The 56143-nt window shown below is 69.3% G+C and carries 54 protein-coding genes and 3 pseudogenes (1 of these 57 cut by a window edge); 24 read left to right on the top strand and 33 right to left on the bottom strand.

The features are described 5' to 3' along the window. On the bottom strand, positions 1 to 466 hold a 466-nt coding region (locus tag E2651_RS00655; protein WP_135328963.1), incomplete at its 3' end, for an NAD(P)H-binding protein. Positions 467 to 652: 186 nt separating this feature from the next. Here E2651_RS00655 and E2651_RS00660 point away from each other — a divergent pair. Further along, positions 653 to 1606, top strand: coding sequence for an RNA polymerase sigma-70 factor (locus E2651_RS00660; protein WP_135328964.1), 954 nt, complete (start codon positions 653 to 655; stop codon positions 1604 to 1606). Between the two features lie 44 nt (positions 1607 to 1650). Here the strand turns inward: E2651_RS00660 and E2651_RS00665 are convergent, their stop codons facing one another. Then, positions 1651 to 1947 carry a hypothetical protein gene (locus E2651_RS00665; RefSeq protein ID WP_135328965.1) on the bottom strand — a complete coding sequence of 99 codons (297 nt, stop codon included), beginning with the start codon at positions 1945 to 1947 and terminating at the stop codon, positions 1651 to 1653. A gap of 176 nt (positions 1948 to 2123) precedes the next feature. Beyond that, on the bottom strand, positions 2124 to 2555 hold the full coding sequence (locus tag E2651_RS00670; RefSeq protein ID WP_135328966.1) for a PPOX class F420-dependent oxidoreductase: 432 nt from the start codon (positions 2553 to 2555) through the stop codon (positions 2124 to 2126). A 214-nt stretch (positions 2556 to 2769) separates the two neighbouring features. Here E2651_RS00670 and E2651_RS00675 point away from each other — a divergent pair, with 214 nt between their 5' ends. Both E2651_RS00675 and E2651_RS00680 read left to right on the top strand, forming a co-directional pair. Beyond that, on the top strand, positions 2770 to 3366 hold the full coding sequence (locus E2651_RS00675) for a DUF4352 domain-containing protein (protein ID WP_135328967.1): 597 nt from the start codon (positions 2770 to 2772) through the stop codon (positions 3364 to 3366). A gap of 240 nt (positions 3367 to 3606) precedes the next feature. Further along, on the top strand, positions 3607 to 5697 hold the full coding sequence (locus E2651_RS00680) for a SpoIIE family protein phosphatase (RefSeq protein WP_135328968.1): 2091 nt from the start codon (positions 3607 to 3609) through the stop codon (positions 5695 to 5697). A gap of 254 nt (positions 5698 to 5951) precedes the next feature. Here the strand turns inward: E2651_RS00680 and E2651_RS00685 are convergent, their stop codons facing one another. Together E2651_RS00685 and E2651_RS00690 are read right to left on the bottom strand one after the other, a co-directional pair. Further along, positions 5952 to 8237, bottom strand: coding sequence for a LuxR C-terminal-related transcriptional regulator (locus E2651_RS00685; protein WP_135328969.1), 2286 nt, complete (start codon positions 8235 to 8237; stop codon positions 5952 to 5954). 150 nt (positions 8238 to 8387) lie between these two features. Beyond that, the gene (locus E2651_RS00690; RefSeq protein WP_135328970.1) at positions 8388 to 8960 is read right to left on the bottom strand and encodes a winged helix-turn-helix domain-containing protein; all 573 of its coding nucleotides are present in this window, start codon (positions 8958 to 8960) and stop codon (positions 8388 to 8390) included. Between the two features lie 61 nt (positions 8961 to 9021). Here E2651_RS00690 and def point away from each other — a divergent pair, with 61 nt between their 5' ends. Next, a complete protein-coding gene (gene def, locus E2651_RS00695; protein WP_135328971.1) occupies positions 9022 to 9684 on the top strand; it encodes a peptide deformylase in 663 nt (220 codons plus the stop codon). 316 nt (positions 9685 to 10000) lie between these two features. Here the strand turns inward: def and ligA are convergent, their stop codons facing one another. After that, positions 10001 to 12070, bottom strand: a complete 2070-nt coding sequence (gene ligA / locus E2651_RS00700) for an NAD-dependent DNA ligase LigA (protein WP_167828635.1) — start codon at positions 12068 to 12070, stop codon at positions 10001 to 10003. Between the two features lie 94 nt (positions 12071 to 12164). On the opposite strand from ligA, the gene E2651_RS00705 reads away from it, so the two are divergent. After that, entirely contained in the window at positions 12165 to 13598 is a 1434-nt protein-coding gene (locus tag E2651_RS00705; RefSeq protein ID WP_135328973.1) for a polysaccharide lyase 6 family protein, read from the top strand. A gap of 29 nt (positions 13599 to 13627) precedes the next feature. Here E2651_RS00705 and E2651_RS43570 read toward each other — a convergent pair whose 3' ends face one another. Next, positions 13628 to 13765: a hypothetical protein gene (locus E2651_RS43570; protein ID WP_167828636.1), complete on the bottom strand. Its 138-nt coding sequence runs from the start codon at positions 13763 to 13765 to the stop codon at positions 13628 to 13630. 320 nt (positions 13766 to 14085) lie between these two features. Here E2651_RS43570 and E2651_RS00710 point away from each other — a divergent pair, with 320 nt between their 5' ends. Further along, positions 14086 to 14571 (top strand): GNAT family N-acetyltransferase, encoded by a 486-nt coding sequence (locus E2651_RS00710; RefSeq protein WP_135328974.1) that lies wholly within the window; start codon positions 14086 to 14088, stop codon positions 14569 to 14571. Between the two features lie 202 nt (positions 14572 to 14773). Here the strand turns inward: E2651_RS00710 and E2651_RS46065 are convergent. After that, positions 14774 to 14998, bottom strand: a pseudogene (locus tag E2651_RS46065) (SMI1/KNR4 family protein); the annotation flags it as partial. A gap of 89 nt (positions 14999 to 15087) precedes the next feature. Here E2651_RS46065 and E2651_RS00720 point away from each other — a divergent pair. Further along, a complete protein-coding gene (locus E2651_RS00720; protein ID WP_135328975.1) occupies positions 15088 to 15492 on the top strand; it encodes a Rid family hydrolase in 405 nt (134 codons plus the stop codon). A 26-nt stretch (positions 15493 to 15518) separates the two neighbouring features. On the opposite strand, the gene E2651_RS44935 is transcribed toward E2651_RS00720, so the two are convergent. The 3 genes from E2651_RS44935 to E2651_RS44945 form a co-directional block, all read right to left on the bottom strand. After that, positions 15519 to 15959, bottom strand: a complete 441-nt coding sequence (locus E2651_RS44935; RefSeq protein ID WP_245238468.1) for a winged helix-turn-helix domain-containing protein — start codon at positions 15957 to 15959, stop codon at positions 15519 to 15521. A gap of 674 nt (positions 15960 to 16633) precedes the next feature. Then, a complete protein-coding gene (locus tag E2651_RS44940) occupies positions 16634 to 17485 on the bottom strand; it encodes a helix-turn-helix domain-containing protein (protein ID WP_245238469.1) in 852 nt (283 codons plus the stop codon). Beyond that, on the bottom strand, positions 17482 to 18171 hold the full coding sequence (locus E2651_RS44945; RefSeq protein WP_245238470.1) for a hypothetical protein: 690 nt from the start codon (positions 18169 to 18171) through the stop codon (positions 17482 to 17484). Before E2651_RS44945 ends, E2651_RS44940 begins: the two co-directional genes overlap by 4 nt. Positions 18172 to 18362: 191 nt before the next feature. Between E2651_RS44945 and E2651_RS00735 the strand changes: the two genes are divergently transcribed. Next, the gene (locus tag E2651_RS00735) at positions 18363 to 19229 is read left to right on the top strand and encodes an LLM class flavin-dependent oxidoreductase (RefSeq protein WP_135328976.1); all 867 of its coding nucleotides are present in this window, start codon (positions 18363 to 18365) and stop codon (positions 19227 to 19229) included. A gap of 34 nt (positions 19230 to 19263) precedes the next feature. Here the strand turns inward: E2651_RS00735 and E2651_RS00740 are convergent, their stop codons facing one another. Next, positions 19264 to 19803, bottom strand: a complete 540-nt coding sequence (locus E2651_RS00740) for a CGNR zinc finger domain-containing protein (protein ID WP_135328977.1) — start codon at positions 19801 to 19803, stop codon at positions 19264 to 19266. A 148-nt stretch (positions 19804 to 19951) separates the two neighbouring features. Between E2651_RS00740 and E2651_RS00745 the strand changes: the two genes are divergently transcribed. After that, the gene (locus tag E2651_RS00745) at positions 19952 to 21211 is read left to right on the top strand and encodes an MFS transporter (protein WP_245238482.1); all 1260 of its coding nucleotides are present in this window, start codon (positions 19952 to 19954) and stop codon (positions 21209 to 21211) included. A gap of 140 nt (positions 21212 to 21351) precedes the next feature. Here the strand turns inward: E2651_RS00745 and E2651_RS00750 are convergent, their stop codons facing one another. Both E2651_RS00750 and E2651_RS00755 read right to left on the bottom strand, forming a co-directional pair. Beyond that, entirely contained in the window at positions 21352 to 22674 is a 1323-nt protein-coding gene (locus E2651_RS00750; RefSeq protein ID WP_135328979.1) for a phosphatase PAP2 family protein, read from the bottom strand. Between the two features lie 484 nt (positions 22675 to 23158). Continuing rightward, positions 23159 to 26044 (bottom strand): family 16 glycoside hydrolase, encoded by a 2886-nt coding sequence (locus E2651_RS00755; RefSeq protein ID WP_245238483.1) that lies wholly within the window; start codon positions 26042 to 26044, stop codon positions 23159 to 23161. A gap of 514 nt (positions 26045 to 26558) precedes the next feature. Between E2651_RS00755 and E2651_RS00760 the strand changes: the two genes are divergently transcribed. Then, positions 26559 to 27665 (top strand): LUD domain-containing protein, encoded by a 1107-nt coding sequence (locus E2651_RS00760; protein ID WP_135328980.1) that lies wholly within the window; start codon positions 26559 to 26561, stop codon positions 27663 to 27665. 91 nt (positions 27666 to 27756) lie between these two features. On the opposite strand, the gene E2651_RS00765 is transcribed toward E2651_RS00760, so the two are convergent. Next, positions 27757 to 28203, bottom strand: coding sequence for a hypothetical protein (locus E2651_RS00765; protein ID WP_245238471.1), 447 nt, complete (start codon positions 28201 to 28203; stop codon positions 27757 to 27759). 135 nt (positions 28204 to 28338) lie between these two features. Between E2651_RS00765 and E2651_RS00770 the strand changes: the two genes are divergently transcribed. From E2651_RS00770 to E2651_RS00785, 4 genes are all read left to right on the top strand, one after another. Next, positions 28339 to 28569, top strand: coding sequence for a hypothetical protein (locus E2651_RS00770; RefSeq protein ID WP_135328982.1), 231 nt, complete (start codon positions 28339 to 28341; stop codon positions 28567 to 28569). A 276-nt stretch (positions 28570 to 28845) separates the two neighbouring features. Continuing rightward, positions 28846 to 30036 (top strand): FAD-dependent oxidoreductase, encoded by a 1191-nt coding sequence (locus tag E2651_RS00775; protein ID WP_135328983.1) that lies wholly within the window; start codon positions 28846 to 28848, stop codon positions 30034 to 30036. Positions 30037 to 30046: 10 nt separating this feature from the next. Next, positions 30047 to 30985 carry a sigma-70 family RNA polymerase sigma factor gene (locus E2651_RS00780; protein ID WP_135328984.1) on the top strand — a complete coding sequence of 313 codons (939 nt, stop codon included), beginning with the start codon at positions 30047 to 30049 and terminating at the stop codon, positions 30983 to 30985. Positions 30986 to 31089: 104 nt separating this feature from the next. Beyond that, the gene (locus E2651_RS00785) at positions 31090 to 31650 is read left to right on the top strand and encodes a hypothetical protein (RefSeq protein WP_209446030.1); all 561 of its coding nucleotides are present in this window, start codon (positions 31090 to 31092) and stop codon (positions 31648 to 31650) included. Between the two features lie 91 nt (positions 31651 to 31741). Here E2651_RS00785 and E2651_RS00790 read toward each other — a convergent pair whose 3' ends face one another. Next, on the bottom strand, positions 31742 to 32578 hold the full coding sequence (locus tag E2651_RS00790) for a LysR substrate-binding domain-containing protein (RefSeq protein WP_135329066.1): 837 nt from the start codon (positions 32576 to 32578) through the stop codon (positions 31742 to 31744). A gap of 96 nt (positions 32579 to 32674) precedes the next feature. On the opposite strand from E2651_RS00790, the gene E2651_RS00795 reads away from it, so the two are divergent. The 3 genes from E2651_RS00795 to E2651_RS00805 all read left to right on the top strand — a co-directional run bounded on the left by E2651_RS00795 (position 32675) and on the right by E2651_RS00805 (position 34639). After that, a complete protein-coding gene (locus E2651_RS00795; protein WP_209446031.1) occupies positions 32675 to 33169 on the top strand; it encodes a cupin domain-containing protein in 495 nt (164 codons plus the stop codon). Positions 33170 to 33380: 211 nt separating this feature from the next. Next, on the top strand, positions 33381 to 34103 hold the full coding sequence (locus E2651_RS00800; RefSeq protein WP_135328986.1) for a DUF4232 domain-containing protein: 723 nt from the start codon (positions 33381 to 33383) through the stop codon (positions 34101 to 34103). Positions 34104 to 34153: 50 nt separating this feature from the next. Then, positions 34154 to 34639 (top strand): phage tail protein, encoded by a 486-nt coding sequence (locus tag E2651_RS00805; RefSeq protein ID WP_135328987.1) that lies wholly within the window; start codon positions 34154 to 34156, stop codon positions 34637 to 34639. Positions 34640 to 35075: 436 nt separating this feature from the next. On the opposite strand, the gene E2651_RS00815 is transcribed toward E2651_RS00805, so the two are convergent. From E2651_RS00815 to E2651_RS00855, 8 genes and pseudogenes are all read right to left on the bottom strand, one after another. Beyond that, a complete protein-coding gene (locus E2651_RS00815; RefSeq protein ID WP_135328988.1) occupies positions 35076 to 35282 on the bottom strand; it encodes a hypothetical protein in 207 nt (68 codons plus the stop codon). 203 nt (positions 35283 to 35485) lie between these two features. Next, positions 35486 to 35911, bottom strand: coding sequence for a hypothetical protein (locus E2651_RS00820; RefSeq protein WP_135328989.1), 426 nt, complete (start codon positions 35909 to 35911; stop codon positions 35486 to 35488). A gap of 178 nt (positions 35912 to 36089) precedes the next feature. After that, positions 36090 to 36407, bottom strand: a pseudogene (locus E2651_RS44950) (phospholipase A2); the annotation flags it as partial. 1591 nt (positions 36408 to 37998) lie between these two features. Further along, positions 37999 to 38388: a hypothetical protein gene (locus tag E2651_RS00835; RefSeq protein ID WP_135328992.1), complete on the bottom strand. Its 390-nt coding sequence runs from the start codon at positions 38386 to 38388 to the stop codon at positions 37999 to 38001. Positions 38389 to 38423: 35 nt separating this feature from the next. Further along, the gene (locus E2651_RS43575; protein WP_167828637.1) at positions 38424 to 38816 is read right to left on the bottom strand and encodes a hypothetical protein; all 393 of its coding nucleotides are present in this window, start codon (positions 38814 to 38816) and stop codon (positions 38424 to 38426) included. A gap of 490 nt (positions 38817 to 39306) precedes the next feature. Next, a complete protein-coding gene (locus E2651_RS44955; protein ID WP_245238472.1) occupies positions 39307 to 39489 on the bottom strand; it encodes a hypothetical protein in 183 nt (60 codons plus the stop codon). Between the two features lie 70 nt (positions 39490 to 39559). Continuing rightward, entirely contained in the window at positions 39560 to 40060 is a 501-nt protein-coding gene (locus E2651_RS00850) for a DinB family protein (RefSeq protein ID WP_135328993.1), read from the bottom strand. A gap of 39 nt (positions 40061 to 40099) precedes the next feature. Beyond that, positions 40100 to 40726, bottom strand: a complete 627-nt coding sequence (locus tag E2651_RS00855; RefSeq protein WP_135328994.1) for a class I SAM-dependent methyltransferase — start codon at positions 40724 to 40726, stop codon at positions 40100 to 40102. A gap of 123 nt (positions 40727 to 40849) precedes the next feature. On the opposite strand from E2651_RS00855, the gene E2651_RS00860 reads away from it, so the two are divergent. The 3 genes from E2651_RS00860 to E2651_RS00870 are packed head-to-tail and all read left to right on the top strand — an operon-like array spanning position 40850 to position 42092. Continuing rightward, complete coding sequence (locus E2651_RS00860) at positions 40850 to 41458, top strand: XRE family transcriptional regulator (protein ID WP_135328995.1); 609 nt, start codon at positions 40850 to 40852, stop codon at positions 41456 to 41458. 35 nt (positions 41459 to 41493) lie between these two features. Further along, positions 41494 to 41712, top strand: a complete 219-nt coding sequence (locus E2651_RS00865) for a hypothetical protein (RefSeq protein WP_135328996.1) — start codon at positions 41494 to 41496, stop codon at positions 41710 to 41712. Between the two features lie 29 nt (positions 41713 to 41741). Then, entirely contained in the window at positions 41742 to 42092 is a 351-nt protein-coding gene (locus E2651_RS00870) for a hypothetical protein (protein WP_135328997.1), read from the top strand. Between the two features lie 191 nt (positions 42093 to 42283). Here E2651_RS00870 and E2651_RS00875 read toward each other — a convergent pair whose 3' ends face one another. Then, the gene (locus E2651_RS00875) at positions 42284 to 43450 is read right to left on the bottom strand and encodes a nuclear transport factor 2 family protein (RefSeq protein WP_135328998.1); all 1167 of its coding nucleotides are present in this window, start codon (positions 43448 to 43450) and stop codon (positions 42284 to 42286) included. Between the two features lie 95 nt (positions 43451 to 43545). Here E2651_RS00875 and E2651_RS00880 point away from each other — a divergent pair, with 95 nt between their 5' ends. Further along, positions 43546 to 44517, top strand: coding sequence for a LysR family transcriptional regulator (locus E2651_RS00880; protein WP_135328999.1), 972 nt, complete (start codon positions 43546 to 43548; stop codon positions 44515 to 44517). Positions 44518 to 44760: 243 nt separating this feature from the next. Here E2651_RS00880 and E2651_RS00885 read toward each other — a convergent pair whose 3' ends face one another. Both E2651_RS00885 and E2651_RS44545 read right to left on the bottom strand, forming a co-directional pair. Continuing rightward, positions 44761 to 45861: a pentapeptide repeat-containing protein gene (locus E2651_RS00885; RefSeq protein WP_135329000.1), complete on the bottom strand. Its 1101-nt coding sequence runs from the start codon at positions 45859 to 45861 to the stop codon at positions 44761 to 44763. 335 nt (positions 45862 to 46196) lie between these two features. After that, positions 46197 to 47892 (bottom strand): annotated as a pseudogene (locus E2651_RS44545) (FAD-dependent monooxygenase). 359 nt (positions 47893 to 48251) lie between these two features. Here E2651_RS44545 and E2651_RS00895 point away from each other — a divergent pair. Both E2651_RS00895 and E2651_RS00900 read left to right on the top strand, forming a co-directional pair. After that, positions 48252 to 48644 carry a VOC family protein gene (locus tag E2651_RS00895; protein WP_135329001.1) on the top strand — a complete coding sequence of 131 codons (393 nt, stop codon included), beginning with the start codon at positions 48252 to 48254 and terminating at the stop codon, positions 48642 to 48644. Next, on the top strand, positions 48641 to 49516 hold the full coding sequence (locus E2651_RS00900; protein ID WP_135329002.1) for a sigma-70 family RNA polymerase sigma factor: 876 nt from the start codon (positions 48641 to 48643) through the stop codon (positions 49514 to 49516). Before E2651_RS00895 ends, E2651_RS00900 begins: the two co-directional genes overlap by 4 nt. Positions 49517 to 49700: 184 nt before the next feature. Here E2651_RS00900 and E2651_RS00905 read toward each other — a convergent pair whose 3' ends face one another. The 6 genes from E2651_RS00905 to E2651_RS00930 all read right to left on the bottom strand — a co-directional run bounded on the left by E2651_RS00905 (position 49701) and on the right by E2651_RS00930 (position 55412). Next, the gene (locus E2651_RS00905; protein ID WP_135329003.1) at positions 49701 to 49997 is read right to left on the bottom strand and encodes a hypothetical protein; all 297 of its coding nucleotides are present in this window, start codon (positions 49995 to 49997) and stop codon (positions 49701 to 49703) included. Positions 49998 to 50091: 94 nt separating this feature from the next. Continuing rightward, a complete protein-coding gene (locus tag E2651_RS00910; RefSeq protein ID WP_135329004.1) occupies positions 50092 to 50652 on the bottom strand; it encodes a hypothetical protein in 561 nt (186 codons plus the stop codon). Between the two features lie 1062 nt (positions 50653 to 51714). Beyond that, entirely contained in the window at positions 51715 to 53277 is a 1563-nt protein-coding gene (locus E2651_RS00915; RefSeq protein WP_135329005.1) for an MFS transporter, read from the bottom strand. Between the two features lie 262 nt (positions 53278 to 53539). Continuing rightward, entirely contained in the window at positions 53540 to 54430 is an 891-nt protein-coding gene (locus tag E2651_RS00920) for an IS3 family transposase (RefSeq protein WP_245238484.1), read from the bottom strand. A 17-nt stretch (positions 54431 to 54447) separates the two neighbouring features. Further along, a complete protein-coding gene (locus tag E2651_RS00925) occupies positions 54448 to 54753 on the bottom strand; it encodes a transposase (RefSeq protein ID WP_135329007.1) in 306 nt (101 codons plus the stop codon). An 83-nt stretch (positions 54754 to 54836) separates the two neighbouring features. Further along, positions 54837 to 55412, bottom strand: a complete 576-nt coding sequence (locus tag E2651_RS00930) for a CGNR zinc finger domain-containing protein (RefSeq protein ID WP_135329008.1) — start codon at positions 55410 to 55412, stop codon at positions 54837 to 54839. A gap of 103 nt (positions 55413 to 55515) precedes the next feature. On the opposite strand from E2651_RS00930, the gene E2651_RS00935 reads away from it, so the two are divergent. Next, positions 55516 to 56143, top strand: partial view of an epoxide hydrolase family protein gene (locus tag E2651_RS00935; RefSeq protein ID WP_135329009.1) — the 5' portion only. The gene runs 545 nt beyond the window's last position; 628 of the gene's 1173 nt are visible here — the first part of the coding sequence; it begins with the start codon at positions 55516 to 55518; its stop codon lies beyond the right edge, outside the window.

The following is a 56143-nucleotide window of genomic DNA, read 5'->3' on the forward strand; positions in this document are numbered from 1 at the left end:
GGGCCGGGATGTAGGCGACGTCGCCCTGCTGCCAGTCCAGGAGCTGACCGACGAATTCATGGAACTGCGCGGCCCGCAGGATGAGAGCGGGCAGCGGGCCGGACAGGTTGGCCTCCTCGTGCGCCTGCTGGGCGGCGACGAATCCGGCGGTGGCCTTGTCGGTGCCGATGATGGACACGGCGACGATCCGGCCGACTCCCGCATGCCGACCGGCCTCGTGCAGGTTGCGGGTGGCGGTGCGGAAGAACTCCGTGGCCGCTTCCTGGTCGGAGGCGTGCCATGACGCGACGTCGATGATGATGTCGGCCCCGGTGAGCGCCTCGGCCAGGCCCTCACCGGTGATGATGTCCACGCCGGTGGCACGGGACATCGGAACGACATGGTGCCCCCGTTCCGCGAGGACGTCCACGACGTGGTGTCCCAGCCGCCCGGTTGCTCCTGCCACTGCGAACTTACGGGTGCTCATGTTCCCTGCCATTCTTGGGTGTTGGGGGTGTTCGCCCCTTCCTGACGAACACGAGACGTCGGCGCCCGAGTGCCTGTAACAGTCGTGGTCGTGTGACATGGGCCACCGATCGGGCGTGTTACAGAACCGCGGGGACCGGCGTCCAGTGCGTGGAGCAGGACTGGGAACGAACAGGCAGGAGCGGGTATGAGCGAGCGCATCGAACAAACCACGGGCACGGCCGAGCCGCTTGATCGTGCCGACCGGGTGGAGTCGGTGGACTCCGCCACCGAGGTGTTCGTCGCCCACCGCAATCTGCTGTTCACCGTCGCCTACGAGATGCTCGGTTCGGCCGCCGACGCCGAAGACGTCCTGCAGGAGACCTGGCTGCGATGGGTGGGCGTCGATCCGGCAACCGTGCGGGAGCAACGTGCCTACCTGGTGCGGATCGTCACCCGCCAGGCACTGGACCGGATGCGTGCGCTCGGCCGGCGCAAGGAGTCCTATGTCGGGCCGTGGCTCCCGGAGCCGTTGCTGACCGTGCCGGACGTGGCCGAGGACGTCGAACTGGCCGACAGCATCTCGATGGCGATGCTGCTGGTGCTCGAGACGCTGGCGCCGGTCGAACGGGCGGTTTTCGTGCTGCGCGAGGTGTTCGATCTCGAGTACGACGAGATCGCCGAAGCCGTGGGCAGGAGCCCGGCCGCTGTTCGCCAACTCGCCTATCGGGCGCGGGCGCACGTCGCCGCGCGCCGACCACGTGGCAGCGTCTCCCCGGCCCAGACGCGAGCAGCGCTCCAGGCCTTCCAACGAGCGGTCGAAACAGGCGAGTTGCAGAGCCTGCTCGACGTCCTCGCGCCGGACGTCGTCGCCCTGAGCGACGGCGGCGGAGTCAGACATGCGCTGCTGCGGCCCATCGTGGGCGCGGACAAGGTCGCCGGCCTGCTGGCGGGCGGCTGGTGGAAGCGCGACGCCGACAGGTCGGTAGAGCCGGTTCAGATCAACGGTGGCCCGGGGCTGCTCGTCAGGGTGAACGGGCAGGTCGACGGCGTGGTGGCGGTGCGCGTCGAGAACGGATTCGTCACCGGGGCCTACCACGTCCGCAACCCCGAGAAGCTGTCGCGCGTGGCGCGGGAGACCGTCGTCAGCCGCCGAGTTTGATCTTCAACGGAAGATTCCCAAGACGTTCAGCACAAGGGCCGGTCTCAGCTGAGCAGGGTCGAGGAGCCCGCGGTGAGCCAGCGGCGGACCGCGAGGGCGACCGTGTCGTCGAGGGTGCTGAGCGCGTCGATGGCCTTGGTGTCATCGGGGTGCGGAGGGATCCCGGCCGCGGTGAGCGTGGCGTGGAGATTGAGCCGGTGCCGGTCACGGGTGGTCAGGGCGGGCCGGGACTGCGGGGCCATGTCCAGGCGCTGGGTCGGGTCGGGCGGAGGCAGCAGGAAGTCGGCCTCGGCGTCCCAGTTCACGGTCGGCAGGATGGCGTCGGTGCTGGGTGCGGTCATGGCGGCTTCCTCACGTCGGCGGGCAGTGCGTGTGCCGGTGAGGAGGCGGTGGGGCAGTGGTCCGGTTGCAGCTGTGCCGCCGAGCCACCCGAACGCCGTAACGGTGACGCGGAGTTGGCTGACGGAGCGGCCCGCACTGCCGGCCGCTCCGTAGGTGTCCACTGGCCGGCCGGTTGTCAGCGGAGGTCGGCGCCGTACACCTTGTCGACCGTCATCGTGATCAGCACTCTGCGGTCGGACACCATGACGGCGCGGTACTCGTCCCAGTCCGGGTGCTCGCCGGCGGCGTCGCGGTAGTAGTCCACCAGCGCCTGGACCTCGGGGCCGTCGGGGTCGGTGCCCGGCCCGGTGAGGGTGACCGTGCCCTCGGCGGTGGCCCAGGCCCGGCCGTCCGGACTGGTCACTTCCAGGGTGGCGCGGGGATCCCGGCGAAGGTTGGCGATCTTGGCGGTGCCCTGTGTGGTCGACACGCGGATGACGCCGGCGGCGCGGTCGTACGACGGCATGATCGGAGAGAGCTGGGGGCGGCCGTCGGACTTGATGGTCGCGAGCACGCCGAGGTTGCTCTGGGCGAACAGTGCGTGCGGGTCAAAAGGTGTCTCTGTCATGTCGGCCCAACTTACCGTCGGGGGCCGTGTATTCCGGCGTGCGCGGGGCCGGTGGGCGGCGCGGATGTGGCTCACGCCGCACGGGCGGTCGACCGGTGCGCACGGGGGAGTGGGCGTGCCGCTCGCCGGGCGGTTGGCGAACGCGGGGGAAGGGAGGATCGTGGTGAGTACTGAGAACTCGGGGAGCCGATCTTTTCGCACCCGAGGAGGACCGATGCGTCGCGTATCCGCAGCGTTGCTGGGGGCGTGCGCTCTCATCGCGGCCGGTGGTGCGAGCGTCCAGCTGGCAGCTGCTCCGGCAGTCGCGGCGCCTGCCGCCGCCGTCACGGATCACTGGCCGACGGCGGCTCCTTCCCCGCCGGAGCCGGAGCCGGAGCCCGGCATCGGTGCGACGCTGTCCCTGGAGGGGAACACCCGCGGTGAGCGGCTCGACGTCACCGTTCTGAAGGTCGTCGACCCGGCACACACCGCGAACCAGATCTTCGCCCCCGAGCCAGGCAACCGCTACGTCGCCGTCCAGTTCCAGCTCAAGAACACGGGCGACGCACCGTACAAGGACAGCCCGGGCAACGGAGCCGTGCTGGTCGACGCGGACGGCCAGCACTTCGACTCCGCCCTGTTCGCCAAGACCACCGCCGGGCCCTCCTTCCCCGGATCCGTCTCGATCTCGCCCGGCGACACCGCCCGTGGGGTCATCACTTTCGAGCTGCCGGACTCCGCCAAGCCCGTGCAGGTCCAGTTCGCCATGAACAGCGGGTTCTCCGACGACGTCGGCGAGTGGACCCTGCTACCGCCGGTACGGGCCGGATAGGCGCGCCGGCAGCGCCCCCGCACGCCGCGTGACACCGAGTGCCATAGGGATGCCCTCTCCCCGGTCGGGGCATGAGTGGACCACGGGGTCGAGCCGAGTGACCGACGCACCGAATGGTCTCGCCGAGCCGATCGGGGGGACGATGGAAGCGGTCCGATCCGCCCGAAGCGCCGCTCGCCGGGACGGGGCCAAGGCGTCGGAGCCCGTCCGCGGCCGGGCACGGGGAAGGGAGAACCTGCCATGAACGCGTCTGACGCCTTCAAAGCCAGGCCCTGGCCCGACCCGCTCGCCCCGTCCGCCCCGGGCGGCCTCCTCGACCTGCTGGGCGTGGCCGCCGTGGTGCTCGACGCCAAGGGGCGGATCAGCCTGTGGAGCCCGCAGGCCGAGACACTGTTCGGCTGGAGCGCCGAGGACGCGCTCGGCCAGTACGCGGCCACGCTCCTGGTCGCCGAGGAGCACACCGATCTCGCCCTGGACCTGTTCTCCAAGGTCATGAGCGACGGCGGGAGCTGGGCAGGGGTCTTTCCCGTCCGCCACCGGGACGGGTCCACACGCCTCGTGGAGTTCCGCAACATGCGGCTGCTCGATCAGGACGGCTACGGCTACGCGCTGGGGATCGCCGCCGAGGAATCCGTCGTACGAGGGGTCGAGCGGCACTTGGCGCTGTCCGGGAAGCTGGTGACGCAGTCACCGACCGGCGTGGCGGTGGTGGACACCGACCTGCGGTACGTACTGGTCAACCCGGCGCTCGAGACGATCATCGGCCGTCCCGCCCAGTGGTGCCTGGGCCGCAGCGCCGTCGACGCCCTGCCTTTCGGTGAACGCGGGGCCATTGAGGGCGCGCTGCGTCAGGTCCTGGACAGCGGCACTCCGCTGCTCGACCGCTCCGTCACCGAGCGTGCGCACGTAGGTGTGGAGGGGCGCCGGGCGTGGCGGGTGTCGTACTTCCGGCTCGAGGACTCCGTCGGTCAGGTCATCGGCGTCACCATGACGGTCATCGACGTCACCGAGCAGTACCGCGCGGATCTGCACAGCACACAGGCCCGCAAGCGCCTGGCCCTGATCGCGCAGGCATCGGCGCGCATCGGCACCACGCTCGACCTGGACCAGACCGCCCGCGAACTCGCCGACACCGTGGTCCCCGATCTCGCGGACATCGCCGCGGTCGACGTCCTGGACTCGGCCCTGGCCCCGCAACCCCCGCAGCGCATCGCCACCACCGCTCCCGCCCTCTTCCGCGCGCTGGCCGTCAAGGCCGCCTACGCCACCCGCGCCGCCGACGCCGCGGACCCGCCGGGCGAGATCACCCGCTACGAGTCCGACCGCCTGGTCACCCGCTGCGTCACCACCGGACGCACCGTCCACGTCGCCCACGTCCGCCCCGATCACCTGCGGCACATCGCCCGCGACGACCAGGCCGCCGCGGTCCTCGCCCGCGCCGGCATCCACTCCTACCTGGCCGTGCCGCTCATCGCCCGCGGCGAGGTCCTCGGCGCGCTGGACCTCAAACGTGCCCGCAACCCGCTGCCCTTCAACGCCGACGACATCCTGCTCGCCGAGGAACTCGCCGCCCGCGCGGCCGTCTGCATCGACAACGCCCGCCTGTACCGCACTCAACTCCAGGCCGTCACCACCCTGCAGCGCCACCTGCTGCCCGAGACCCCGCCCGACCCGCCGGGTCTGCGCGTGGCCTGCCGCTACCGGCCCGCCGGATCCGCCGGCCACGCGGGCGGCGACTGGTTCGACGTCATTCCCCTCGCCGGTGATGCCACGGCGCTGGTCGTGGGTGATGTCATGGGATCCGGCCTGACCGCAGCCGCGACGATGGGCCAACTCCGCACCGCCACCCGCACCTTGGCCCGCCTCGGCCTCGACCCCGCCGAGATCCTGCACCACCTGGACCTGCTCACCCGCGAACTCGACGAGACGATCGCCACCTGCGTCTACGCCCTCTGCGAGCCAGGCGCACAGCAGTGCCGCATCGCCCTGGCCGGCCACCTGCCGCCCGCAGTCCACCGCGCGGGAAGCCCGCCAGCCCTCCTCGACCTGCCCACCGGCGCCCCGTTGGGCGCCGCCGAGGGCGTGGACTTCGCCACCACCCGCATCGACCTGCTGCCCGGCACCCGCCTGGTGCTGTACACCGACGGCCTGGTGGAGACCCGCACCGAAGCCCTCGACGCGCGCATGAACGCCGTCCTGGACCTCCTCTCGGGCCCTCGACTGCCCCTGGAGGCCACCTGCGACCACCTCCTCGCCACGCTCCCCGACGCCGACAGCCGCGACGACGTCGCCCTGCTCATCGCCGAAGCGCTGGGCGACGGCCTGTCCTGAGACCCAGACATGATGCGGCTGCCCCGCCGACGAGGGCAGCCGCACCCTCCCGCGCCGCCGAGGGGGAGTGGCGGCACAGGCGTGTCCGTGGCGCGACAGCCATGAGGGCCCGTCCCGTGCCAGGGCGGCAGACACAGTGTCCGGCCGTTGCGCCGTCCTGGAATCGGCATGCGGGCAAGATGCGTATGCGTAGGTGATGCGCGGGGCCGTGCGGGAGGCGTAGGTACGTCGTGCGGCGGGGTGAGGGGGCGTCGTCAGCGCCGCAGCGCCGCCGCGATCTCCGTACGCGAGGTGACGTGGAGCTTGGTGAGGATGTGCTCGACGTGGGTGTCCGCCGTCCGCTTGGAGATGACAAGGCGTTCGGCGACCTCGCGGTTCGAAAGACCCTGCGCCACGAGTGCGGCGACCTCCCGCTCGCGCGGGGTGAGTTCGCTGATCCCGCCGCCGTTCCGTGCTCCGGGCACACGCCCCGTCGGCGGCACATCAGTGTCGGACCGCACGGCCTCCAGGATCGCCGTCCCCGACATCCGCGCGCCGACTCCGTGCCAGCGTTCGAACTCCGCGCCGCCCAGGGCGATCCGCACGGACTTCTGCACCGCCTCCTGCTCCTCGAGCAGGGACGGCAGCATCGCGACCGGATCGCCGCTCAGCCGCCGCGCGCTTTCGGCGTACCCCAACAGCCAGGCCGCCCGCGCGTTCCGCTCCTCGGCGGCCGCGTGCCAGGCGAGGCCCAGGCAGCACAGCGCGGCGACGAGCACGTCCCCGATCTCGCTGACGGCGTCCAGGGCCTGGCGCAGCGGCGCGGCGCTCTGCTCGTGCTGTCCGGCGAGCCACAGAATGAGGCCCTGCGTCATCAGTGTGGACCCGTAGAACTGGAGCTCACCGGTGCCTTCCAGGTGCTCCAGACCGGCCGAGCAGAACTCCAGGGCGCCGTCGATGTCACCGAATACGGCGAGCAGCAGGGCACCTTCGTAGTGGACGACGCTCATGCCCAGCGCATCGCCCGCCGCTTCGATCCGCCGGCGCCCCTCGCGCACCGCGGCGAGCCCTTCCTCCACCTCGCCGCACAACGCCCGCATCGCCCCGATGTACGGCGCGGTGAACATCGCCACGCGCTCGTGACCGCACCGCAGGGCCACTTCCCGCGCCTCCTGGAACCGCTCGGGCGCCACGGCCAGATCGCCGGTCCACACCGCGAACACCCCGGTCATGAACAGCCCCCAGGCCCGTTCCGCGCAGTCCTCGGGCACCAGGGCGAGCCCCTTGTCGATCCAGTACCGCCCCTCGGACAGCCGTCCGGCCGCCCGCCAGTAGGGGCCGAGCTGGGTGGCCAGCCACAGCCCCTGGGCCGCCCGCTCCGTGCCGGCGTCCGCGTACGCGTACTGCAGGGCCGTCTGGATGTCGGCGATCTCGGCCCGCACGGCCTGGTGGAGGCGCGTCTGGTCGGAGGAGATGAGCCCGTCCCAGAACTGCTGCCCCAGCTCCTGGCAGTACGCGAAGTGCTGTTCGCCCATCAGTGCGGCACCGCCTGCGCGGGCGAGCTGCTCGCAGCCGTAGGCACGGATCGAGTCGAGCAGCCGGTAGCGGGACCCGTCATCGGCGATGCGCTGTACGACCGACTTGTCGACGAGACCGATCAGCGCCTCCAGCACGTCCGGGAGCGGGAGTTCACCGCCCGCGCACACCTGCTCCACCACCGAGAGGTCGAAGGAACCCGCGAACACGGACAGCCTCGACCACAGCAGCCGCTCCTTGGGCGTGCACAGGTCGTGCGACCAGCCGATCGCCGTACTCAGCGTCTGATGGCGGGCGATCGAGGTGCGCCGCCCCCCGGTCAGCACCCCGAAACGGGTCTCGAGCCGCACGACCAGCTCCCGCAGCGGCACGGCCCGCAGCCGGACGGCGGCGAGCTCAAGGGCCAGCGGGATGCCGTCAAGACGGTCGACGAGCATCCTCAACTGCGCCTGGTTCGCGTCGCTGACCGAGAAGCGGGGCGTGATGGCGGCGGCGCGCTGCACGAAGAGGTCCAGCGCGTCGTCGGGCGCGAGCGGCGAGATCGGCAGGCAGCGTTCACCGGGCACGTCGAGCGGCTGGCGGCTGGTGGCAAGCACGCATACGTCCGCGGTCTCCCGCAGCAGGAGGTCGCAGAGCATCGCGCACGCGTCGAGCAGGTGCTCACATGTGTCCAGGACGATCAGAAGGCGGCGTCCCTGCAGATGGGCGACGACCGCGTCGAGCGTGCTCATGCCGGACTGCTCGGGCAGTTCGAGCACCGCGGCGAGCGTGTCCGGGACCAGTTCGGCGTCGGCCAGCGCGGAGAGCTCCACCAGCCACACTCCGTCGGGGAACCGCTCCCCGAGAGCTCCGGCCCCGCGCAGCGCGGTGCGGCTCTTGCCCACGCCGCCGGGCCCCACGAGCGTGACGAGCCGAGCCTCGTCGAACGCGTCGCGCACCAGGGCGAGTTCAGTGGTGCGCCCGACGAAACTGGTCGGCTCGACGGGGAGTTGCCCGCCGCGCCGCTGCCCAAAGCCGAATCCCATTGGCATCCCCGTGACCATCGACTGCCGTCCGCGCTTCGGCCGGTGTGGCACAGCGTAAGCACGCCACTACAGACTTTAACGGCGCATGAGGGGGCGTCTCCAGGGCGCAGTGCGCTGTCCGGGAGAGTCGTGGCCGTGTCCTACGGCTTCTCAGTCGTGGTTCGCCTCGTCCATCGGATGGGGGAGCAGGGGGAACAACCAGGTGATGACGGCCACCGGGTGGGCGCCTTCGGGCCGGGCCAGGGGGCGTTGCTCCCGGTCCTGGTAGGGGGCGAGCGCGCGTCGGACGACGTCCGCGACCCGGCTCATCTCCTCGGGTGTCAGGTAGGCGACGGCGCTGAAGGCCTCGTCGTGGCGCCATCCGGACGGGGCCTGGTCACGTTGGGCGAGCCATCGATTCCAGCTCTCGTTCTCGAGGCCACGGGCCAAGTCGCTGAACTCGTCGGTGGGGGCAGCGGATTCGGGGGTGTGCCGCCGCAGCCGCCAGGGCCGCGCCCGGCCCCCGCTGTGCGGAGCCTCTTCGACATGTCCGTGGCGTGCGAGCTGCCGCAGGTGGAAGGAGCAGAGCCCGGAGCTGTGGCCGAGCCGGGCCGCGGCTTCGGTCGCCGTGACGGTGCCGACTTCCGCGAGCAGGTTCAGCAGGGCGGTGCGGACCTCGTGCTCGCGCAGTCCGTCGCCGGAACGGGTGGGGTGGGACGGGGTGTTGAGGTCTTCTTCGGTCACTTTGCAAAGTCTGCTACTTTGCAAAGAACAGGGCAAGGGCATGGCAAGAAGGGGAGGCAACATGCCTGTTGGTCACGAGCGGTCCCGTCCCATCGACCGGAGGGTGCGTGTTCAGGGGCACCCGGTCGACTCCCATCCGGCTCTGCCGCCGGAGGTGCGACGGGGCTCGGTGCGCCGGGTCACGGTGGTCGGCGAGGACGTCCTGAGCCGCCCGTGCCGGGACGTGACCGAGTTCGGCTCCGCCGACCTTTCGGCGCTGATCGACGACATGTTCCGGACGATGCATGTGGCCGACGGTGCCGGCCTCGCCGCCAATCAAGTCGGTGTCGACCTGCGGCTGTTCGTGTACGACTGCCCGGACGACAACGGGATTCGGCACGTCGGTCACATCGTCAATCCGGTCCTTGACCTGCCCGATCCCGGCAGTCGCCGACTCATCGACGACGACGAGGGCTGCCTGTCCGTGCCGGGCGCGACCAAGAAGGTCGCCCGCACCGACCGTGCCGTGGCCCGGGGCTTCGACAAGGACGGCAACCCGCTCGTCATCGAAGGGACGGGCTACTTCGCCCGCTGCCTCCAGCACGAGGCCGACCACCTCGTCGGCCACACCTATCTCGACCGGCTCCCCAAGCGCGACCGCAAGGACGCCCTGCGGCAGATGGAAGACCGCCGCGAAGCTGTCTTCGCCCGACGCGCCGTCAAGTCGGCCCAGTTGGGACGTTGAGTCACCCGCCGGGTGAATCCGAACGGCGATCCGTAGAGTCTCCGGGCAACGGTCCACATGCTGCGTCGTGGGTGTTGCCGGGCGACAGAAAAAGCCCCGGGTCCCTGTGGGAGCCCGGGGCTTGTCGCGAGCGCTGGGCAGGCCTTGCACCTGCATTTCCCCGCAGGAAGCGGGGCGTCTTTCCTTGGACGACCAACGCGAGGCCCGGTGCCGGGAGTTCCGGCTGCGGGCTCAAGATCAACTATAGCGCAGGCCGCACCCCTCCCCGTCCACCCGTTCGCACAGCGCGGGCCTACCCTTCTCCCGCTCGCGGCGATCAGGCCAACAGCCCTGCCACCAGCTCGGCGAACTCATCCGGTGTGGCCAGGCGTATGTCGAGGGACTCGGCCTTGGCGCGCTTGGATCCGGCGCCTTCTCCCGCCACGACGAGGCTGGTGCGCTTGGAGACGCTGGAGGACGACTTGCCGCCGGCGCGCTCGATCAGTTCGTTCATCTGGTTACGGCTGAGCCGCTCCAAGGGGCCGGTCATGGCGCCGGTGACCACCACGGTCATGCCCTCCAGAGGACCCGCCTGCGCGGCGGGCTCGCTCTGGCCGTCGGGGGAGGGGGCCGTGGCACCGGGCTCGGTCATGTTCACCCCGGCAGCGGCGAGTTTGTCGATGACCGGGGCGAGCGCCTCCAGCTCGGCGACGATGACCGGGGCCTTCTCGCCGCCGATGCCCTCCACCCGCTGCATCGCCTCCGCGTCGGCGGACCGGATGTGGTCCATGGTGGCGAAATGCCGGGCGATGCGGCGGGACATGGAGCGGCCGGTGCCGCGCACGCCCAGCGCGCACAGCACCCGGGACAGCGGCTGGGCCTTGGCCGCCTCGATCGCGGCCAGGAGACTGTCGGTGCTGGTCTCGCCCATCCGCTCCAGTTCAAGGAGCTGTTCGCGGGTGAGGGCGAACAGGTCGGCGACATCGGCGACCAGGCCCGCCTCGACGAGCTGGATGACGCGGCTGGCGCCCAGGCCCTCGATGTCGAGCTGGTCGCGGCCTGCGGCGTACGACAGCGAAGCGACCAGGTGGCAGTCACGGCCCCGTTCGCACCGCCAGCGCAGCTCGCCGGCGTCGATCCCGGAACCGCACTGCGGGCACGCCTCGGGAAAGACGATCGGCTGTTCGTCGCCGGTGCGCAGATGGGCGACGGGGGCTTCGACGCGGGGAATGATGTCGCCCGCCTTGTAGACCATGACGTGATCGCCCAGGCGCAGATCGCGCCGGGTGATGTCGGACGGGTTGTGCAGCGTGGCGTAGGTGACGGTGGAGCCGTCGATGTCGACCGGCTCGAGGACGGCGCGCGGGGCGATGATGCCGGTGCGGCCCACGTTCCACTCCACCCCGACCAGCTTGGTGATCTTCTCCACGGCGGGCAGCTTGAAGGCGATCGCCCAGCGCGGGGCCCGGCTGCCGGATCCGGCGGCCCGCTGGTCGTCGGCGAGGTCGGCCTTGACGACGATCCCGTCGATGCCGAAGGGCAGTTCGGCCCGCAGCGCGGCGATCTCCTCCACCCGGCGCAGCACGTCCTCGACGGCTGTGAGCGTGACGCCGGGAACCGGCGTGCCGGCCGGGGTGTGCAGGCCGAGGTCGGCGGCGTACCGCATGAGATCGCCGTGGGCCGGCGCAGCCAGCTGCTCGGCGGCGTCGGACGGGGTGCCCGGCAGCGGCAGCAGGCCGTAGGCGAAGAACGTCATCGGCACCGTGTACGCACGGTCCTTGGCGCGCAGGGTGCCGGCCGCGGCATTGCGCGGGTTGGCGAACGGGGCGCCGCCGTGCGCGGTGCGCACGGTGTTGGCGTGCTCGAACTGGCCCGTGGTCATCAGGACTTCACCGCGAACCTCCACGGTCACGGGTTCGGTGAGCCTGTCGGGCAGGCCCTCGATGGTGCCTATCGCGTGCGACACGTCCTCCCCGGCCATGCCGTCCCCACGGGTCACCAGGCGGGTGAGGCGGCCGTCGGTGTAGCGGGCGGCGATGGCCAGGCCGTCCAGCTTGGGCTGGACGTTCCACTGGGCCACCTCGCGGCCGATCCGGCGGGCCACGGAGGCCGTCCAGGTGGTGAACTCCTCGGGCGTGAAGACGTTGTCCAGGCTGAGCATGGCCACGGTGTGCGGGACATCGCCCTGAACGGCACCGCCCGCGACCTTCCCGGTCGGCGAGTGGGGCAGCACCTGCTCGGGATGCTCGGCCTCGAACGCGGCGATCGACCGCACCAGACGGTCGTAGGCGTCGTCGTCCAACACCGAGGTGCCGCCCACGTAGTAGGCGGCCGCGGCCTTGGAAGCGTCCTCGACCGCCTGGGCGTAGGCGGCGGCATCGGCAGACACAGGGGCTTTCGTCGTCATGTGGACCATCGTGCCTGGCACCACTGACAATCGAGTCCGGCCGCACGGCCGACGACTTCCAGAACTCCGTACGCCCCCATACACAGGAGTCACCATGCAGCGACGTACATTCCTCACCGGCACCCTGCTGGGCACGGCATTAGCCGCAGTGCCGCCGCACACCTCGAGCTCGGCCGGCGCTGCTCCGGCCGCCGCTCCGGTCGGTTCCCTGGCAGACCTGCAGAAGGCGATCGACCGGGCGGTACCCGGCGATCAGATCGTCCTGGCCGACGGCACGTACACCGTTCCGTCGGGCGGCGCCATCAGAGTGTCGGGCAAGCACGGCACCGGTGACGCACCGATCACCGTCGTCGCGCAGTCCCGCGGCGGCGTGGTGCTGCGGGGCGAGCGCGGCTTCGTCTTCAGCGACGCGAGCAACATCACCGTCCGGGACTTCGCCTTCCGCCAGAGCACCACGCTGGAGATCCCGGCGAGCTGTACGCGCATCCGCCTGACCCGCAACGACTTCGGATTCACCGACGCCGGCGCCGGGTTCGACTGGGTCGTCGTCCGGGGTGACGACGTGAAGATCGACCGGAACCGCTTCCACGACAAGAAGACCGAGGGCATCTTCCTCGTGGTCGACGGCCCCGGCCCGACCGCCATGGCGCAGCGGCTGAACGTCTTCAAGAACCACTTCGCCGACCACAGCTTCGCCGGCGCCAACGGCGGCGAGCCGATCCGCCTCGGCGTCAGCGGACGGGCGCTGTCCAGCGCCGACGCCGTCGTCGAGTACAACCTGTTCGAGCGATGCGACGGCGACCCCGAGGCCATCTCGGTGAAGTCCTCGGACAACACGATCCGGTACAACACCGTGCGCAACAGCCGCGGCGGCATCGTGCTGCGCCACGGCAACCACTCCACGGTGGAGGGCAACTATCTGATCGACGGCGCCAACGGGGTGCGCGTCTACGGCAACGACCATCTGGTCGTCAACAACTACCTCGGCAACCTGTCGGACCGCGCCCTGGTGATCGGCAGCGGAACCACCCGCGATCACCACCCCGGTGAGACGACCGAGGAGCGGCGGGGCAACGACGCCTGCGACCGCGCGGTGATCGTGCACAACACCCTGTACGGCAACGCGGGGACGCTGTCGGGCGAGAGCAGGGACTACGAGCCCCAGAAGGTGGTCATCGCCGACAACCTCCTGGTCGGCGACACCGGCAGCCTGGTCGCGATGGGAAGGACCACCGGTTTCACCTGGCAGAGCAACATCCTTTGGGGCGCGGCGTCCGACGGCAACGTCCCCTCCGGCGGCTACCGCCGGATCGACCCCCTGCTGCGCAAGGAGCCCGACGGCGTCCACCGGCTGGCGGCGGGCAGTCCGGCGATCGGCGCGGCGACGCTGGGGACGCCGTCCGTGGCCGACGACATCGACGGCCACCCGCGCGGCAGCAGCCGGGACATCGGCGCCGACGAGTACGCGACCGCGGCGCCGCTCCGCCGTCCACTGACGGCGGCCGACGTGGGCCCGAACGCGTCCTGAGCGACTACTGGTGACGACGCCGACGTGGACTACCGGCCGTCCGCGGCGGGCCCGACGGGCGTGCGCCCGCGCTCGCGGCACGCCGCGCGGAACTCCAGGCACACCCACACGGCCACGGCTGCGACCGTGAGCAGGACAGTGACGCCGACGACAAATGGGATGATCACGCGGTGAGCCTATTTCGGCGTACCGCATGACCGACCGATCGACCGATCGACCGATCGACCGATCGACCGATCGACCGATCGACCGACCGCCCGGCCGCGACAAGACTCGCTTCGAAGGGTTTCGGTTAGGTAAGAGCACTTGTGGTCAATTGCGGTACGCGGCATCACCTGGACCGCCACCGGCCCGTCCTGCCCTCCCGCCGAGGAGGCCGGGGCGGCCTCCTCGCTGGTGCCGATCTACGACGAGCTGCCGGCCCAATGGAAAGAGCAGCGCAAGTGCATCCCGGTGTCGCCATGCCGAGCCGTGACATCGTGGCGCCATGACCATCGACGTACGCCCGGCTTCGGTCTTCGAGGACGTCCGTAGTGTGATCGGCCCGAAGTCGCCGCAGGCCAACGTCTGCTGGTGCCTGAGCCATCGGATCCCCTCCAAGCTCAACAACGAGCTCCGGGGTCCGGACCGCGGCGAGTACGTCGCCGGGCTGTGCCGTGCGGACCCGCCTCCCGGCGTGCTCGCCTACGACGGTGACCAGCCGGTCGGCTGGGCCGCCGTGGCACCGCGCTCGGAGACCGCCTTCGCGCACAGCCGCAAGATTCCGCACGTCGACGACCTGCCGGTGTGGTCGCTGTGGTGCATCCGTGTACGCCCCGGTCACCGGAAGCAGGGCATCTCGCACGCCCTGATCGCCGGCGCGGTCGAATTCGCCCGCGAGCGTGGCGCACGCGCCGGATTCGCCCACGCCGCCGATACGACCTCGGTGCTTGCCGGTCACCCCCGGGTCCTGATGCGGCTCGACCTGCGCTAGTACCAGTCGTCTCCCTCATCCGCGAGAGACCGGCTGAGGTAGTCCCGCAGGTCCCGGGCGACCCAGCGGCGGCTGTCGTCCTCGTGTTCCCACACGAAAATGTCGTCTCGCGCGGGCCTCCGGACGAAGGCGAACTGATCACCCCCCCGTTGTCACCAAAGAAGAGCAGCGCGTCGAACGGCATGTACAGGTCGGCGAACGAACTGTCCGACCAGAAGCGGAGGTTGTCCTCGACGATCCGCTCCAGGGGCCAGACCGTCTCCACCCCGTAGGGACCCACGATGCCGTCGGTCTCCCGCAACAGGCTCACGAGCGCGGGCGGCAAGGCGCATCCCAGCCGTTGCTCCCCGACGGCCACCCGGGTCGCGTCCACCGGCGTACCGAACTCGGCCTCAGGGAATGCGTGGCCCGCGTCTTCTCTCCACATGCCGTCAGCCTAGGCAGGTCCGACAGGAGATGACTGTCGTGGCCGGACCGGTGCGGAATGGGCACGCGCGCGTGGGCGTTCGATGAGGCATGACGATCGATCAGCGCACCATCACCAACCCCGCGACTCTCCACGACCCGACACCGTTCGGCTACGGCCACGCCGCCTCGGCGCCCGGCGAACTCGTCTTCATCGGCGGCCAGTACGCCTCCGACGCCACCGGCGCACCCGTGCCCGGGGACTTCGCCGCTCAGGTGGACCTGGCCTTCGAGCGGCTGCGCCTGGTCCTTGAGGGGGTCGGTCTTGGATACGGGCACGTGGTCCGCCTCGGCACCTTCATCGTCGACCACGACCTCGACAAGCTGGAGACCCTCGGCAAGGCGCTGCACGCCCGCTTCGGTGACCGGCTGCCGGCCCAGACGCTGAGTGGTGTCGCCTCTCTCGCGCTGCCGGGAATGCTGTTCGAGGTGGATGCGGTGGCGGTACGGCCGTAGCGGCTCACTCCGCGGCAGTTTGACACTCAGGCACCGAGCAGCTCCGCGCCCAACTGCGTGAGTATGTGCCGGACTTGCTGGCGCTCCCGCACGCTGGCCACCAGGCCGGCCCGGCGGAGTACCGCCGCGTGCTCACTGGCCGATGACAGCGACACCCCGGCGTGCTCCGCCAACTCCGTTGTGGTGTGCGGCTCTTGGAGCGTCTGCAGCACCGCGGCGCGGGTGTGCCCCAGCAGGGGCGCCAACCTGGAGTCGGCTGGGGCCGCGTGCGGCAGAGTCGGGTGGGCCGGGTAGACAAGGACGGGCAGCAACCGGTCGTCCAGGAGGGCGACCGGCGTACGGCGACAGAAGTACGACGGGACGAGCAGCAGTCCCCGCCCGCCCAAGTGCACCTCCCTGTCGACCGGGTAGTGGGCGGACAGCACCGAGGGCTCCCAACGCAGCATGGGCGCGAAGGTGTGCAGCATCGCCTCGGTCCCGGCGCGGCACTGCACCCCGGTGCGGTGCTGTCGGTCGGCCTCGATGCGGGTGGAGATGTCTCGCCACCTTGGGGCCGAGGACGCTCGAGTGATATTGGCGCAGGGCCCGGCCCAGCAGGCGCAGGGTGTCGGCCTCGCCGTCGGCGAGGGAACGTGTCCATGAGGGCAGCGTGTTGTCCCGTGCCAGCAGGGAGAGTTCGGCGCGCAGCCGCTGCTTCGGAGTGGACAGCACGGCGTCGATCCCGCTGTCGAGGCCGACCGACGCCGCTGCCGGCGTGAGGAAATCCGGAAAGTAGCCGCGAGAGGGCATCAGCGGGGCCAGCACGCGCAGCATCGTCCGCCGGGCTTCCGGACATTCCCGTACCGCGGTGCCGGCCTGCGCGCTCCTTCCTCCTTCCTGGAGTTGATGCATGCTCAGGACGACTTCCCACAACGGGTCGGGCCCATCGGCCACCCTGGTCCGCGACAGATCTCCCTCAGTGAAGTGCATGCGCAGCACGGCATCCCCCGATAGTCCGCTACGGCGTCAGTGCGGGTCCACCGGCCTTGGTCAGGGGCCGGCGGTGCCCGGTGCAGGATCAGTCATGACCACGCTAGAAGCCACCGCACGCTGCGGCCAATGTGCACGGTGCCCAACTATGGGCGCTTGTTGTGCACGCTGCTCACCGGGCCCGCGCCGCGGTGATGTCCAGGGCGTGGACGACGTCGTGGGTGCCGGTGCCGGTGGTCAGCAGATCGAGGCCGAGGGCGCCCTCGGCGGAACGCAGGTGGGCCCGGACCGTGTTGCGGCTGATGCCCATGCGGCGAGCGGCCTGCTGGGCGTCGGTGTTGGCGTCGATCCACACCTGAAGCGTGCGGCGATGCCGGTCGTGAAGGGGGCGCAGGATCGTCTGGGCCCAAGCGGCGGCGGGCTCGTTGCTCAGCAAGTCGGGCAGGGCGGGGGGTAGTTGGTGGTCGTCGGGTTCGGGGCCCGCGGATGAGTGGTCCAGGGCGAGGGCCAGGTGGAGGGCGGCGCGCGAGCGGACGTCGGCAAGGTCGTGTCCCAGGGCGCGTTCGGCACGCCGGAGGTGCGCGGCGACGGTATTGCGGCTGAGGCCTAGGAGACGGGCCACCCCGGACCGGGGCATGCTCACGACCAGGCGGGTGATGTCGGCACTGGCCTTCGGGACCGAGTCAAGCGGCCGCAGAAACGCGCGGGCCCAGGCGAGTGCGGGCTGATCGGGAAGGACGCCCGCCAGCGGCGTTTGACCGTGGTAGTAGGCCACGCGGCCGGGAGTGGTCCGGGCGGCGGCCAGCGCGTGGACGGCCTGGCTGTAGGCCGCGGCCGTGGCGCCGAGGGGCTGCGCGCCGCTGACCCCGAGCGCATAGCGAGGATCGTCGCGTACGAGCAGGCGCAGCGTCTCAGCGAGCCCGCGCCCCGGCCCGCCGGAGCCGCCGGAGCCGCCGGAGTCCCCGGAGTCCCCGGAGTCCCCGGAGCCGCCGGGCGTGCCGTCGTCGGCGATGAGACAGATCAAGTGCTCCTTGAATACGGGGCAGTGCACTGCCAGATCCGGACCGTGGTAGCCGGCCGGATCCTGGTGGGCCCGAGCGATCCGGTCCCGGTCGGCCGGCGGGCAGTGCAGCAGGTGCACGTCAGCTGCTCGGCGTCCAGCAGCGGCGGAACGCCACCGGTCGTCATCCGGCGGGCCAGCAGCGGGCCCCCCGCCAACAACCCGTGCAGCACGGCGAACCGCAACTGCCGTGCCTTGTCGTGGTAGACCCGCCACGCCCGGTCACCGGCTTCGGCGCGGCGCAGCAGAGCGAGCAGATGGCCTGCGTGCGAGGTCAGTGCGACGGTCTCCGGAGTCGGCGCCGACCGCCCGGCCACCACCAGTACCGGACGCGGCTCGTGCGCCCCGAGGGCTTCGCAGCGCACATGCAGCCCTTCGGCCTCGGTCGCGGCCGCGGCCAACTGCCCACCGGACAAGCGCGCGAGCAGCCCGGCGAGGGGTTCCCAAACCGCCCGCGGAAATCCCGCCGTGGACGACTCCACCGTCCTCGCGTCGTCCGCGACCACCGCGACATGGACGCCGGTCTGCTGGTGCAGCCAGTCGAGAATCCTGCATACGTCGGTCCCGGCCTCGCCTGAGGACTGACGCCTCACCTCACGCAGCAGCCCGCCAAGCCGGCCGTCCTGCCCCTTCTCTTCCGCGTCCCCCACGACTCTGTCCCTCTTCCGACATCCCGTCTTCTGCGCGCGATACCCAACTCTCCGCGCGCGATACTCAACGACCCGGCCGCCCACGGGCTACGCGCCCGCCACAACCGCCCGCGGAGTCCGCTCCCAGCGTCTCACCGGGCCGGTGGGGCAGGGGAGTTGCCGCTCCCGGTGCCGTGCAGCAGGATGCGGGGATGCGCTTCTCGGTCAACATCCCGAACTTCGGTGACTTCGCCGACCCCAGGACCGTGGCGAAGGTGGCCGCGGCGGCGGAACAAGCCGGGTGGGACGGGCTGTTCGTCTGGGATCACGTGCTGCACCGCAAGCACGCGGGCCTGCCCTTCGGGGACCCTTGGATGCTGCTGACCGCCGCGGCGTTGGCGACCTCCCGGATCAGGCTGGGCACGCTGGTCACCCCGGTCGCCCGGCGCCGCCCGCAACAACTCGCCCGCCAGGTGGCGACCCTGGACGCGGTGAGCGGCGGCCGGGTCACCTTCGCCGCGGGTCTTGGCGGGCCCGTCGAGGACGAGTACGAGAGTTTCGGTGACGCCGCGGACCCGAAGGTGCTGGCCGGGCGACTGGACGAGGGACTCGACCTGCTGCAGCGGTACTGGTCGGGTGAGCCGGTGAACCACGACGGACAGCACTACCGGGTACGGGACGTGACCTTGCTGCCCGCCACAGTGCAACGCCCTCGGCCGCCGGTCTGGGTCGCCGGCTTCTGGCCGAACCGCCCGCCGATGCGCCGGGCCGCCCGCTGGGACGGCGCGGTCCCGCTGTTCACCGATGCCAGACACGGCCACGTGCCGCCCATCGATCAGGTCCGCGACCTGGTGGCATACGTACGCAAGCAGCGCGAGGACCGCTCCGGCACTCCCTTCGAGATCGTCCTCGGAGGTGCCACGCCGGGCGGCGACGCCGCCAAGACCCGCGACCTGCTCGGCCCGTTGGCCGATGCGGGAGCCACGTGGTGGGACGAGCGGCAGATCCAGACCAGCGAAGCACTCCACCAGCTCGCACCGGTGCTGCGCCGCATCGAGCAGGGCCCGCCGGTGTTGTGACCGCGATGCGCCCCCTGCGTACGATACGGCCCGGCTATGTCGCCTGCCGCTGCCGGGACGCGTAGGACCGGGTCTTGTTGCGGTTGCCGCACACCTTCATCGAGCACCAGCGGCGGCTGCGGTTCTTCGACACGTCCCAGAACGCCCAGCCGCAGGTGTGCTCCGCGCAGCGCTTGAGCCGGACGGCGTCCCCGGTCGTGACCAGCTCACTCCATGCGATCGCCAGCGCGGCCAACGGCCCGCGCTCCGTGGGCAGTTCCCCCATGGGGATCAGAAAACCGCGTGCCGTGACCCGTACGGGGTGTCGGGCCAGCACCTGGTCCGCCGCGGCCAGCAGGTGCGGGTCGGGGGTGTCGCCGACATGGCGGCCCAACTCCTCGCGGATGCCCGCGCGCAGGTCCAGATAGCTGGCGTGGACGTCGGCGGGGATGTCGCCGGGCGCGTCGAGCAGGCCGCAGCCCGTCAGCCACTGGGCAAGACCGGCCGGGGTGGCGATCTCGTCGCTCGCCTCTTCCACGTCGACGGTGTTGGCGAATGCCTCCACCAGGACGGCTGAGGCCGGTGGCTCCAGCATGGGGCGTCTCCTCCCGCAGGTTCCCGCCATTCTACCGCCTAAGCGTTTTACCGGTTGCGTGATGACCGGGAGATGCGCCACAGTGGCCTAACTGGCTAAAGCATTAGACGGTTAGTGGAGGGTCATGGTCACGGCGGTGCCCGAGCGGATGGAGACCGGCAACAACGTCGGCGGTGCGACGCCGGGGGATGGCCCTCCGACAGACACCGGCCGGCGCAACACCGCTGTCCTGGTCGGCTTCACCGCCGCGACCAACCTCGCCGACGGCGTGATGAAGATGGCCCTGCCCCTGCTCGCGGCCCGGCTCACCGGCTCTCCCGCCCAGGTCACCGCCGTCTCGATGACCCTCACGCTGCCCTGGCTGCTCGTCGCCCTGCACATCGGCGTGCTCGTCGACCGCTTCGACCGGCGGCGGCTGCTCTGGGGCGCGAACGGGATGCGGCTCGCGGCGATGGGCTGGCTGACCGTCGCCGCCGCGACCGGAGGCATCACGCTCGTCCAGCTCTTCACGGCCGGGGTGATCCTCGGCGTCGCCGACGTGCTCGCATCGACCTCCGCCGCCGCGCTGGTCCCGGCCGCGGTGCCGGCGGCGGGGCGGGAGCGCGCCAACGCCTGGATGGTGGGGGCCGAGACCGTGGGGCAGGAGTTCGCCGGGCCCTTCGTCGGCGGGCTGCTGCTGGCCGCGGGGACCGGCCTCGCGCTGGGGCTGATCGGCGCCTCGTACGCGCTCGCCGCCCTCGCTCTGCTCCTGCTGGTGGGCCGGTTCCGGGCCGACCGGCCCGCCGCGGACACCGCCCCCGTCTCGGTCAACAGCCGTATCGCCGAGGGACTGAGCTTCCTCTGGCGCGACCCGGTGCTGCGCACGCTGTCGCTGGTCGTCGCCGTGCTCGCCGCCGTCTGGGGCGCCTGGCTTGCGCTGATGCCGCTCTATGCCAAGCAGGCCATGGATCTGGGGCCGCAGCAGTACGGCATTGTCCTCAGCGCCCTGGGGATCGGCGGGGTGGCCGGCACGGTGGCCGTGACCTGGGTGAACCGGCTCCTCGGCGCTCGCTGGGCGATGTTCGCCGACCTGATCGGCACCACCGCGATGGTGGCGCTGCCCGCTCTGACCACCAACATCTGGGCAGTGGCGGCGGGTGCCTTCCTCGGCGGCATGGGCGGCACGCTCTGGACGGTCAACGCCCGGACCATCACCCAGCGCATGATCCCCGACGCGATGCTCGGCCGCTACGGCGCGGCGGCCCGGCTCTTCAGCTTCGGCGCCATGCCACTGGGCGCGGCCCTGGTGGGCCTGCTGGCCGAACTGGGCGGCATGCGGCTCGCCTTCGGGGTGTTCGCCGTGGCCACAGCGGCGACGCCGGTGCTGTTCCTCAGGAACGTCACCCGGCAGGCCCTGGCGTCCCGATAGCACCGCGCCGCCTCGGGGCCCGACGCTCGGCCGAGCCGGAGGGGACGGGAAACCAATGCCCGGCGGTTCTTCGCCCGCACACGTTCAGCTTCCCGACCCCACCTGGTAAGCGCTGGGCCCACCACCTCGTACAACCTGAATCACACGAGTTCGGGTTGCGGTTCCGTTTCCGGTTGCCGCGCCGGTGCGGCCTTCGGCTCCCACAGCTTGGTGGTCCGCATATAGCCGTAGACCACGGAGGCCATCGCCAGAAGAAGAAGTGGCCCAAAGGCCCACGGATACTTGGCCATCTCCATCGGCAGGTAGCGATACGAAACCAACAGCAGAGCGAAAACCGCTACGCCGTACGCGACCAGCTGGATTCCTTGCCGGTCCCAGCCGCGGTCCAGCGCGCGCAGAGCCGCGTCGATCGTGAACGCGAACACCACGCCGGCGACGATATCCACGCCGTAGTGGTAGCCGAATCCCAGCGTCGCGCCGAGCGTCGCAATCAGCCAGAACGTGCCCGCGTAACGCAGAATGCGTGGGCCCTTGCGGGAATGAATGAAGATCGCGGTGGCCCACGCCGTGTGCAGGCTCGGCATGCAGTTGCGAGGAGTGAGCTCGTCGAACGGCATCGACTGCGGGTTACCGATCGGCGGCGGCGTGTCCGGCCACAGATTGGCCACCGCCAAGTGCTCGCCGCCGGTGCCGAAGGCGCCCGTGCCGTAGGCGAAGATCGGTCCAACTACCGGGAAGATCATGTAGATGGCGGGCCCGAGCAGGCCGATGACCAGGAAGGTGCGCACCAGATGGTGGCCCGGGAAGCGGCGCTCGGCCGCCACGTTGCGCAGCTGGTACACCGTGACGACGACCGCGGCCACCGCGAGCTGAATGTAGACGTAGTCGAGGACATGGGCGCCGATCGAGCCGGTGGCCGAGACGATCCGGCCCGCCACCCACGACGGGTTGCCCAGCGCGTGATCGGCGGAGGCCAGATACTGGTCGAGCACCATCGGGCGGGTCTTCGAGGTGATGAGGAGCCACGTGTCGCCCGTCTTGCGGCCGGCCACCAGCAGCAGGCCGAGACCGACGCCCTTCAGGAGCAGGACCCGTTCCGCGCCGGTGCGGCGTGTGACGGCGATGACCCCATAGGCCAGGAGCACCCACAACGCACCGTTGCCGAACATCATCTTGGCGTCGAGCGCCCAGCGAACCAGGAAGAAGACGATGTCGATTCCGATGGCGGCACCGACCGCGATGAACCGCTGGCGCCAGGTGAGGACCACCATCATCAACGCCATACCGGCGTACAGCAGCGGCCCCGATTTGGGTGCGAATATCACCTCTCGCACCTGATTGGCCATCGGCCCCGGCAGGCCGTAGTGACGCGCGGCGATCTCCAGCGCTATGAGGAATCCGAGGGCCACAACTGCCGCTGTGGTCCACAGAATCGCCCGTGGTTGACGCCACGCGGCGAGCACTGCTCTGCAGTTTCTTCCCGAAAGGATTCGCGATGCTATAGGTATCAATGTCTGGCCGATTTGTTAGTTGTGGTTAATTGGCTCACTCTTCGTGCTAGATAGCGTGGTTTTGTGATGAAGTAAGGGCGATCAGGGCACTCCTCGTGAGTTCGATCATGCTAGCGGAGCGGTTTTCAGGGGTACGACAACGGGGGCGCGGAAGGGATCGCCGGACTGGTGTTGATCTCGGCCCCGACCGCCCAGACGTCGTCCTCGCGCATCCCGCAGAGGTGAGCATCGCGGCAGCCACCATGGTGACGGCCACGATGCCCCTGGGTCTGATGCCCGCAGCTCTGCCCATGATCGATCCCCCTGATCGCTCCCTTGCGGAGCGGTTCTCGGCGAGCGGGCAGCGTACCGCCTGATGTCGGACATCTGAGCGACGGGATGCGACGACGGACAGCTCGTCGTGTTCCTTCAGCCGGCCTCCTTCAACCGACCTCCTTCAGTCGACGGGTTCGATCCAGACGTTGCGGAAACGGACCTTGTTGCCGTGGTCCTGCAGCCGGATCGCGCCCGCTGCCGCGGATTCGGGATCGCCCGCGCCGGTCGGGCCGTCGACGGCCACGTCGTCGTGGACCTTCTTGCCGTTCCACACCACGCTGATCCTGGCGTCGGCGGTCTTCTTCCCGTCCGCGTCGTGGCGCGCGGCTCGGAAGACGATGTCGTACGTCTGCCACGTCTCCGGCGCCGTGGAGGCGTTGTGGTCGGCGGCCTTCTTGGTGTAGATGGAGCCGGCTTCGTTCGCGGCGAGTTTCTCCACTCCGAACGAGTCGAGTATCTGGATCTCGTACCGCTCCTGAAGGTAGATCCCGCTGTTGCCGCGGTCTTGCCCGGTGACGTCGTCGGGCAGCTTCGGCACGCGGAATTCGGCGTGCAGCTTGAAGTCGCCGAAGGCCTGCTTGGTGCGGATGTCCCCGCAGCACACCTCGATCGATTCGTCGGCCGTGTGGGGCCATTCGACGCTGCGGCCGTCGGTGTGCTGCCAGGCGGTGGAGGCACTGCCGCCGGAGAACAGATCGATACGGCTGTTGGGCCGGCGCACCTCGATCATGTCGAGGTTCACATTGCCGGTGTCCTCGGGCCGGTAGGTGTAGGTGATGGTGTTGTGGCCTTTGCGCAGGGCGAGTTGCTCGGTCTTGGTCGACCAGCGCTTCCACGTATCGGTCGAGGGCAGACTGGTCTGACGTGCCTGCCCGCCGTTCACACTCACGCCGAGAGTCTTGGTGCCGGCGAACGGGTGCGGTCCGTTCGCATAGCGCAGGCCCACGGCGTACGTGCCCTTGGCGGGAGCCTCGACGTCGAACGTGACGGTGGCGCCGGGGTCGGTGAAGCCGTCGACGAAGCCGCCGCCGGTGTAGCCGGCGTGCTCGGTGTCGACGTCCGCGCCGCCGGAATGCCGCGCCGACTCGGCGTCGTAGGAGGTGACCGGCTCGTCGCGGCCCGGACGTGCGTTGAGCGTGTACCACGCCTCGGTGGACCACAGTTGCTCACCGTCGGCGGAGGAGAAGGGGCGCGGCGAGCGCACATGCACCACCCGGTCGCTCTTGAGTCCGGGGATGGTCAGGCTGACGGTGCGGCGGTCGTCGGAGACGTGGGCGCCGGTGACGGGCAGGGCTTCCTCGTCGACCTTGGGGCCGCCGTAGTCGGGGGTGGGGGAGTAGCGCCACTGCTCGACGGAGTAGGCACCGCTGGTCAGTTTCTCGACGGTCTTGTCCGACAGCGGTGTGGTGTAGGTGAGTTTGAAGCCGTCGCGGGTGGCACGCATGGTCTTGATGTCGAAGGCGGTCTTGCCGTTCGGCGTGAGCTTTTGCAGGCCGAAGCGGAGTTTGCCTTCCTGGCCCCAGTTGCCGTCCGCGCCGAGCCCGCCGGTGTAGATCGCCCCGTCAGGACCGGTGGAGATGCGGGTGATGCCGGACTCCAGACCTTGGGTGTGACGGAAGACCGCACCCTGGAACTCCCCGTTGACCTTCTCCAGGTCGGCGCGCTGCAGCCCGCCGTAAGTGACGTCACCGAACATCAACTGCCCGGCGAAGGGCCCCTTCTTCACCGTCATGGGGGTGCTGGGGGAGTTGGCTATCTCGTTCTGCGGCAGCCACAGCACCGGCTTGGTGACGGGCTTGTCGTCGAACGGACCGTCGGGATTGGTGTAGTGGTTGAAGAACCGGTCCTGCTTGATGTGCACCAGTTTCGATGCGGGCAGCCAGCCACCCTGGTTGTCGGTGACGAACAGTTCACCCTCCGGGCCGCGGCCGATGCCGTTGGGGGTACGCAGACCGCCGGCCAGGTAACTGACCTTCCCGCTCGCCTTGTTCACCTTGATCGTGGTGCCGCGGTTGGCGGCGGGCTGCGGATCGGTCGTCGCGCCGCCGTAGTTGATGGCGACGGACAGGTTCAGATAGAAATTCCCGTCCTCGTAGAGCAGCCCGAACGCGAACTCGTGGAAGTTCCCGCCGTAGGGCCACTCGGCGACCTTCCGGATCTCACCCGCGTCGTTGTCCCCGTCGATATCGGCGAGCTCGGTCAACTGATGCTTCTCGGAGACATACAGCTTCCCGTCCACGTACTTGATGCCCATCGGCTCCTTGAGCCCGTCGGCGATCTTCTCGTACGTGACCTTGTCAGGACCGGTGTCGCCGGTGACGTTGTCGAGGACGTACACCGCGCCCTCGGTCTCCTGGCTGCCACCCCAGGTGGTCACCGCGAGCCGGCCGTCGGGCAGCCAGTCCATCGCGGACACCTGCGGCTCAAATCCCTTGGGGCGCAGGTCGGTCAAGGTGTAGCCAGGGTTGACCGAGGTGAGCGGAAGGCCGTCGCCGGGGGTGTCGTAACTGCCCTCGCACTCCTTGCGGCCCGGCGCGGTGACCCGCACCACGCCGGCGTCCGTGCTGAGCACGGAGTTGGGTACGAGGGTGAAGGCGTCGGCGCCGGGCGGCTTCCACTGCAGGGTGACCTGCTGGTCGTTGCCGCGGTCGAAGTGGTCGATGCGCAGGGGGTGATAGCCCGGAGCGAGGGTGATCTCGCCGTCCTTGGGCTCGGCCCCGTGCAGTCCGTCGTGATCGATGACCTTCTGGCCGCCGATGAACAGGCGTGAGCCGTCATCACTGATCAGACGGAAGGCGTACGCGCCGTTTGCGGGGACATTGATGTTGCCGATGATCTGCGACACGAAGTTGTCGGTGAACCCGAAGCCGTCGGTGGAGGACCAGTCGACGGTGGGGATCAGCTTGTCGACGTTGGGGGTCTGGGCGGGCTTGAGGTCGCAGAGCTTGCTGAGCGGGGACTGGATGTCGAACACCCGCAGCGTGACGCCGGGTTCCTGAGGCGGCAGATCGGCGAACGGCTTCTCGCCGGAACCGGCGCCGGTACCGACGCCGGTGGCTGTCGGCGTGGTGAGCGCGCCGGCAAGCAGCAGCCCGAGAAGTATCCCGGTGGCTCTGCGCGGTCTCAGGCGCGTGAGTCGGCGGATGCGGGGTGGGCGCGTGGGGTGCTCGTGTGGCTTCACTCTGTCTCCTGCTGCGCGCTGCGAGGCGGCCGGGGCCGCCTCGGCCGCCCGCGTCCGCGGAGTGGAGTTCATGCACATGCCGGTGGTGCGGGGTGCGGCATTCGGCCGCGCCTGCACTGACTTCCGTACGAGAGCGACACACAGCGTACGAAGCGAGCCTCGCAGCGTCCATACTTTGTCCTCAAGAAGGAGAAACGGTAGGGGAGTTGGCGTGGGGTCGGCGCTGCACGGGGCAAGGCCGCGGGTGTCCTGGCCCGAGGCCGACGCGCCGCCTCACATTCCGGCGGGCTGCGTTGTCGTACTGGTGAAGACGACAACACGACACGGCGAGGGGACTCCAATGAACGACTTCCAGGCCATCGCGGACCGCGTCGAGATCGAGGCGCTGCGCGGCGAGTTCAGCGACGCGGCGATGATGCGCGACCGACCCCGTCTGGCGTCGCTGTTCACACCGGACGGTGCCCTGCGCATGCCCAACATCCCTGTCGAGCAGATCGGCCGGGAGGAGATCCTGGCCGGGGGCGAGCGGCTGCAGAGCCAGCTGGACTTCTTCGTACAGACCACGCACCCCGGCACGATCCTGCTCGACGGCGACACCGCGACCGGCCGCGCCTACATCCAGGAACTCGGTCGCGCCCTCGACGGGCGTCAGGGTCTGAACTACGCCGTCTACCACGACCGTTACCAGCGCACCGAGGAGGGCTGGAAGTTCGCCGAGCGGGTGTACGAGGTCAGGTACCTCGACATGTCCCCGCTGGCGGGCTCGGCGCCCCACGCGGCGCAGGGCTCCGAGTCCGGGACCAACCGGGCAGACGCCACGGCCGCCCCGACTCCGGCCACAGCCTTCACCGCCCCGGCATCGGCCGAACAACTGGAGCGGGTCGCCGCCGCGCTGCGCGCCAACGGCTTCGCCGCGGAGATCCTCGACGACGCCGCGGCCGCGCGTACCCGCATCAAGGAGCTGGTCCCCGAGGGCGCCAGCGTGCTCACCGGAGCCAGCGAGACCCTCCGACTGTCCGGCATCGACGAGGACATCAACGCCAGTGGCCAGTACGACGCCATCAGGCCGCGCATCCTGGCCATCGACCGCGCCACCGGCGCCGACGAGATCCGAAGGCTGGTCGCCGTCCCCGATTTCGTCGTCAACAGCGTCGCCGCGGTCACCGAGACCGGCTCGCTCGTTCTTGCCTCGGGCAGCGGCAGCCAACTCCCCGCCAACGCGGGCGGCGCCGCCCAGGCGGTCTGGATCGTCGGAGCGCAGAAGGTGGTGCCTGACCTGAGCACAGCGCTGCGCCGCGTCGAGGAACACGCCCTCCCGCTGGAGAGCGCCCGCGCCCAAGCGGTCTACGGGACGCCCAGCGCCGTCAACCGCCTGCTGATTCTCAACGCGGAACCCCGCCCGGGGCGCGGCACGGTGCTGCTTCTCCGAGAGGCCATCGGATACTGACCTGGCCCAGGGTCCGTTTGACTAAGAGACGGGCTCAGAGCCAGTCATTGAGCAGCTGCTTGAGTGTGGTGCGCGGGTGTCCGGGCTGATTTCATGAAGCGCTCCGGTGGACCAGTTCCTTGAGGTGGGCGATCTCGGCGGCCTGCTCGCTCAGCCGCCGGGAGGCAATGCCGCTGGTGTGGAGGACCGCTCCCGCGACGGACACCGGCACCGACAGCCCGAGGATGCCGAGCAGTTCGGGCCAGTCCCGCTGGGCGGCGCACGGATTGCGGAAGCTTGCCTGGGCGTTGGCGGTGGGGCCGTCCGTGAACAGCCGTGACTCGCACGTGCCGTAGCCGTCGCTGTCGTAGGGCACGAGCAGGAGCACGGCGAACCACACCCACAGCGCGACGGCTGCGACCAGCAGCAGGAAGCCCCACGCCTCCGCATTCTTGGCGCGCCTTTGCAGGCGTATGTCGTGGGGGATCGGGTTCATGACAGACGAATCTATCAAGACCGCGATCTTGGAGCGGCCTTCGGCGCCCAGGCGTTCAGCCACACCCGCTACACCTTCTAGCGGGCCTGCGCACAACGAACCCCCCGGCACCTCCGAAATCTCGCCCGCACCAATCCAGCCGGATGGCCGCGACGTACTCCCTGCGATCGACAATCCATCGACCTCAGGGAGCTAGCCATGCAGCGGAACACCACCACCACGCCGGGTCGCAGTCGGGCCAGGAGACTCGCCGTCGCCGTCGCAGCCGCTGGTGTACTTGTGGGCGGCGGGGTCGCCTTGGCGGGCCCGGCCGGCGCCGACACCTTCTGCGGAGAGACGGGGGACGGCGGCTACGGGTGCGTGATCGACCAGGGGGACGGAACGTTCAAGATGGTCAACAGCGATGGGGACATCGTCTACAACTGGTGACGCCGCACGCCGCACGCCGCACGCCGCACGCCGCACCTGACCTGACGACGCGACGGGCGGACCGCGACCGGCTCCCCGCCGGCGTGCGTCCGCCCGTCTGCGTTATCGCGCCATGACTTCAGTAGAGCAGCTGTTCGATTACAGACGCGCGCCAAAACCCTCGACCGGAGGCTCATCGCTCACCTCGGCGTAGTGACCTGCGTCACACTCGACTCTTGTCAGCAATCGGGGCGCCGTCTCGTTCATAGGGGACACGAACGAGATAGGAACAGCGCCATGAAGCACCACATCGTCGTACTCGGTGCCGGATACGCCGGGGCCTTCGCCGCCGGGAACCTGGCCCGCCGGCTTTCCCCCGCCGACACCGAGATCACTGTCGTCAATGCCGCGCCCGACTTCGTTGAGCGGATGCGGCTCCACCAGCTCGCGATCGGCCAGGACGTTGCGTTCCGCAAGCTCACCGACGTATTCGCGGGCACCGGGGTGCGCCTGCGCCTGGCACGTGTCACCGGCGTCGACCCCGAGCGCCGGACCGTCGCCGTGACCGGCGAGGACGGTGACGGCGAGCTCGCGTACGACACGCTTCTCTACGCGCTCGGCAGTTCCGTAGCCCACCATGACGTCCCCGGCGTGGCCGAGTACGCCTTCGATGTGACCGGCCGGTCCTCGGCGCTGCGTCTGCGCGAGCGCCTGGCCGGCCTGGGCGAGGGCGGCACCGTCCTGGTCGTCGGTGAAGGCCTGACCGGTATCGAGACCGCCACCGAGTTCGCGGAGTCCCGGCCCGACCTCTCGGTCGCGCTCGCCGCCCGCGGCGAGCTGGGCGCCTGGCTCTCCCCGAAGGCCCGCCGTCACCTGCGTCAGGCGTTCGACAGGCTCGGTGTCACCGTCCACGAGCACACCGGCATCGAAGCGGTCGAGCCGACACGGGCGATCGCCGCCGAGGGTACGTCCATTCCGGCCGACGTGACCGTGTGGGCGGCCGGGTTCGCCGTGCACCCCATCGCGGCCGCCAGCGGCCTGGAGGTCGCCGAGACCGGCCAGATCGTCGTCGACCGCACCATGCGCTCGGTCTCGCACCCGGACGTCTACGCCGCCGGTGACTGCGCGTACGCGATCGGCGACAACGGCCTGCCGCTGCCGATGTCCTGTGCCTCGGCAGGCTTCACCAACATGCAGGCGACCGCCGCGATCATCGCGCGCCTGACGGACAGCAAGATCCCGACCGTCGGGCTGAAGTACTTCGGCAACCACATCAGCCTCGGGCGGCGGGACGCGATCTTCCAGATGGTGGACGGGGACGTCCGGTCGAAGTCCTGGTATCTGGGCGGCAAGGCCGCCGCGCGGCTCAAGGCGGGCGTGCTCAAGGGCTCCGGATTCAGCATCGCCCACCCGACCTTCGGCATGCCGAAGCGGAAGCACCGCCTGGCCGCCGCGCCTGACCGGGCCGGTGTGAGGGTCGGCGCATAGGCTGGTCCGCATGGACAGCACAGCCGTCGATCGGTTCGAAGCGAGCCGGGGCCGGCTGGCCTCGCTCGCCTACCGTCTGCTCGGCTCGGCCGCAGACGCCGAGGACGCCGTGCAGGACACGTTCCTGCGCTGGCAGGCCGCGGACCGCGAACGGGTCGAGGTGCCGGAAGCGTGGCTGACCAAGGTCGTCACCAATCTCTGCCTCGACCGGCTCCGCTCGGCGCAGGCGCGGCACGAGCGAGCGGCCGGAGACTGGCAGCCCGAGCCGCTCCTCGAGGGCGACCCGATGCTCGGCCCGGCCGACACCTTCGAGCAGCGCGAATCGGTGTCCTTGGCCGTACTGACCCTCATGGAGCGCCTCTCGCCCGTCGAGCGCGCCGCCTATGTCCTGCGCGAGGCCTTCTCGTACCGCCACGCCGAGATCGCCGGGATACTCGACATCACCGAGTCCGCGAGCCAGCAGCATGTGCACCGCGCTCGGCGCCGGGTCGCCGCCGAGCGCCGCGGCGGCGGGGAGGTCGACCCCGCGTCCGCGCGCCGGGTCGTCGAGGAGTTCCTCGCCGCCGCCACGTCGGGGCGCACCGACCGGCTGGTGGCGCTGCTCACCGACGACGTGACGGCGATCTCGGACGGCGCCGGACTGGGCAAGAGGCTGCTGCGGTACAAGACGCCTGAGCGGGTCGCCTCCTACGCGCGGGCCGGCTTCAAGCCCACGCCTGCGAAGCGGCGGCTGGCCGGCGGTACACCCGCGATCCATATCGCGCTGGTCAACGGCTCCCCGGCCGTCATCGCCGTGGTCGACGACCGGGTCGTGGGCGCCGTGGCGTTCGAAGTCAGCGACGGCAAGGTCGCGTCCCTGCGCGGCATCGCCGCCGCGGACCGGATCGCGCGCCTCAACGACGCCTGGCGACAGCGCGAACCCGAGGCGCCGGTCATCAACGCGTGGTGACCAACGCAGTTCGGATCCCAGATGGTCGGCCATCGGTCGGGAACCGTTTCCCCGTAACCCGCGTGACCTCTTGACGTGTTGTCGGCTGGTGGTGAGGGGATCGAATGAGAGCGCGGACGATGGTCAGCGTGGCGGTATCGGCCTGTGTGGCGCTGGTGGCGTGCGGTTGCGGGCCGGACAAAGCGAAGGAGGACACGGACGCGAAGCCTTCGCAGTCGTCCGCCTCCGAGCGGGCCGAAAAGCCGTCGGCCAAGCCGTCCGCGTCCGCTCGGACCGAGAAACCGTCGGCCGAGCCGACCGGCGACCAGCCCGCGCCCAGGACGAAGGAGGGTGCGATCCAGCGGTACGAGCAGTACCTCCACGCGCTGGGCCGTGAGGACATCGACACGGTCTGCGAAGTGGCCGGGCCCGCCGCGAAGAAGGCACAGGACCAGGGGTTCGGCCCGTGCACGTCGACGTACACCACCGTCTTCCAGATGATCTCGCCCGCGCAGAAGAAGGCTCTGAAGACCGCGACGGTCGACCCACAGCGCATCGCCGTGCGCACGCCCGACAGGATCGAGATGCCGGTCGAAGCGGTCAGGTCCTCGGCCACCTTCTCCGAGAGCGACCTCGGCAGCTACACCCTGGAGTACCTCAAGGACGATTGGTACATCACCGACTGAACCTGACGCGCCGTACGCACTTCGGAAGGCAGTCCCGAGGGTCGCAGCGTTCGAATCGTTCACGAGCTGTGGCAGCACCGATTGCCGATACTCAGCGGCGGTACGCGGCCTTCGCGGTCTCGGCGAAGGATCGGATCAGCGGGTTGGTGTCACCTTTGTTCCACGCCGCCACGACGCGACTCGGCGCCATGTCGGTGAGCGGTACCACGGTCAGCTCCGCGGGCAGGGCGTGGCCGAGCGGGGCCAGGCCGATCGTGCCGTTCCAGAGCACGGCTTGCAGGCATTCCTGGACGGCGCGTACCACTGGGCCCTCGCGCGGTACGCCGCCGTTCCAGTACGACTGCCAGATGGGGTCGGTCCCTTGCGGGAACTGGAACCAGCGGCGGTCGCTGAGGTCGGCCGGCCGTAGCCGGGCGTGGTGGGCCAGCGGATCGTCGGCACGCAGGACCACGCCGACCGGATCGGTACGCAGCGTACGCACCGTCAGCGCGGTCTCGTCGAACGGCGCTCGGGTCAGGGCGACGTCGACAAGCCCGGCGCGCAGTCCGCAGGTGGGGTCGGTCAGGTCGGTGTCGCGGACGCGGATGTCGATGCCGGGGTGACGTCGGCGGTAGGCGGAGGCCAGCCTGGCCGCTCCGGGATCGGTGCCGTCGCCCAGGATGCCGACGGTGATGGTCGCGACGCCGGCCGCCGCGCTGACGCGTACGCGGACCCGGTCGGCATGGGCGAGCAGGGCCCGCACCTCCTCGAGCAGTACCGTGCCGACCGGCGTGAGCGTGACGCCGGCGGGCGCGCGGGTGAACAGCAAGGCCCCGATCTCGGCCTCCAGCTGTTTGATCGCCCGGCTCAGCGGCGGCTGGCTCATGTGCAGTCGGGCGGCGGCGCGGCCGAAGTGGAGTTCCTCGGCGACCGCCACGAAGTAGCGCATGGTCCGTAGCTCCACGCCGCAACGATACCTACCGGGTATCGCCCCCGTAGGACAGGTCTTGGACATCGGTCGGTCCCCGGCGGTGGACTCGTGACCATGACCGACCAAGTCAGGGCCGGCGGCCCGCAGACAGACCCCGCCGTATCGGTGGTGGGTCCCGGCGACGGCGAGACCATCGTCCTGGGCACCACGCGCATGCGCGTCCTCGAGGACGGCAGCCACACCGGGCACCGCCTCGCGATCGCCGAGTCCGTCCTCGCCCCGCACACCCAGGGACCGCCGCAGCACCGCCATGCCCAACACGACGAAGGCTTCTATGTCCTGTCCGGCACCGTGCGGTTCACCGTCGGCGACGAGGACTACGACGCCACCGCGGGCACGCTCGTGATGGTCCCGCCCGGCACCCCGCACACCTTCGCCAACCCGACCGACCAACCCGCCGTCACGCTCAGCACCTTCACCCCCGACCTGTACGTGCAGTACTTCCGAGACCTCCAGAACGAGCTCGCCGGCGGCCGACCGCTGACGCCACAGGCCAACATCGACGCGATGAGTCGCTACGCGACCCAGCCCGCCACCGACTTCACCTGAAAGCGGCGGGGCAGGCGCGCTCCCGCCTCGCGGTCACTTCTCAAGAACATCCAACTCGGCAGCCTGACCTCGGTTTTCCCGAGTCCTCGCTGCTGCTCACGCGTGCGTTAGGCGGATGTTAGTGCGGTGGGAGCTCGGCGTTAGTGGCCCCGATCAGAGTGGGTGTTGTTCCAAGGAGCGAACAACACCCACTACCTACGGGGGATCCGCCATGCGTTCCAACACCACTGTCCGTGCTACTCGTCGCCGCACTCTGCGCGTTGCCGCCGCGGCCCTGGGCGTGGCCGCGAGTCTCTCCCTCACGGCCTGCAACGACGATGACGTCACGGGTCAGGGCGACCCGTCGCCGGCGGCCACCGCGTCTTCCTCGAGCGGCGGTTCGGGCACGGGCGGCTCGGAGCAGGGCGGTTCGGGCTCGGGCGGTTCGGAGCAGGGCGGCGGGAACGACTCGGGTGGGAAGAGTTCCGGCGGGCAGGGCACGGACGCCGGGACCGGCTCCAACGAGGACGGCAAGATCGGCAAGTGCCGCACGGACGAACTGGACATCACGGCGATGGACAGCACCATCGACGGCGACACCGATGGCACCGTCGCGGTGACTCTGGACAACGGCGGCGGCCGGGACTGCGCACTGTCCGGGTTCGCGGGTGTCGACCTGAAGACCAGCGAGGGGGCGCTGTCCGCGCAGCGCAGTGGTCAGCCGGCCGACCGGATGATCCTCAAGGACGGGGAATCGGTGTCCTTCGGCATCAACTACCCGATGAACGACTCGGGCGGTTCCGGTGTCAGCGTCACGGGTCTTGTGGTGACCCCGCCGGGCGAGACGAAGTCGGTCTCCCTGGAGTGGCCGGGCGCAAAGACGCTGCCCGTCACCGACGGCTCAGGCTCCCCGGTGAAGGTCGGCCCGATCGGAAGCGCCGGCCAGGGCGGCTGACCCGCACACTCCAGGACATCAACCATCAACTCCTTCAGGAGGGGAATGTCATGAGCAGATTTCATGTCAGGCGCGGGGCAGCTCGTTGCGTGGGCATCAGCAGCGCCCTCTTACTGGCCCTCGCGGGAACCACGGTGGGAGCGGCGGCGGCCCCTGCCACACCCGCGCCCGAGGGCTCGATCTCGACGGCCGAACTCCAACTGGGCGACGCCCTCACGGCTCACAACTTCCGCCTGCAGATGGACGGAACGCCCGTCGAGTACATCAGTGAAGTCTCCGGCCTCGATGAGGCGAACCACAAGGTGACCATGGTGCGGGGCATGACCCACAGCCCCGCGGTCGACCGCTGGATCGACGACGCGATTGCGGGACGCGAGGGGCGGCTCAAGAACATCACCCTCGAGCTTCTCGACTACCAGGACAACCCCATCAAGCGTTACCACTTCGGGGGCGCGTTCGTGGAACGCATCGACTATCCCTCCACCCCGGGCGCGGACACGCTCACGGTCAGATTCTTCACCTTGGCCATCGACTGATCGTTTGTGCGGAGTGCCCGGAGGCAGGATCAGTCCGCCACCGGGGCACTCTGGCTGGGGGCGGGGTTGTTGCTCATCTGCCCCCGATGACTGCCGTGTCGCGCGCCCCAGCGTTCAAGCGATGGGCCGACGGCGCCCACAGCGGCGAAGAACGCGCCGAGGAGCAGCCAGCCAGCCGGCCGTGCCAAGGCCGAGCACGACGATGGTGAGGATGGCGGGGGCGAGCGCCTGGCCTGCGCTGAAGCCAAGCCCGAGAAGCCCTTGGTACTGGCCTTGGGCATGGTCCGGTGCCAGGCCGAAGCCAAGGGCGAAGCCGGCCGAGGACTCCCATATCTCCCCGAGGCTGTGGATGAAGATCGCCGCGAAGAACGTTTGGAGGGCTTGGAGTAGACGCCGAACTGGATGGGGTCGGGGCCGATGTTGGCGATGATGTGCTTCATCGCGCCGTAGTAGGCGTTGCCGACGTAATCGCCGTCCGCGTCGGGTCGTCCCGCGAGGAGGTGGTCGAGCGCGTCGGGATGCTCAGTTCCAGGTCGATGCCCTGGTGGTCGAGGCTGGCCTGATGCTCCAGGGCATCCTTGCGTATGTAGTCGCGAAAGGTGCGCTGCTGGTGCTCGTCGAGGTCACCGCTCAGGTAGGACATCAGGCGGCTCTGGTCAACGTGTACATCGTGATGATGTGGCTCATGCGCACCATGATGCCGATCGACTCTGACATTCTCGTTCACCACCCGCGTACCGGCCGCCCCACGCGCAAGCGCCAAGTGCGGCGAACGGCAACCAGTCCACCGCACTTGACGCACACACCTGCCGTAGGAGGCCGTGAAGAGAGAGGCCTCCGCACCCGCTACGGAGCCTCGTGCTCCGGCTGCACCACCTTGGTGAGCGTCACCACCAGCCCCTCGTCCGCCCCCTCACCGGTCGAATGGTCCGGGAAGGTCAGCGTCACCCGATCCTTCTGCGTGCGCACGGCGACCTTCCCGGTGTAGTCACTGGACCAACCACCCTCCAGCGCATACGTCTTGGAGAGCGCGGCCTGCGCCTGCTGCGGCACGCCGGGCAGGAAGTACGGCTTGTCGCGCTCCTCTTCGCTGTCGAGCCCGTCCATGACGACGGTGAGCCCGTTCTTGCCGAGCTCCCACTGCCCCGAAAGCCCGAGGATGGTCTCGGACCAAGTCCCGTCAGGGGTGACGGTGATGGTCCCCTCATGCCCCGCGCTGGTGGTGGCCGCCCAGTCCCCGGCGGCGTACGCCGCGAGCGCCCGGTCCCTCACTCCACCGCCGGAACCACCGCCCGAACCACCCTCCTCACCCCCACACGCGGAGGCAACCGCCGCCACAGCCCCCACGGCCAGACAGTGAAGCGCTGTCCGCCGCCCCATGAGACGCACGACATCCCGACTGTTCACGGTTCTCCTCCCTCGTCGATGCAGGCACACCTTCGCGAGCCGGTCACCCCCGACCGGCCACCACGTCGTAGTACATCCGGGCCAGGCTGAGACACCTCTGCTGCTGCGCCTTGGCCTGCGCCGGCGGCAGCGGTGACCAGGCTTTGCACTCGGTCTGCATGTCCTCGAGGAAGACGTTGTCCACGCGCGCCTTGATGGTCGTGGCGTCGGGGAAACTGCGCCGCCTGAACTCCTCCTCGCCCAGCATGTCCTTGTAGTTGTTGTAGCCGAAGTCGTGCCGGGCGCAGGCGTTGCGGAAGTCGAAGCCCGCCGGCTTGTCGGGGCTGTAGGAACAACTGTTGTCGTCCCACCTGAATCCGAACCGGTCCCCCTTGCCCATGCGCTGGTAACCACGCCCCACCAGCCACGCCTCCCGCGCCTGAGGCCCGGTCTGCGTCAGCTCCTCCAGCCGCTGGAGCTTCTCCTCCCGGGTCGCGGGCGACGTCTTGGGAATGCCGATGTACTTCCAGCTGGTGCCGTTGCCGGACCACAGGTAGACACCGCGCCCATTGGGCGACACCCCGAGCAGCCGCTTGTCGGCGGCGAGGAACGTGGCACCCGGACCGCCCGTATCACTCCACTGATGGGGAGTGCCGTCGTACCGGAGGATCCGACCGGTGTCGGGCGAGGTGGCGAACAGCCCGGCAGAGCCGGCCACATCACCGGTGTACAGGTCCTTGGCACGCCCGCCGATGGGAACCCAATCGCTCCCGTTCCACTCATGGACGGCGGACCGATCACCGCTCAGCCGGTACAGCTCGCCGCTGACGGCGAGCGCGGCACCACCGTCACCGAGATCGCTCCATTTGTCGGGCGCCCCGCCGTACGCGTGGACGCGCCCCGTCTCCGCACCGACGGCGAACAACCCCGCATGCCCGGCATACAGCTCCTTGACCGGCCCCCCGATCCCGCCGAGGGGAACCCACGTGCTCCCGTTCCACTCGTGCACGGCGGACCGATCACCGCTCAACCGATACAGCTCGCGGCCGACGGCGAGCGCGGCACCACCGTCACCCAGGTCGCTCCACTTGTCGGGCGATCCCTCGTACTCGTGGACGCGACCGGTCTCCGGACTGACCGCGAACAGGCCCGCAGACCCCGCGTACAGCTTCTGCGCGGGACCTCCGATCCGGTACCAGTGCGTGCCGACGCCCGACCACTGGTAGACACCGGAGTGGTCCGAGGCGAGCGCGTACACCGAACCGGCGTACCCGACGATGCTCTCGACCCGCTCCGCACCAGCCTGCCGCCCACGGCGTGCGGGGGCCGGAGCGGGCGGCGACGCCGAGGCACCCTGCTCAGGCGCCGCTGTCGCAGGAGGCTGCGATGCCGCAGTGCCACCGGCCGAGACGGGACCGGGATCCGACTGCGCCGACCCTGCCAACCCACCCACCGCGATCGCGGCGACCAGCAGCACCGACACAGCGCGCCCGGCCCGCCTGCCGACCGTGCTCAAACCCCGTTCCCCGACACCGACTTGGCGATCCTCATCAGGGTCACGACGATGGAACAACTTCACGAGAGGCCTCCGATTTCCATGGGACGAGCCGCTCGAACGGCTCACGACCCACGCTCGGCCTCACACCGAATGTCCGCTGTCCACACCGAAGAACCCCCAGGTCGCCAGCCGGACAACCACAATTGTCCGCGGACATCGAACGGACTGGGTGACGGACTGGGTGACGGACCGGGTGACGGACTGGGTGACGGACTGGGTGATAGAGGGCATGGCCGAACGGCATCACACCCGCTGCCCGATTCGGCGGGCGCGATGGAGCCGTCCGAGCCCGGACCGATCACCGGCGCATGGGAGAGTCGCGACGAAGACCTGGTCGCGCTGGACGCGCAACGCCTACGAAAGCGTTGCGCCGCCCCCAGCCCGCGATGCGGAGGACTCCCCACACGCACTGCGATCAGTGCGTGTCGAGATACACCTTGGCGTCCCTGCCGTAGTGCCAGCCGCTGATGTACTTGGGGCTGTGCGCCCCCTGCGCCTCGTTCCACGTCCAGGTGGCCTCCCACCTGCCGATCTTGACCGTGCCGTACGGATCCTCGCCGTAGCCCCGGTCCCACAGGTACAGGGCCGTACTGCTCTGCACCCTGCCGCCATAAGTGCGCCGGCACTCCATGTACTTCATCGTGGCGCCGATGATTTTTACCGTCCGCCAGTTCGAGCAGGTGGTCGCGCCGGCACCTGCCGTGCCCCCACCCTGCGTTCCGCCCGCAGCCATGCCAGGCGCAGCCGCGCCCACCGTCAGCGCCAGCGCCGCCGCCCCAGCAACGGCCCATGTACGTACAGACATTGTGATCCCCCTTCTGAGAAGCTGATGTCCGCCCGCTATCGAAGGTCCACCCAGGCGTGCTCATAGCCGTCCTGGTAGTTGCAGCTCATCGAGGACTTCTGGCCGGGGCTGCGCCAGGGGCCCCACCGCGTGTACTTGACCATGGGGTTGCGGTGGCTGACACACGTGGCACGTGCCCGGTGCTTGCGCCAGGAGGGCTGGCCCGAGCAGTAGGTGTGCACGCCCTGACGGAAGAAGCCGTGGGAGTGGACCTTGCACGGCGGGCCCGCAGCGAGCCGCGCCGTCTCGGCGGCATGCGTTGCCGCAGAGGCCCCCTGGACCGTGGACCCGGCGTGGGCGGGCGCCGCGACGGTCGCCCCTCCCAGAATCGCGATTCCCATGACGGCGGCTGCCATACCGCGCCGAAGGACCATCCGGTGTGCGCTCACGACGATGATCTCCTCCTTCTCCGACGGCCGGTCCCCCGGCCGGGTCCCGCTGGGCCGCCGGTCGATGAACAGACTGTCGCCAGGCGCCGTCCCACCGCGACGAGAAGATGTCCCCTGACACCTTTGAGGGACGCCCCCGCTGCGACGTGCTGGGACGCCGTGCTGAGCGAGACGCCGAGGGACACCGAGGGACACGGAGGGACACGGAAGGCGCCATTGGCCCGGAAAGACACCCGCGCACACTGGGTGCCCGAACGCGTCAGACGCCTGACGCCGCTGGCCGGCGGTCCGCTCACCGTTCAGACAGGCACGGATCGTCTTGGCGTAGGCCCTCAGTGAGCCGGCGTTGCTTCCTCGGCGTAGCGGGCCAGCCCTTCCGCCATGTCCTGCATGAACTTCTGGAGATAGCGCGGCATGACCCAGCGCAGCAGCCAACTCGTCTCGTACTCGCCAGACCACTGGATGACCGTGCCTGAGCTGGATGTTGACGTCAGCTCCGGAAAGCCCGGGCGGCACCGACGCCGTCGTCACCACCGGGGTCGAGGCCGACCGACCGTGTCGCGTCCAGACGGTCCACCTTGGACCACAGCGGCCAACTCGCGGCGTCGACCAGCAGCTTCCAGACGGCTTCGGGAGAGGCGCCGGTGGTCACCGCGACGCGGTAACTGTGCATGGTGGAGGGCTCCTACGGGGTGAGCGGGGCGGCATGGATTCCGGTCCGCGGGTGCTGGTCATGGAGGGGATCAGCGGCCGGTCGAGCCGTCGATCAGTTCGCGGAGGATGTCCGCGTGGCCCGCGTGCCGGCCGGTCTCCTCGATCATGTGGGTGAGTGCCCAGCGGATGCTGGGAGCGGAACGGTTCGGCTGTGGTCGAGGGACCGGTGCGCCGAGATCGGTGCACCGGTCGAGCACTTCGTTCGCGCGCTCGACCGCGTCTCGGTAGCGGGCCACGACATCGGCCACGCTGTCCGCCGGCGCGGCCTGGAAGGTCACCTTCCAGTTGGTGACGTCGTCCCCGAGGAACATCGAGCGCTCGACGAACGTCAGATGGTTGAGAAGCCCGAGCAGGTTCGTGCCCGTCGGCACCGCGGCTGTGCGCACCTGCGGTTCGGGAGCCCCGTCGACCTTCGCGGCGATCGAGGTCCGGAGGTAGTCGAGGAATCCGCGCAGGACCTCGCTCTCGCTGTTTCCGGTCGGGGGCGGCGGGGTGTCGCGGCGGCGGTTGCGGCGCGTGGTGCTGGGCACAGGGGTCTCCTTGCCTTCCGGGAGGGGACGGCCGCCCGGTCAGGCGGTGCGGCGGATGAGGAGGACGTGGTCGGTGACCTCGGCGGTGCGCCCGCCCGGGCCAGTCGCGATCCGGTGGGGTGTGTCGGCCCGCTCGACCGTCCATGTGGCCGGGTCCAGATCGATGTCTACGGCGACTTCCCACGGGCTCGGACAGTGAATGTCGGGATTCTGGTCCCACGACCACGGCGCGGCCGAGCCATGATCGACAACCAGCAGTCGCCCGCCCGCGCGCAGTGCCTGCGCGGCCGAGCGCAGGACGCTTGCCCGGTCCAGGTCAAAGGGGGTGTGCAGGTAGTGGGCGCAGATCAGGTCGAATCCGCCCGACGGGAAAACCTTGTGCAAGTCGTGCCGTACGGCGATGACACGGTCGCCCAGGCCATGTGAGCGGACGAGGGCGGCGAGCCGCTCGACCGCCACGGCCGAGATATCGGCGGCGGTGACGTGCCATCCCTGGCGGGCGAGCCACAGTGCGTCGCCGCCGTCGCCGCATCCGAGGTCCAACGCGTCACCGGGCGGCAGGCTCGTCACCGTCTCGGTGAGGCGAGCATTGGGCTGCGGGCCGCTGGCTGCCGGTCGGGCCGCATATACGCCATCCCAGAACGCGACCGCATCGGTGGTGGCCATAGAGACTCCTTGTATCGGCTGTATCGGCTGTATCGGCTGTGTCGGCTGTGTCGGTGTGCGGTCAGTCTTGCCAGCCACCTCACGACTTGGCACGGAATCTTGCGGTTATGGCAAGGTGGCCTGATGGAGCACCCGACGGACGACGACGTGCTCGATGCGGTGGGCCCGCAGCTGCGTGCGCTGCGTCGTGACCGCGGCATCACCCTGGCAGGCCTCGCGGCGACGACCGGCGTCTCGGAGAGCACCCTGTCCCGGCTCGAGAGCGGGCAGCGCCGGCCGAGCCTCGAATTGCTGCTGCCGTTGGCCCGTATCTACGACGTTCCGCTGGACGACCTCGTCGGCGCCCCGCGGACCGGCGACCCCCGGATCCACCTCAAGCCGATCAAACGGTTCGGCATGACCTTCGTACCCCTGTCCCGGCGACCGGGCGGAGTGCACGCGTTCAAAATGCTCATCCCCGCCCAGCCGAGACCACTCGAACCGACCCCGCAGACCCACGAGGGCTTCGAATGGCTCTACGTCCTCAACGGCCGCCTGCGCCTCGTGCTCGGCGAGCGCGACCTGACATTGCCGCCCGGTGAGGCAGCCGAGTTCGACACGTCCCTGCCGCACTGGCTGGGCAGCGCCGACGCCGGCGCGGTAGAGCTGCTCATCCTGTTCGGTCTGCAAGGGGTACGTGCGCATGTGCGCACCGGCGCTGATCGGTCGTCACAGGCCGGGAACGAGCGGTGAGTCCCACCGGGCAATAGCCGCAGTCGGCAACGGGCGTGAGCCACATCGCACGGCCGCCCTACGTCACCGGGATCACCGGGAAGGCCACCGAGGTCGACAGGAGACAGGCGTTCCGGCCGGCCGAGATCGCCCCGGTTCCGGGGACCGATGAGGCATGGGGCGTCGGCGCGGCCGAACTCGGAGCGTTCGGCGACGCGAACTTCAGCCGTGCCGGTCACCGCCGACGACCCTGTTCCAGGGCCCGCCGGCGGTGACCGGAACCGCACAAGATCGTTGGCCGTGTATGAAGAACACCAAGCGCGTGCTCGCCGCCCTCATCGGGGCCGCCACCTTGCTCCTCACCGTCCCCGGCTCCGCGTCCGCGGCAGAGGGCGAATTCCGGTACACGTATGTCACCGCCGGCGGTGACGAAGGGAAGGTCACCTTGCACGACCCGGCCAGCGAGGAATGCATCACGCTCCCCGAGGCCGCGGTGGAATACGCCCAACCGCCCGCCCACTCCCCGAAGAACCGGACCGACTCCACCGCGGTCGTCTTCACCAACGCGGACTGCACCGGAGACTGGTTCTCTCTCAGGCCCTTCACCGGAGGCGCATCCGAGCGCCTGAAGCTCAGGTCGGTCATCTTCTCCTGAACCGCCCACACCCCGGCGGAACGCTGTACGAGCGCAGGCTGGGAGCGGCGTTGTGGGCCTCTGTCCATTGCGCCGCGCCCGCCGACCCTCACCACAGAGACGTACCGCCGGGGCGCGTGTCCGAGATCAACAGAAGGCTCACCGTTGACCACGGGTACTCCCTCCTTCGACGCGGACGGCGGCGCGGTTCCTCAAGAGTGCCGGTGGTACGCCTTGTTGGTGATACGCCAGGTGCCGTCCGTGCGGCGGACCAGCAGGAAGATGTCGGTGAAGGCGTCCGTGCCGTGCAGGAGCGTCATCGTCGCGGTCGCGACGGTGCCGTGGACGTCGACGGTGTCGATGCGGCGGGAGCGGGCCGGTTCGTCCGGGGCCGGGTGGCCGGGGAAAAGGGCGCAGTACTCGTCCAGGGGCCATGAGACGAAGACGCCGTCGCGGATTCCCTCGATGCGGGCGGTGGGCAGGAACGCGTCGCGAAAGTGGGTGGGGTCGCCGGTGGCATGTCCACGGATGTAGGCGTGGAGTGGTTGGAGTACGGCATCCTCCGGCGCGGGAACCGTGGCGGCGACGGCGATGTCGGCGTCGGGGTCGGCAGGGGGGTCGGCCAGCTGGGCAGCGCTGCGCAAGGGGGTGTTCGACGCGCCGGCAAGGAGTGTCATGTCCTTGGCCAAGGCTCCGATGGTGAAGGTGGCCGGGACGGAGACAACGGCCGACCGGTCGGCGAGGAAGGGGCGCTTGCGGGCCACGAGCCCGCCGAGCTGGCCGAGTTCGAGGACGTCGAGCACGTGGGAACGGGGCAGGCCCAGGGCGTCTGCCTGCTGAAGCGCCTCGCGCAGCGCGAGGACGGAGCCGGCGAGGCTGCTGTTGACGATCAGCTTGAGCGCGGCGGAGGTGGCTGCGTCGTCGACGCACCGCACGGTGCCCAGAGCGTCCAGAACCGGTCGGGCCCGGTCGAGGGTGTCCTGGCCGGCAGCGGCAAGGATGTTCAGAGCGCCGCCAACGGCCGCCGGGACAGAGCCGAGTACGGGTGCGTGAACGTAGGACGGGCCGAACCGCAGGGCCAGCCGCGATGCTTCGGCGGGGGAGACGGTGCTGGTGTTCAGCACGATCGTGTCCGCACGCAGCGAGTCACGGACGTCGTCGAGGACCTGCTCGCAGGCCGGACCGTCGAACAGCGCCAGGAGTACGAGGTCGGCCTGTGCCACCGCCTCGTTCGGATCGGCGGTCGTCCTGAAAGCGGTCGAGGAGCGTCCGGAACGTGTCCAGCCGACGACGTCCCAGCCCTGGTCGGCGAGTCGTGCCGCGAGGGCGTAGCCCATGCGCCCCAGGCCAAGGACGGCGACCGTGCGAGGTGTGATCATGCGTGCCAGCGTGGCGTCCCGCGGCACCCGCGACAAGCGCAGATCGTGCACAGCTGCCCTGCGGAACTCGCATACCTGCCGGGCATACTGGCGCCATGGAGCTGACTGTGTGGCGGACCTTCGTGACCGTGTGCCGACTCGGGTCGCTGTCGGCGGCGGCTGCCGAACTCCACCACACGCAGTCGGCCGTCTCCCGGCAGATCGCCGGGCTCGAGCGGCAGCTCGGCGTGGATCTGATGGAGCGCCATGCACGCGGTGTGCGTCCGACGCCGGCCGGCGAGGTGTTCCGGCGCCATGCCCAGGCCACGCTCAACGAGGCCGACCGCGCTGTACGCGCCGCCCGGGACGCCGGCGACGGAACCTCCACCAAACCGCTGGTCGTCGGCGCGACACCCTCACTGGCCGCAGGGATCGTTCCCGAGGCCGTCCGGGGACTGCTGGAGCGCGTGGGCCCGCTCAACTGGAGCCTGCTGCCGGGCCTGAGCGCACAACTGCACCCCCGCGTGGTCGACGGCGATCTCGACCTCGCCGTCGTCACCGACGCACCGCCAGGACTCCCCGACGATCCGCGGATCGAGCGACGGCTCCTCGGAGTGGACGACATGGTCGTCGTCCTGCCCGCCGGACATCCACAGGCCGGGCGGAACCCCGTACACATCCAGGCCCTGGCCGAACAGACCTGGGTGGAGGACAACGACGGCTCGGCGGCGCTCCTGCGCCGGCATGCGGCTCGCGCGGGCGTCAGCGCCCGCATCGACCTCGCCGCGGCCGATCTCCTCGGCAAGCTGGCCCTGGTCGCATCCGGCCACGCCATCGCGCTCATCCCCGGGGTGCTGAGCTGCGCGCTACGGGCCGACGTCAGCACCGTGCCCCTCGTCGATCCCCCGACCCGCGGCATCTACACGATCACCCCGCGCCGCGACCTCCACCCCTCCACAGCACCGCTCCTGGACCAACTCGCCATTGCCTTCGCCGCGGCCCGCCCACCCCGAGCCGCTCACCGGCCGACCGGGACGGACGCTCACCCCGAGGCGTCGGCACCGTACATGCCCGGCCCGGCGGGGTGAACGTCCAAGCCGCCCTCGCGGTTGACCAGGGCGCGTCGCCCCGGGCACGTGCGCTCGGCGATGACGACGTCCCGCTCGTCGAACACGCAGGGGAGAGGCAGGGGAGCGGTGGGGAAGAGGTGCGCGCATGGGGCCGGTTCGGGTTTCCAGGCTGTGCGGCGAAGCTGGGTGACGGCGGCGAAGGCTTCGCTGCGGGAGGCAGCCCACCACTGGTCGGTGGTGGTGGCGTGGGCTCTGAGCGGGTCAGCCCTCGCACTCTCGGGGCCTGGCACCTGAGTAGGCCTTCTTCTTCACCTGAGGATCATTCGCCAGCTGTTGGGGCAGTTTCGTGGCCTCATCAATCTCAGCCGACAAAACTTGGTCAAGCCTCACCGCAGCGCCCTGCAGGTTCGCTCCATCAAGTTTCGCGCAGGCCAGTTCCACATAGAGCAAGAGCGTGTTGGGCAGCGCTGCGTTGGTCAGGTCCGAGTGGCGCAGGTCGGTGCGCATCATGGTCGCGTGGCTCAGATCCGCGTTGCTCAGGTTCGCGTTGCTCAGGTTCGCCCAGCTTACGTCCGCCCAGCTCAAGTTCGCCCAGCTCAGGTCTGCGGTGCTGAGGTTCGTGAAGTTCAGGTTTGCTTCGGTCAGGTTCGCCCTGACCAGAGAAGCGTTGGACATGTTCGCGAAGGGAAGCTCCGCGTCGCTCAGGTTCGCGAAGAGCATGGCCGCATTGCTCAGATTCGCCTTGGACAGTTTCGCGTGGCTCAGATTGGTGAAGCGCAGGTCTGCCCAGCTAAGGTCCGCACGGCTCAGGTCGCTATGGTTCAGGTCCGCATGGTCCAGGGTGACACCATGCACGTCCGCGTCATGCAGGTCGATGTGCACGGCGCCGTCATTGCGGCTGTCCCGGGACTTGAGGACAGCAGTTGCCTCAGCAATGTCACTGGTCACGCTTTTCTGGCCAGTACCGGTTTCCGGTTTCTTTCCGTGGGCGCGGATGAAGGCGGAGATTACGTTGATCACGGTGGGCTGGTCGCGTGGGGAATCCTGCATGACACGTTGGAGACCGTAGATGCCGCCGAGTCGCACATCCTCGGAGTCCTTGTTGCCGAGAAGCTCAACGGCGGCCATGTATCGATCGGTGATCTGTCCCTCTCGGGTAATGGCTTGTTCGCTGTTGACTTGCTTGATCGATTTCCAGGTGAAGCCGACAACTGCGATGGCGCTCAGCGCCGCCAGCAGGGCGACAGTTCGCTCCAGCGTTTTCCACGTTTTCATACGCGCGCGGGAAGGTGGTCGCCGCCGCTGCCGCCGGGCGAGCTGCTGCAGCAGCTTACTGCGCGCCGCCCGGGGTGCCCTGGTCATATGGCTATTGGAGCTCCCCGCAACAAGGTACGCACGTTCAGACTGCCGGGACGGAGCACGCGTCCGTGGTCCAGGTCCCCTACGGATCCCGCCTGCTCATGGCGCTCCTGGCTGCGACGCCGCCGAATGACGTCCGTCGGACGTCCGGACTGCGAACGGGGCACGCTGAGCCGCAGCCGGCACCGGCCCGCGGCAGTATCGGTCGCGGGATGTCGCCGAGCCCCTTCACCGGGCACTACGTGATGCCTCCGACGGCTCCGTCTGCCACGTCGGCAGCCTCGACAAGGCAGCGAGGCCCTGACCGACGCAGCAGGTCCTGGGACCGAGCCCTTCGATCATCCGTGGAGGTGTTCACCCGGCACGGAGACAGCCATGAGGTAGTCGGCCAGGGCTGCCGCGGTGTCCGCGAGGGGGAAGCGGGCGCCGAGCTGCCCGTCGGGGCGGACGACGAAGCCGGTCGGGCCGTCCGGCCGGTAGAGCCGGGCGAACTCCCCGGCGGCGTCGCGGTATCCGGGAACGGCCAGGGTGTCGGCGACGTGCGGTGCGGCTTCGCGGGCGAGGACGGCGACCGTCTGCAGGTCCGCCCCGGGGACGGGGTGCTCAGGGCCGCGACGGCCACCGCCGTCCGCCGCGGCTCCGGCCGCCTCGGCGACGTCGGCGATGTCGGCCGCGTACAGGAGCACCACGTTCCCGGTGCGGCCACGCAGGATGTCGAGCAGGCGCAACGGGTAGGTGGCCAACGGCCCGGTCAGCCCGGCGCAGTCCGGGCCCCGGTCGCCGGGCTGGGGCGCGTCGGGCGGTCCGTACGGGGCGCGGGCCAGCGGGCCGCCCCGATGGCCGACGAGCAGCTGGGCCTCGCGGAGCATCACCGTCCGCGGGTCGTCGGGGTCGGTCTCGATGCCGTGGGTGGCGTGCCGCACGGTCCGGCCGACGACCTCCTGACGCCGACCGGTCGACGCTCGGCGTCATAGCTGGTGAGCAGTGCGGGCCCGGCCTCCCCCCCCGGACCACGAGCGCCAGCTTCCAGGCCAGGTTGCAGGCGTCCTGGATGCCGGTGTTCATGCCCTGGGCGCCGGTGGGCGGATGGATGTGGGCAGCGTCGCCCGCGACGAAGACGCGCCCGTCGGCATAGCGGTCGACGATGCGGTGGCTGATGCGGAAGACGGATGACCAGCGCATCCCGGAGAGCCGGGCGGGACGGGGCGCGAGGCGGTCGACGACCGCCTGGAGGTGGGACAGCTCCGGGGCGCGGCTGCCCTCCAGGCCGTGCGCGATGCCGTCATCCTGTGCGGACCCCAGTCCGTCGTCTTGGTGGAGAGTTCGGGCAGGACCAGCGCCGACATGCGGTAGCGACCCGTTCCGGGCAACGGGATACAGACCAGCAGGTCATCGGTGGAGCCGTCGTCGGCCCGGTGACTGGACCGGATGCCGTACCCGTGCGGCAGATCCCAGTCGGCCTCGACGTCGCCCAGCATGTACTCGTCGGGAAGGCCGCGCCCTCGAACGTCAGGCCCAGGCCCCGCCGGACGGTGCTGTGCGCTCCGTCGCAACCGATCAGATAGCCGGCGCGCAACTCCTCTTCGACGCCGGAAGCGGTGCGCAACCGGGCGGTGACCCCGTCCCGGTCCTGAGCGAACGACAGCAACTCCGTCCCGCGCTCGATGACCGTGCCGAGGCCGGCGACGTACTCCTCGAGCAGGCGCTCGGTCTCCTACTGCGGCAGCGCGGCGAATCCGTAGGCACCTCGGGCGGCAGCTCAAGCTCTGTCCGCGCCCGTTCCCGGCCGTTGACGTAGATCAGCTGGCCACGCATCGGGACGGCGCTTTCCATGACGGCGCGGGCCAGACCCATCCGGTCCCAGATCTCCAGGGTGCGCGGCTGGATACCGACCGCCTTGGCGTAGGGAAGGCGTGCGGGCAATCGATCGACGAGGCGACAGCGCACCCCGTGGCGGCGGAGCTCGTCGGCCGCGCTCAGCCCGACGGGGCCCGCGCCCGCGATCAGTACGTCGGTCGTGTGGGTGCGCGCCACGAGAGCCTCCAGTGCCTGGCCCCAGGGCCGGTCTCGTCTCCATGGTCACCCGGTAGCACGCGGGCGGCGAGCTGGGCAGGCGGTACGGGGCCTCGCACCGCCTGGATCAGGCGTCAGACGCCGGGCGGCCTGGCCCGTCGACCTCGCGGCGCGTCGGAACATAGCCGAGTTCTGGGGGGCCTCATACAGGCTGTAGTCGGTGCGGGCGAGGCCTGGACATGCGCTGCCGAGCCCCACCGCATGCGTCCGGTAACCGCTCGGGCGGACCGGTCTTGTTACCTTCTCCCGTCGGCATCCGTCATAGGTGTGACGACCGGATACGAACCGTTGTCGCACCAACGAGTGGAATCGAGAACCGGATGCTGACCAACATCATGTACGCGACGATCTACGTCACCGATCAGGACCGCGCGCTGGAGTTCTACACCGAGGGGCTCGGCCTGGAGAAGCGGATCGACTACCCGGGGCCCGACGGACGTTTCCTCACCGTCGGCGTTCCCGACAGCCCCGTGCAGATCATCCTCTGGTCGCAGGCGGCGGCCGCGGAACAGCCGGCCGACGTGGACCGGCCTGCCGGGCCCGGTCCGCTGATCCTCGAATCCGACGATCTGCGAAAGGACTTCGAGAACATGCGCCGGCGCGGCGTCACCTTTGAAGAGCCCGAACCCGAGGACTATCCGTTCGGGCTCCGCATCGAGGCGGTGGACCCGGACGGCAACCGAGTCTCGCTCCGTCAGCCGCGAAAGCCGTGACCGCCCACCCGCCCGGTCTCGTGACCGAGGCGTTCGAAGCCCAGCGCGACCGGCTGCGCGCCGTCGCGTACCGCGTGCTGGGCTCGCACGCCGACGCCGAAGACGTGGTCCAGGAAGCCTGGTTGCGCCTCGTCCGCCAGGACGAAGCGACCATCAGCAACCTGGCGGGTTGGCTGACCACCGTGGTCGGCCGAATCAGCCTGGACCTCCTGAGATCCCGACGAGCCCACCCCGAGACCGCCTACGAGCAAGAGTTCGCGAACCTCGTGGTGATGCCCGACGACGAGCCCGCGCCGGACGAGCAGGCGGCGCTGGCCGATTCGGTCGGCCTCGCCCTGCTCGTCGTGCTCGACTCGCTCACCCCGAGCGAGCGCCTGGCGTTCGTCCTGCACGACATGTTCGCGGTCCCGTTCCGCGAAATAGGCCAGATCCTGGGCAAATCCGCCGACGCCACCAAGATGGTCGCCAGCCGTGCCCGCCGCAAGGTCCAAGCCACGGACCGGCCGGCGGGACACGGCCGCTCCCACCGAGAGGTCGTTCAGGCATTCGGCGTCGCCGCCCTCAGCGGAGACTTCGAAGCGCTCCTGCGTGTCCTCGACCCGAACGTGAAGCTGACCGTCGACACCCCCGACGGCATGGTCGTCACCCTCGGCGCCACCAAGGTCGCCGCAGGCGCCCGCATGTTCTCCGGCGAAGTCGCCCGCCAACGACCCGTGCTGGTCAACGGCATCCCCGGCCACATGTCCTGGCGCCCCGACGGAAGCCCTCTCTCCGTCATCGCCTTCACCGTCACCGAACGCCGGATCACCGGCATCCACATCGTCGTCGACCCGGCCAAACTCGCCTCGATCCAGCTGCCCGCCCCGGCCTGACCCGGCCCGCCGACCAACTCGCGTACGACCATGCGCCTGTCGGCACATACCTGCCCGACTTCGCTGATCGCCCTGTCGCCCCTTCACGCGCTGAGCGCCGCCGCACGGCCCATCGTCCGCGGCCCAAAGCGGAGTTGAGAGAGAGGGCCGCCGGGAAGGAGACAACGGCGAAGCGGCGCGGTGCCTAGCCGTGTCGTTCGGGCGGGTCCGGCTGCTGGTGCCCGTCCTTGAAGAGGAACTCGTACATCCGGTGCAGGTACTCGTACAAGGCGCCCTCGTCAGTGAAGGCGATGTCGGTGAGCCGTTCGTAGTCGGCGACGGAGAGGTCTCGCGTGCGCAGCACGCGCTCGAAGCCGTCGCGGACACCGTCGACGTACTCCTTGCGGAAGGCGTGCAGTGTCGGGCGCAGCCAGCCCCTGACGTCAGAGGCCTGCTCCTCACACAGATAGATGTGGATGAATCGTTCGAGATCGCTGGTCATGGCACCTTGAGCAGGATGGCGGTACAGAGCGAGCGGCGTACGCCCCCCTGGCGACGAACACCTGGCAGGGCGCCTCCGCGGGTACGGCGACACCCTAGGCGCCCTGGGTGTAGATCCGCCCGGTCTCGTCGGTCCACGCCTGCAGGCGTGGAGTCTGGTCGCGGGAGGCGGCGCCGCCTCGACCCAGCGCCATCCCGCCGGCACCGACCGCACCGCCGGCGGTCGCTGTGGCGGCACCGCCGGTGAAGACGGCCAGCCCTGCAAGGACCAGAGGGATGCCGAAGACGGCACCGATGATCGTGGCGGTCAGGAGAACACCGAGGATGATCATGCCGATCCCCGCCAGCGCTCCGGCGACACCGACCCCACCGACCGCGGCACCGGCGGCGACCATCCCGATGGCCACCTCACCGTTGGCGAGGTGGGTCTGGGCGAGCAGCACGGCCCCGGGCATGCGGTGAACCTCATTCCAGCCCCGGGCCACCATGTATCCGACGAACCGCGTCAGCTCGGCTTCCCGCTGATCGGCATCGATCCGCTTGCCGTAACCGGGGAAGTCGATGTGGGCGGGTGCTTGCGCGCCCCATCGGGGTGTCTTCAGCAGTGCGGTCTTCTCGGCCTTCGACGGCCGAGGTTTCCGCGCGCGGCCCTTCATGTCTCTGCTCTCCGCCCGAAACGCCCCTTCCCCTCCATTACACACCCGGCATCTCTCGACCGGCAGACGTGCAGACGTGCAGACGAACGTCGACGGTGCGACCGAGTTGGCCCGGGCGAGCGCTGGAGATGGCGCCGCCGGGCCGGGGAGGGGGGTACCTGCCCTGTCGCAGCGCAGGTGGCAGATGCTCGGTGCTTCGCGGTCCGGGTCTGCGGATTCTCACGTTCCAGAGCGGGACCAGACAGCGAGGTCTCCGCCGGGCGACGAGACGAAGCGCCATCCTCGTGGTCCTGTGATCTGCCAGGCTTCGAACGATGTGTCGGCCGAGCACGTCAAATGCGTGCCGCTGTCGAACGTCATCCGCAGAGAGCCTGACTTGAACGCGACCGCCGAGACGACCCCCACCCTGCGTCGAGGACGAGCGACAGCCGAAAGTCGATGCTGATCCTGGCAACACTCAGGCCTCGGAGGTTCAAGAGCTACCGGTCCTCATGCTCGACCGGTTCCACTTCAGTGCTCATCGCACCACCATGGTCCACTCTGTTGCAGGCGCCAAGGGATTTTGCTCCTTGCATGGGGGCAGCTCCGGTTGGCATGGGCTCACGGCATCCGGCCGTGTTTCTCTGCAGGAACGAACGATTCCGCCTACTCCAATCGAGTCAAGGCAGTAGCCGCAACGGGGGCGGCCGGGAGATCGTTAGAGGGCTCGGTCTCTACTTGGCCATCAAAGCAGCTAAGGAACAGGTCGATTCGTATGGCGGTCAAGTCACCCACGAATACGACACGGTCCTGAGGGGGTTCAGCGCACACATGCCCGTGAACATGGTGTCTACGGTTGAAGCGAACGAGCACGTGAACTATGTAGAAGTAAATCCGGCTGGCTAATTGCTGGCCAGTGAGCGCGATAGTTGGCCGATCTGAGTACGATCCACCACTTCCTGAATTGAGCCGGGACACGGTAGTTGGAACCTGGCCACGGGAGTTGGAGCCAGTGTCGGGGCGGTAGCCGGGGGCGGCACCGATAGAGTCGGCTGCCTGAGCCAGGGTTCTGCCATCACACTCTCAGACGGAGCTGCGGGCCTCTTCGTAGTCCGGCTCCGGTATCGGACGCTTCTTCTTTCCGAGAGCAGGCAAGGTAATCAGCAGCACAGCTGCTCCGAGGAGTGCGGTGACCGCGATCCAGCCCGCGCCGACGTGCATAGCATGGATAAACGCATTGTCGGCAGCCTGAGCAAGAGTGGGCCGGTGGATACCGGTGGCGACGTGGCGGGCCTGTTCGGCGGAAACTCGCGCTTGATCCTGCACCGGACCGGGTGCACCCTCCAGCGAAGGTTCGATCGCACGTCGGTACTCGATCGACATGATCGTGCCACCTACTGCGATTCCGATCACACTGCCGGTTTGTCGCACGGTGTTGGTGACGGCAGATCCTGCACCGGCCTGTTCCAACGGAAGGTCGCTGATCAATGCGGCCGTAACGGGGCCGATCACCATGCCGATCGAGAGACCCTGTATCAACAACAGGATCTCGATCCAGACGAGTGGAGTTTGCAGCCCGAGGAACCCGTACCCGCCCATGGTCAGCGCAGCCACGGTTAGTGCCGGCACGGTGACAAGCCGTAGCGACAGGCGGCGAACCAGGCGCGAGGCAAGGGGCGCCCCCGCGAGCGCGCCGAATGCGGTCGGGATATTGGCCAAACCCGCCTTCATCGGCGAAAATCCGAGCGCGCCTTGCAGATAGAACGCGTTATAGAAGGTGATGGCGGCCACACCGAAGAGCAGCAATCCGAGCGCCACATTGCCGCCACCGAATGTGCGTTGCGCGAACAGTCGCGGATCAAAGCTGGGCACTTTGACACGCAGTTCGACGAGTACGAAAACGGCCAGCAGAATTAGACCGGCAACGATCGGCGCCCAGACGTCGGTACGACTCCACACCTCCACCTGCCCCGCCCGGATCAGCCCGTAGGCCAACGCCACGAGCCCACTGATCGACAGCAACATTCCAGCGGGGTCCAGTGGTCGCAGAGTGGGGCTGCGGAAATTTGGAACCAGCACGGCGAGCCCGACCAACGCCAATACCGCGACCGGGACATTGATCAGAAAGACCGAGCCCCACCAGAAATGGTCGAGCAGGAACCCCGCCAGCACCGGGCCGGCAGCCATTCCGACACCGGCCGACGTCGAGAAAATGCCGATCGCGGCAGCCCGAGCGGGGCCAGTAAAGGTCCACATAAGGATGGCCATCATGGCGGGCGTGATCAGCGCGCTGCCCACCCCCATCGCGGCTCGAGCTGTAATCAGCTGGCCCGCATCGCTTGCGTACGCCGCCCATAGCGAAGACCCGGCGAAAATCACCAACCCACTGGAAAACACAGTCCGGTGACCGAACCGATCGCCCAATGCGCCTGCAGAGAACATCAACGTGGCGAAGGCCAGAGTGTACGAACCGGTCGCCCATTGCAGCTGACCGGGATTGGCCCCCAGTCCACGGGTCGGGTCTGCAAGGGTCTCCAGCGTGGCACTCAGGACGGTATTGTCCAGCCAAATCAGCAGCGAACACAACATAAGAACGGCAAGAATCAACTGCTGCCTGAACTTCGGCAACGTTGGAGGCGCGGTCATGAACACCTTCGGATATCGATCGGCGGGAACCTGAACGACTGGACCATAAGCAATCTCTACGACGCCGTCAAGCTTAGTATTTCTCGTCAATACTGTTGCGGCTGCACGGACTATATGCCCTCTGACGGATTTGCGGACTGAATAATTTTGTGCCCTCTGGTGGATTTGCGAGTTGGAGGAATTCATGACTTCCGGAGGGTTGCGACTGCGCGGATTTCATGCCCTCCAGTGAAGTTCCACCCTGATCTTGGACGGTGGGTGGTTACGCTGCGGGGGTGAGGTCTTGGGTCACCAGGGCTCTGGTTTCGAGTGGGGTGACGTAGCCGTACTCGACGTGCTTGCGCAGGCGGGTGCGGTTGTACTCGGCCTCGATGAAGTGGAAGACGTCGGCGCGGGCCTGTTCGTGGGACTCCCAGACCGTGGTGCCGATCTCCGCTTTCAGCAGCCCGAAAAAGCTTTCGGCTGCGGCGTTATCGCAACATGACCCGGTTCGTCCCATGCTCTGCCTCAGGTTCAACTCCCGTATCACTGCGCGGTATTCGCCCGAGGTGTACTCACTGCCCCGGTCGGAGTGCGCTATGCAGCCCTCCTTCAGGGCACCGCGCCCGGAGGCCATGCGCAGTGCGTCGACGACGAGCTCGGCGCGGTGGTGGTCGGCCATGGCGTATCCGATGATCTCGCGCGTCGCCAGATCGATGACCGTGGCCAGATGCCACCAGCCGGCCGGCGTCGGCAGGTAAGTGATGTCCGAGACCAGCTTCTCGCCAGGCGCTTGCGCGGTGAAGTCGCGGCCGACCAGGTCCGGGGAGGGCGCGGCCTTGGTGTCGGCCTTCGTGAGACTGCGGCGCTTGCGGCGGGTGATGCCGCGGATGTCGTGCTCGCGCATGAGCCGCTCGACCTTCCTCCGGTTGATCCGCCGCCCCTTGCGGCGCAGCGCGGCGGTGATCCTGGGGGCGCCGTAGGCGCGGCGCGACTTCTTGTGGATCTCCCGGATCTCGGTGACGACCGTCTCGTCCTCACGCTGCCGGGCCTCGGCGGCCGGGCGGGCGGCGAGATGGGCGTAGTACGCCGAGCGGGGCACGCCCACCGCCCGGCACAGCAGGGCCACGCTGTATCCGCCGGGGTTGGTCTCGGATGCCTTCTCCGCGTCGATGAACGCGTAGCGCGCGGCTACTTCGTCTTGTGCTGAGCGAAGAAGGCGGTCGCTTTTCCCAGGACCTCGATCGCCTGCTCCTGCTCGCGGACCTTGCGGCGCAGCCGGACCAGTTCCTCCCGCTCGGCCGTCGTCAACGCGCCGGCCGGGCCCTCGCCCTGGTCGATCCTGACCTGCTTGACCCAGCCGCGCAGGCCCTCGGCGCTGACCCCGAGCTCCCGGGCGACCTCCGTCACCGTCCGCCCGGAGGAACGGACCAACTCGACCGCATCCCGCTTGAACTCGGCCGTGTACCGCTTGCTCGTGTTGCTCTTCTTACTCACTACCTGGAACTGCTTCCTCCGGGACCATCGGACCCAGTATCAGGCTGTCCAGCTCCAGGGTGGACCTTCGATCGAGGTAACGATCACTCCGCTGATCTGGGGTTTTTGCGCTGGTTGGCAATGAAGCGCGCCTTCTTCTGGCGATTCCCGCACGTGTTCATGTCGCACCATTTGCGGGTGCGACTTTGGCTGGTGTCGAAGAAGGCGGCTTGGCAGGTTGGTGATGCGCACAAGGCCAATTTTCCGTCTCGTTCGCCCGCGATGATGCTGATCGCGTCGGCGGCGATCACGCTGAGGGCATCTTCCACGCAGGAAGCCGAGCTGAGCCGCCATCGCCGCTTGCCCTCGGGCGTCAGGATCGCCGCGGCCCGACCCTGAGCGCTGCAGTCATTGATGACTTGGACAGCAGACGCGGGGAGAGCGTCCTGGATCGCGGCCGCTGTCGCGGCGGCGTGAATCGACTCCCTCAGTTCCCGGGCGAGTTCGAGCTGGGCGGTGGTGCAGGAGTCCACGGCGAGGCCGTTCACTGCCAGCCAGTCGACAAGTCGGTGCGGCGTGGGAATGCGCTCCACAGCGTCGCCATGACGCTCCGACAGCGTCCCCGTGAAGCTGGTCGCCAGCACGTTGCCGAGGCGGAAGTCAGGGAACCCAGTACGCATGGAACCACCTTAGCTGGTTGCACGCCGGCGTGAAGGCTTGGTAGAACCGTCTTAGCCGGTTCGCGATAGGTCGCAGCCGGTTCCGCGATGGCCAGGAGGTCTCATGCCCCGTCCAACCAGCGACGTGCAAGCATTTGAAGCCCACGCAACTGACGCTGACCTCGACGATCTGCGCGCGCGACTGGCCGCCGCTCGGCTGCCGGAGGCTGAGACGGTCCATCGCGCCGCACCCGACCCTCACCGATGGGAACAGGGCGTTCCTCTCGCCGACCTCGTCGATGTCGTGAACTACTGGCGCACCGGGTACAACTGGCGGTCGTTCGAAGAGCGCCTTAACCGGATCGGCCAGTTCCGTACGACCATTGACGATCTGGGAATCCACTTCCTGCACCGCCGGTCCGCGCGCGCAGATGCCACTCCTCTGATCCTGACGCACGGCTGGCCAGGCAGCATTGCCGAGTTTATCGATGTAGTAGACGAGTTGGCAGATCCGAAAGATGCAGACGCGCCGGCGTTCCACGTCGTGGTCCCGTCGCTGCCAGGCTTTGGTTACAGCGACAAGCCGGCCACCACCGGGTGGGGAACCGAAAAGATCGCGGCCGCATGGGTGGAACTGATGGGAAGGCTCGGCTACGGCAAGTTCGTAGCCCACGGCGGCGACTGGGGAGGCGTGATCACCACAATCCTCGCCGGCAGGTTCCCGGAGCATGTGCTCGGCATCCACACAGTGC

This window comes from Streptomyces sp. MZ04, assembly GCF_004684775.1.
Classification (GTDB): Bacteria; Actinomycetota; Actinomycetes; order Streptomycetales; family Streptomycetaceae; genus Streptomyces.

Coding starts and splice junctions, on each gene's coding strand:
- E2651_RS00660 (WP_135328964.1), top strand. CDS start 653: ATGAGCGAGCGCATCGAACAAACCACGGGCACGGCCGAGCCGCTTGAT.
- E2651_RS00665 (WP_135328965.1), bottom strand. CDS start 1,947: ATGACCGCACCCAGCACCGACGCCATCCTGCCGACCGTGAACTGGGAC.
- E2651_RS00670 (WP_135328966.1), bottom strand. CDS start 2,555: ATGACAGAGACACCTTTTGACCCGCACGCACTGTTCGCCCAGAGCAAC.
- E2651_RS00675 (WP_135328967.1), top strand. CDS start 2,770: ATGCGTCGCGTATCCGCAGCGTTGCTGGGGGCGTGCGCTCTCATCGCG.
- E2651_RS00680 (WP_135328968.1), top strand. CDS start 3,607: ATGAACGCGTCTGACGCCTTCAAAGCCAGGCCCTGGCCCGACCCGCTC.
- E2651_RS00685 (WP_135328969.1), bottom strand. CDS start 8,237: ATGGGATTCGGCTTTGGGCAGCGGCGCGGCGGGCAACTCCCCGTCGAG.
- def (WP_135328971.1), top strand. CDS start 9,022: ATGCCTGTTGGTCACGAGCGGTCCCGTCCCATCGACCGGAGGGTGCGT.
- ligA (WP_167828635.1), bottom strand. CDS start 12,070: ATGACGACGAAAGCCCCTGTGTCTGCCGATGCCGCCGCCTACGCCCAG.
- E2651_RS00705 (WP_135328973.1), top strand. CDS start 12,165: ATGCAGCGACGTACATTCCTCACCGGCACCCTGCTGGGCACGGCATTA.
- E2651_RS00710 (WP_135328974.1), top strand. CDS start 14,086: ATGACCATCGACGTACGCCCGGCTTCGGTCTTCGAGGACGTCCGTAGT.
- E2651_RS00720 (WP_135328975.1), top strand. CDS start 15,088: ATGACGATCGATCAGCGCACCATCACCAACCCCGCGACTCTCCACGAC.
- E2651_RS44935 (WP_245238468.1), bottom strand. CDS start 15,959: ATGCTGCACACCTTCGCGCCCATGCTGCGTTGGGAGCCCTCGGTGCTG.
- E2651_RS00735 (WP_135328976.1), top strand. CDS start 18,363: ATGCGCTTCTCGGTCAACATCCCGAACTTCGGTGACTTCGCCGACCCC.
- E2651_RS00740 (WP_135328977.1), bottom strand. CDS start 19,803: ATGCTGGAGCCACCGGCCTCAGCCGTCCTGGTGGAGGCATTCGCCAAC.
- E2651_RS00745 (WP_245238482.1), top strand. CDS start 19,952: ATGGAGACCGGCAACAACGTCGGCGGTGCGACGCCGGGGGATGGCCCT.
- E2651_RS00760 (WP_135328980.1), top strand. CDS start 26,559: ATGAACGACTTCCAGGCCATCGCGGACCGCGTCGAGATCGAGGCGCTG.
- E2651_RS00770 (WP_135328982.1), top strand. CDS start 28,339: ATGCAGCGGAACACCACCACCACGCCGGGTCGCAGTCGGGCCAGGAGA.
- E2651_RS00775 (WP_135328983.1), top strand. CDS start 28,846: ATGAAGCACCACATCGTCGTACTCGGTGCCGGATACGCCGGGGCCTTC.
- E2651_RS00780 (WP_135328984.1), top strand. CDS start 30,047: ATGGACAGCACAGCCGTCGATCGGTTCGAAGCGAGCCGGGGCCGGCTG.
- E2651_RS00785 (WP_209446030.1), top strand. CDS start 31,090: ATGAGAGCGCGGACGATGGTCAGCGTGGCGGTATCGGCCTGTGTGGCG.
- E2651_RS00790 (WP_135329066.1), bottom strand. CDS start 32,578: ATGCGCTACTTCGTGGCGGTCGCCGAGGAACTCCACTTCGGCCGCGCC.
- E2651_RS00795 (WP_209446031.1), top strand. CDS start 32,675: ATGACCGACCAAGTCAGGGCCGGCGGCCCGCAGACAGACCCCGCCGTA.
- E2651_RS00800 (WP_135328986.1), top strand. CDS start 33,381: ATGCGTTCCAACACCACTGTCCGTGCTACTCGTCGCCGCACTCTGCGC.
- E2651_RS00805 (WP_135328987.1), top strand. CDS start 34,154: ATGAGCAGATTTCATGTCAGGCGCGGGGCAGCTCGTTGCGTGGGCATC.
- E2651_RS00815 (WP_135328988.1), bottom strand. CDS start 35,282: ATGTCCTACCTGAGCGGTGACCTCGACGAGCACCAGCAGCGCACCTTT.
- E2651_RS00835 (WP_135328992.1), bottom strand. CDS start 38,388: ATGTCTGTACGTACATGGGCCGTTGCTGGGGCGGCGGCGCTGGCGCTG.
- E2651_RS44955 (WP_245238472.1), bottom strand. CDS start 39,489: ATGCACAGTTACCGCGTCGCGGTGACCACCGGCGCCTCTCCCGAAGCC.
- E2651_RS00855 (WP_135328994.1), bottom strand. CDS start 40,726: ATGGCCACCACCGATGCGGTCGCGTTCTGGGATGGCGTATATGCGGCC.
- E2651_RS00860 (WP_135328995.1), top strand. CDS start 40,850: ATGGAGCACCCGACGGACGACGACGTGCTCGATGCGGTGGGCCCGCAG.
- E2651_RS00870 (WP_135328997.1), top strand. CDS start 41,742: ATGAAGAACACCAAGCGCGTGCTCGCCGCCCTCATCGGGGCCGCCACC.
- E2651_RS00875 (WP_135328998.1), bottom strand. CDS start 43,450: ATGATCACACCTCGCACGGTCGCCGTCCTTGGCCTGGGGCGCATGGGC.
- E2651_RS00880 (WP_135328999.1), top strand. CDS start 43,546: ATGGAGCTGACTGTGTGGCGGACCTTCGTGACCGTGTGCCGACTCGGG.
- E2651_RS00885 (WP_135329000.1), bottom strand. CDS start 45,861: ATGACCAGGGCACCCCGGGCGGCGCGCAGTAAGCTGCTGCAGCAGCTC.
- E2651_RS00895 (WP_135329001.1), top strand. CDS start 48,252: ATGCTGACCAACATCATGTACGCGACGATCTACGTCACCGATCAGGAC.
- E2651_RS00905 (WP_135329003.1), bottom strand. CDS start 49,997: ATGACCAGCGATCTCGAACGATTCATCCACATCTATCTGTGTGAGGAG.
- E2651_RS00910 (WP_135329004.1), bottom strand. CDS start 50,652: ATGAAGGGCCGCGCGCGGAAACCTCGGCCGTCGAAGGCCGAGAAGACC.
- E2651_RS00915 (WP_135329005.1), bottom strand. CDS start 53,277: ATGACCGCGCCTCCAACGTTGCCGAAGTTCAGGCAGCAGTTGATTCTT.
- E2651_RS00930 (WP_135329008.1), bottom strand. CDS start 55,412: ATGCGTACTGGGTTCCCTGACTTCCGCCTCGGCAACGTGCTGGCGACC.